The following is a 56395-nucleotide window of genomic DNA, read 5'->3' as shown; positions in this document are numbered from 1 at the left end:
GGATCAGTGGCAGCCTTTACCTCGGTTGTTGCGGCCTATCTCAGCCCGTATGGGATTCAGGTTGCGTTGCCGGGGGCCGTTCTTGCCGGGGTTGGTTTCGGGGCGATCAACGCCTTTTGCATAATCATCCTTCGGATCCCGCCCTTCATCGCCACGCTGGCTACCATGCTGGCCGCAAAAGGCGGCGCATTGGTGATTTCGGGCGCCCAGACAATTTCGGTCGATTGGGGGTCGAACTTCACCAAGCTTGGCATGGGGCAGGCGTTTGGCCTGTTTCCATGGGCAATCGTCATCGTGGCCGGACTGACTCTGGCACTTTGGCTGGTGCTGGAAAGAACCACCATCGGGCGGACCGTCTTGGCGATCGGTGGCAGCGAGGATGCCTCGAACCTCATGGGCCTGAAGGTCAATCGCGCCAAGGCTTTTGTCTACCTGCTGTCGGGTGGCTGTGCGGGGCTGGCCGGAGTCTTTCTGGCCTCGGGTTTTGGAGCTGGGCAACCCCTTGAAGGCATCGGATGGGAATTGTCAGCTATCGCTTCCGTGGTTGTAGGCGGCACTTTGTTGACGGGTGGGATGGGATCGATCCCTGCGACGGTCGCCGGCGCGTTGTTGCTGGGGCTGGTTTTCAACGTTCTAAACTTTGAAAACGGTCAGGGCACCATCAGTTTCAGTGCCTATTGGCAAATGGTCATACGTGGAGGCTTTCTATTTGCGGTCATCCTTTTACAGTCTCGGGTTATTGCCAGGCAGCAGAAGGTCTTGGGTTAATGAATCGCATAGAAAGTGTATCAGCGCGGCTGTTCAACGTTCCGCTCGCAGAGGTCCTGGTCGACGCCAAACATGGGGATCACACGTTTTTTCAATTGATCACGGTCACCATTCAAACCTCGGATGGGGTCGAGGGGGTCGGGTATACCTATACCGGGGGCAAGGGTGGTCACGCCATTCTGGCGATGATCAAGCATGACCTGGCACCGTTCCTTGTTGGACAAGACGCCGAACAGATCGAAAGCCTGTACGATGCCATGCAGTGGCACGTGCACTACGTCGCACGGGGCGGGATCGCCTCGTTTGCCATCTCGGCCGTGGATATTGCACTGTGGGATATTCGCGGCAGAACGCAGAATGCGCCATTGTGGCAGATGGCCGGTGGAGCGTCGAAAAGGTGCAAGGCCTATGCCGGCGGGATCGACCTGAATTTCTCGTTGGAGAAACTGCTGCGTCAGACCGAAGGGTACCTTGCGCGTGGGTTCAACGCAGTCAAGATCAAGGTCGGTCAACCAGACCTGGCCGACGATCTTGCACGTGCCCGGGCGGTGCGCGAGATGCTGGGGCCGGACCGGTTCTTCATGGTCGATGCGAATTACTCTATGAGTGTCGAACAGGCCATCGTCGCTGCCAGAGGGTTCGCCGACTGCGATATCCTGTGGTTCGAGGAACCGACAATTCCAGACGACTACAAAGGTTATGGCCGAATTGTCGAAGCGACGGGCGTTCCCCTTGCCATGGGTGAAAACTTGCACACCATACACGAATTTGAATACGCCTTTGATGACGCGAAACTGAGTTTTATCCAGCCCGATGCCTCAAACTGCGGTGGAATCACCGGCTGGCTGCGCGTGGCCGCGCTAAGCGCACAACACGGCATTCCGGTTTGCAGTCATGGGATGCAGGAACTGCACGTCAGCCTTGTTTCTGCGCAACCCAACGCAGGGTGGCTGGAAGTACACTCATTTCCGATAGACCAGTACACGACCCGTCCGCTGGTTGTGGAAGACTGTCTGGCCGTAGCCCCGGATACCCCGGGAACCGGAGTGGAGTTCGACTGGGAAAAATTGAATGCGGAACACAAGGAGATGCAATAATGACGACCCAGACGATCTCTGCGGCATACTACAGGGGCGATAAGAGCTTTGCTGTAGAGCAAGCCCAAGCGACTGCTCCGGGCCCAGGCGAGGTTGCCGTTCGCGTTGCCTATTGCGGGATTTGCGGGACGGATATGCACGTCTACCACGGCAACATGGATGCCCGCGTCGGCCTGAACCGGGTGATTGGGCATGAGATGTCAGGTGTCGTCGAAGCGGTGGGCGAGGGCGTCGATACGGTCGAACCCGGCCAGAAGGTCGTTGTCCGACCGCTTGATCACTGCGGAGAATGCCCAGCTTGCAAGCAGGGGCATCAGCATATCTGTCAGAATCTCAAGTTTCTCGGCCTCGACACCGATGGCGCGATGCAAGAGATCTGGACTGTTCCGGCCCACACGTTGCACGTTCTGCCGGATGACTTGCGCATGGATCACGCGGCGCTGATCGAGCCGGTTGCCGTTGCCTGCCACGATGTGCGGCTGTCTGACCTGCAACCTGGAGAGGACGTTGTCGTTATCGGCGGCGGCCCGATTGGCATCCTGGTTGCCATGGTTGCGCGGGACGCGGGTGGAAATGTCGTAATTTCCGAAGTGAATCCGAACCGTCTTGCGATAGCTGAAAAACTTGGCTTTGACACGATCAACCCAACCGAAACCGACCTGGTGTCCACAATCAATGCGCGCACGGGCGACAAAGGGGCAGATGTGGTTTTCGAGGTGTCAGGAACGCAGCCTGGTGTCGATGCAATGACCGCCGTTGCCGCGACTCGGGCCCGGATCGTAATGGTCGCGATTCATGCTCAAAAACCTCAGATAGACCTGTTCCAGTTCTTCTGGCGAGAGCTGCAACTGATCGGTGCTCGGGTCTATGAGCCAGAGGATTACGAGAAAGCCATTGCAGTTGTCGCCTCGGGCGGAGTGGACGCGGATGTTGTGATCACGGACGTCAGCCCACTGGCAGACATCCAGGCCGCGTTCGAAGCACTGGATCGCAGCCCAACCGCAATGAAAAGCCTGATCGAAGTAGGACCGCGTTCATGAGTGTTTTGCAAAGTTTCGACCTGACGGGAAAGACGGCCCTTGTGACCGGGTGCAAACGCGGTATCGGGCGCGGTATGGCCGAAGCATTGGCATCGGCCGGAGCCAATATCATCGGAGTGTCCGCCTCGCTCGAGCTGTCTGGCTCGGATGTCGAAAAAGCCGTGACGGCGATGGGACGCAATTTCCGGGCCTACCAATGCGACTTCTCGGATCGCGCCGCGCTGCATGGGTTCATTGATCAGTTGAGGGCCGACGGACAAATCCCTGATATACTTGTCAACAATGCCGGCACGATCAAACGCAAACCCGCCGCCGAACACCCGGACGACTGGTGGGACGAAGTGATGGAGGTGAACCTGTCCTCGCAGTTCGTTCTGTCACGCGAGATCGGCAAGGACATGCTGGCGCGCGGCTCGGGGAAGATCATCTTCACTGCATCGCTGCTGACATTTCAGGGCGGCATCACCGTTCCGGGCTATGCGGCCTCGAAAGGCGGGATTGGACAGCTGACCAAAGCCTTGGCTAACGAATGGGCCGGGCAGGGCGTAAACGTGAATGCGATCGCGCCTGGCTACATCGCGACCGACAACACCCAAGCCCTGTGGGATGATCCGGTCCGGTCGAAGTCGATCCTGGAACGAACACCCCAAGGCCGTTGGGGTACGCCTGTTGATTTTGCCGGACCGGTGGTCTTTCTGGCCTCTGCTGCCTCGGACTTCGTCAACGGTGAAATCCTTGTAGTCGACGGGGGCTGGATGGGGCGTTAGCACTGCCAACGCTCCATGTGATCCAAGGCATCACGTCCCGATGTAGTGCACCTTCAATCGGCGTGCCTTGGGTGCTTCCCGATGTTCGAACAGGTACAGGCTTTGTACGCGACCCAGCGGAAGCTGCCCTTGTTCGACTGGGATCGATACCTGAGTTTGCGTCAACAGCGCCCGCAGATGCGATGGAGCGTTGTCGTCCTCGGTCGGGCGGTGGTGATACTTGCCTAGTGACTTGGGTACGAGTTTCTCGAAGAACGTCTCGATATCCTTGAGCACTTCGGGATCGGCATTGGCCTGCACCAACAGCGCGGCACCGGTGTGGACGCACCAAAGGGTCAACAGGCCCGAGACAAATTCGTGTTCGGACACCGCACGCTGAACGATCCCGCTGATGTCGATGAGGGATTTGCCCGGCGTTTCAATGGACAGGTCAAAAAACTGTTGTTTCATCCAGCAGGCCCTTTCCTTGATTTCACGCGAACGCGCCCAGCTTTCTACATCCCACTTGGCATTCAGCAATGGGGGTAAAACTTTTGATTTTGAACGCATATTGACTGCATTTTCATGCAAACAGGCTTTTAAACTGGTCCACACACAGACGAAAACCATCTTCGAAGTTCCCGTTGCCGGGGTGATAAACGCTTTCGAAAGAAATGACGCCATCATAGCCGTCGGATCTGAGCGCGTCCGCGATGGGTTGGAACAATGGCGCAAGTTGACCTTCCCCCATGCGGCGCACTTCCAGTGTTGCCCGCGGCGTGTCGACCTTTACGTCCTTGATATGAATGTGACCCAGATATCCGCCGCGCAGTTCTTCATAACCGTCCGGATATGCCAGTTCATGGCACCAGCAGTTGTTTCCGGGGTCCCACAGCACTTTCAAAGTGTCTATTGCGTCCAAATCGTCAATCAGCTTGCGGGCTGTATAGTTGGAGTTGACCAAGGTGCCGTTTCCGGTTTCCACGACAAGCGTCACGCCCTCAGCTCTTGCCAGTTCAACGGCCGGCGCGATCAGCGGCGGCATCGTGTCCCATACCCCATGCGCCACGTTCCACTTCTCGGCGCCGTTTTTTCCCCACAGTATCTGCTCTTTTCGTTGCGTCATGATCCGAACCAGCGGAGACCCAACAACATGCGCCATGTCGATTACGCGTTTCAAGGCGTCCATGTGCCGAGTGTGCAGGTCGTCGCCGGGCCTGTTGGCAGCTGTCATCCCCGCAAAGATATGGCGCGACAGACATGACACAGGCTTGCCTCGGTCGCGCAAGAGCGCGTTGATCTCGGCAACTTCCTGCGGGGAATGATCCCCGACCTCCGCATCGCCAACGAATTGAAGCTCTGCATAGTCCAGGCCGAACTCGTCCATCACGTCCACGGCATGCCGCAGATCGCGGGAAATGCCGTCGCAAATTACACCTAATTTCATGTCCGGTCCCCTCAGCGATGCAATTCTGCGTCAACGATTTCTTCGATGACGCGAGTACACACCCAGTTGTCACCATTCGGGTATTTGGTTTTTCCTGCGTGAAAGATCTGCATAGCGGATGATGCTGTGTGCATTGGAACGCCCAACGCACCGGCCAGTGCCAGCGAGATCGTCAGGTCCTTGTGCATGGTTGCGATATGGCTGCCGGTGGCCTCGAACTTGCGATCAATGATGTTTTCAAGGGCGGAATTCACGACGCCGCACCCCGCGCTGGATGAGGAGAACACATCAAGTAATGCCTGACCGCTGACACCGGCTTTGGCCGCCAGGGCCGCAGCCTCGAATGTGGCGGAAAAGATCGATCCGATCAGGGATTGCAGGCAGGCTTTCACGGTTTGCCCGTCGCCAGCGTTTTCGCCGACCCGATGAATTGTTGCCGACACTGCCTTCATGACTTCTGCATTTCGGTCCAGCACATCCGCAGCACCGGCAGCCATCATCGTCAATGTGCCGTTCTGCGCGCCGGGAAACCCACCTGAGACCGGCGTGTCGATTAAGTTAATGCCCGAGCCTTCCATATCGTGCCCGATGGCGCGGGCTTCGGCCGGGGTAATGGTCGCCGACAGGATGACCGTTCCGCCTTTGGCCATGTTCGCAACCAGCCCGTTTTCACCCAGAATGACATCGCGGGCCTGATCTCCGTTCATCACCATGACAAACACACTGGAGGCGCGACGGCCGACCTGTCCCACGCTGTCCTTGGGCCGGCCGCCCATGTCAGCAAAAGCCGTCATGCGCGTCTCGCTCAGGTCGAAACCGGATGTTTCGAAGCCATTCTTGATCAGGTTCTTGGCAAGGCCGCTGCCCATGTCCCCAAGACCTATTACGCCTGCAGTATTCATTTGGGCTCCTCCCGATATTTCGCCGTTGCCGTATGGCAGGCGTTTCGAAAAATGATGCCTAATCGCATCGGTTTTCGCGGGAGTTTCACGCGTCTTGAACAGACGTCGGGCGAGTCCGGAAGACACCCCGCTGCCCGTTTACGTACAGTAATTAAACGAAGAATGCGGCGCTCAGGCAAGCATAGAAGTGTTGCGGGCGAAAAGAAACCGCCTGATCCGACGCGTTAGGAAAACGCCGCCATGATGCCGCGCAGTTCCGCCAGCCCGCGCATTCGTCCGATCAGCGGATAACCGGGAGTACTGTGTCCGCCCAAATCGCTCAGCAGCTCTTGTCCGTGGTCAGGCCGCATCGGAATTTGCCAGTCGCCACGCCCTTGGGATTTGCGGCGGCGCTGTTCGTTCATCAACTCGCGAATGGTGCCGACCATGTCGGTGTCGCCCTCCAAATGCGGGGCCTCAAAGAAGTCTGGCTTCTGGCTGTATGACCCCGCGATGCGTCTGGTGTTCCGCAAGTGAACAAAGTGAATCCGGCCGCCATGTCTACGCACGAAGTCCGGCCCATCGAATTCGGGGGACACTCCCAGCGAGCCGGTACACAACGTTGCGCCGTTCGCCTGCAAATCAACCGCATCCAGAACGGCGCCGTAGTCATCGGTGCTGGACATGACCCGCGGCAGACCGAGCAACGAGAACGGCGGATCATCCGGATGACAGCACAAGCGTAGATCTAGTTCTTGGGCCTCTGGGGCGACCTCGGACAGGAAGTCTATGAGGTTTGCGCGAAGCTGGTCACGGCCTATGTGCGCATATGTCCGCAACAAATAGCGTACGTCCTGCACGCTCCACTGATCGTTGGCGCCGGGCAGCCCCGCAGTGACATTGTGCTGCAACTGGGCTTTGGATTCATCCGACATGCGCAAGAAACGATCCTTGGCCGTTTGCTGGACGTCGCTGGAATAGTCTTCCGACGCACCTGGACGTTCGAGAATATATATGTCGAATGCAGCAAAATCGGTCAGGTCGAACAGCATGGCCGTTCCGCCATGCGGCTGCGGGGCGCGAAGGGCGGTGCGTGTCCAATCCAGGATTGGCATAAAGTTGTAGCAAACGACTTTGACTCCACGGGCGGACAGGGCTCTGAGGCTGGACTTGTAAGCCTGGAGATGTTCGGCCATGTCTGTGGATTGCGTCTTGATCGCCTCGGAGACGGGCAGGCTTTCGACAACGTCCCAACTGTACCCGGCAGCAGCCAGAACTGCCTGCCGATCGGCGATGCTCGGTTCGTCCCAGGGCAGTCCCGGCGGGACGTGATGCAGCGCGGTGACGATGCCCTGAACCCCGACTTGATGGAGATCGGCCAAGGCGATCGGATCATCGGGACCGAACCAACGCCAGCATTGTTTCATGGCAACCATCCTTCATACAGCGGGTGATCGGGCCTGATGGGAAGGGCAACGCGCTGCCCGGTGCGCGCTGCGTGATAAATTGCCGTCACAAGGCCGATGGATGCAGCGCCGTCTTGCAGCGAAACGGCCGAATTTGCCTCGGACCGCAGCGCCCTGCCGACTTCGGTAAAGAACCCTTCGAAACCTGTCGGCTCGACAGCAGAGGCTGCAAGGACCTTGTCGATAGCGGCTTGATCCACCGGGTCTCGCGCAACGAATGTCCATGGCGTTTGACCCGGAGCATAGGGTTCCGTGCCAGAAGTGGCGGTCACCTTTTCAAAGACGAACCGCAGGCGGGTTTCGTCCGTGGCGGCGCCCAGTGTGATATTGCTTGTGCACAAAGCTCCGGAAGTCATGCCAAAGCAGATCGCAGCGCAGTCCTCGGTCTCAATCGGGTTGACCCGCGTTGTGGTCATTGCAGACACACTAGCAACATCACCCGCGACATGGGTCAGCAGATCATGATTGTGGATGGCATGGCCCAGCACTGCGCCGCCGCGTTCACCGGCCCATGTTCCCCGCCACGGCACCGCGTAATAGTCCACCCCTCGGGACCAATGGGTTTCAAGCGTGGCGGTTTGGACGGCTCCGGTCAGGCCTTCGCGCTGCAAATGGCGCAGTTGAGCCAGCGACGGGCCCCACCGGTATTGAAAAACCGGAAACACCTGTTTGCCTGCGCTGCGAGCGGCTGCGGTTATCCGATCCACATCTTGCATCGATGTTGCAAGAGGCTTTTCGCAGACAACATGCTTTCCTGCGGCCAGTGCCGCAAGCGTGGTCGGTACATGCAGATGGGGTGGCAGACAGATGTCGATGACATCAATCGTCGGATCATCCAGCGCGTCCTGAATGTTGGTCAATACCCGAAAATCCGAGTTTTTTCGGATCTGTTCGATCCGGTCTGTATTCTGGTCGACCACTGCGGCTACCCGGAAGGTCCGGCCAAGCCGTTCCAGTGCGCTCAGATGCTGCGCACCAATGCCTGCGCCAAGGATTGCAACGTTGATCATCTGCGTTCCGCCATTTCCTGCGCGCGTAGAGCCAGTTCCATGACCGTAAAGCAGTGGGTCTGTGTCATCGCGGTTTCGGTTCGGTTACGGAAGTCATCGGCCAGGCGCGCGAAATAGGGAAGACCGGCGTCGGTTGCGTCGATCTTTTGGCAGGTATCGCCATTGACGAGGATCAGATGGTCTGTACCGGAAGCCCCACCTACATCGACGTATTTTCGCAACTCGATATATCCTTCGGTGCCCAGGATTGTTAGGCGACCATCCCCCCAGTTTGGCAGGGCATCCGGAGTGAACCAGTCAACCCGGATGTACCCGGTGCCATTCTCGCTGCGCAGATTGACCTCGCCAAAATCCTGCAATCCGGGATTTTGGGGGTTTGCGTAGTTCGCCACATAGGCGTTCGCGATTTCCGCGGTTTCCGAACCTGTGTAATGCAGGAACTGATCGATCTGATGCGAGGCGATGTCGGTCAGAATGCCGCCATAGCGGTCGCGCTGAAAAAACCATTCCGGCCGGGTTGCCCGGTTCAATCGGTGCGGGCCAAGTCCGATCGTCTGGATCACGCGCCCGATGGCACCGGCCTCGACCAACTCGGTCGCCCGGGTGCTGACGGGCGTTTCAAATCGTTCGGAAAAATTCACAGACCAGATTCGACCGGTGTCCGCGACAGTTCGCTTGATCTGGTCGAGCTGTTCGAACGTCGTGCAGCCCGGCTTGTCGCTCATGACATCCATGCCGTTCTGCATGGCGCTGATCGTCAACGCGGCCCTATCTGCTGGTATTGCCGAAATCAAAGCTAGATCCGCCCCGCAGGTTAGAGCATCTTCCAGTCGGGCAAGCCGCGGAATATCGGGAAACCTTTTGACGTAGCCCGCCAGCGTTTTCGGATCGCCTTGCGTCCAATAGCCAACGCAGTCCACGCCGATTTTATGCATGTTTTCCGTCATGCCATAGATATGGCGGTGGTCCAGGCCAAGGGCGACGCAGGTCAGGCTCATGAGATGACTCGTGTTTTCTGGCCGGTTCGATTGGCGATCTGCATCGCGTCTATGACGGCGTGGGTCAAAAGGGCACTGCGTCCGGTGGCCATGGGCTGCGTTCCACCGACAACAGCCTTGGCGAAATCCTCGATAACCGCCTGATGCCAAGCATGGGTGAACGCCATGGGATCGGCCCCTCCGCCTGTGGCGGACGTTTCGCCAACCGTGGATTTATAACCATCGAAAGTCGTTAAGGTCAGGACACCTGACTCCAAATGCGCTTTGGCGCGCGTGCCTTGGATCGTGATAGATTCGGCGGCCCCGGGAAATTCGGCAGTAGTCGCCATCAAAGTGCCCACGGCGCCTCTATCCGTTTCAAAGACTGCACCTGCCCAATCCTCAGCTTCGAGATCGTGTAACGGAGTTTTTCTCGTCATGGCTTGAATGTCCGAGATCGGCCCCAGCAGCCACATCGCAAGGTCAAGCGTGTGGATTGCCTGCGAGATCATGACACCGCCTCCGTCGCGCGCATAAGTGCCGCGACCCGGCTCGTCATAGTAGCTCTGATCGCGCCACCAAGGGACACGGATTTCCACCGTGGAGATCGCGCCCAGCTCACCCTGTTCAATGGCTGATTTCAGCGCCTGCGAGGCGGCGCGGGCGCGGTGCTGAAAGACGATGCCTAGCGGCACGCCAGACACCTCGCACTGCTCGACAATGGCTTTCGCGGCGCCCAGCGTTCTTTCAATGGGCTTTTCCATCAGGATCGGTTTCGACGCGGTCGAAAGAATCCGTACCAACTCTGTGCGCTGATCGGGCGGGGTTGCGATGATCGCAAAGTCGACGTTTGGGTCGTTTGCGATTTCCTCGATCGAGCCGAATGCGCGGGTGCCGTTTCGCTGCGCGAACTCAGCTGCTTTTTCAGAGTTGCGCCCAAGAACGCCGGCAAGACTGAGGCCTTGATCCGATGCTTGAATGGCAGCGACATGCGTGCCCGAAACCATCCCCAAACCAATCAGCGCAATATTCATTCATTCCCCCGGATCACCCGGTCAGTCTGCGGGTTCGAACGGGAAAGATGCAACCATTAAAAACTGTGTTAACAATTGCGGGCAGCAGTATCGGAGGCAGAATTGACTGGTAATTTGAATGGCATGGCAGAAGACCTGTACTTGGGCATCAAGGACCTGCCGATCGTGTCTCCGCATGGTCACTGCGATCCGGGGTGGTTTGCAACCGATGAGCCGTTTCCCAACCCGGCAGAGCTGCTGGTGGTTCCCGACCATTACGTGTTCCGTATGCTCTACTCTCAGGGCGTTCCCTTGTCCGAACTTGGCGTTGGGGAAGAGGGGCGAAAGAAGGATCCTCGCGCCGTTTTCCGCACCTTTGCCGAGCACTGGCATCTGTTTCTGGGAACGCCTTCCCGGATCTGGATGAATTTCGTGCTGCATGAAACGCTGGGCGTGTCTGAGGAGTTGTCTTCGCGCACGGCAGATCTGATCTATGACACGATCTCAGACAAGCTGACGCAACCCGATTTTCGCCCGAGGGCTTTGTTCGACAGGTTTGGGATCGAGGTTCTGGCCACCACAGATTCGGCTCTCGACAGCCTCGCGGAGCATCGGAAGATCCGTACAAGCGGTTGGGGCGGGCGAGTTGTTCCGACGTTTCGCCCAGACGGAGTCTTGGATGGGGCGGACCCGGGGTTCGTACAGAATCTGAACAAGTTGGCCGAGCTGACAGACTGCGATCTGGGCAGCTATGATGGCTACCTCAACGCGCTGCGAATGCGGCGGGCTTATTTCATCCAGCTGGGATGTACTGCCACCGACCACGGTATCGAACGCGTACAGACCGAGTGGCTGGACGACCCGGATGCGCTGTACCAGCGGCTGAGACGGCGGGAAGGTACCGAACAGGATGCTCGCCGGTTCTATGGGCATATGCTGATCGAAATGGCGCAGATGTCTGTCGATGATGGTCTGACAATGCAGATACATGCTGGCAGCAAGCGCAACACGAACCACGCGGTAATGCGGGATTTCGGACGGGACAAGGGGGGCGACATTCCAATCGCGATGGATTGGGTCACGGGCCTCGAGGCGCTGTTGAACCGGGTCGGAAACTCAGCGGAACTGCGCATCATTCTGTTCACACTGGACGAAAGCACCTATGCCCGCGAACTGGCCCCGATGGCGGGACATTGGCCGTGCCTTAGGATCGGGCCACCTTGGTGGTTCCACGACAGCCCAGCCGGGATTGCGCGGTATTTCGCTCAGATCGTTGAAACGGCCGGATATTACAATTTGGCCGGATTCAATGACGACACGCGGGCTTTTCTGTCCATTCCTGCACGTCACGACCTGTGGCGACGGGGTGTGGCGATTCATCTGGCCGAGCAGGTTGCGCGCGGCTATTTCGCTCGGGACAGTGCCGAGCATCTGGCGCGGTTGTTAGCGGTCGATCTGGCGAAACAGGTTTACGGGTTGCAAAGCTAAATGGGTACAATTCTTCATTTCGGCCTTGGAAACTTTGCTCGGGCGCATTTGCTGGATTACACCGATCAAGTGGGCGGTTGGGACGTTGTCGGCGTCAGCCTGCGTTCATCCTCGGTTCGGGATGGATTGGCCCGGCAGGGTTTCGAGTACGATTTGTGCGTGCAGGGGCAGGGCGTCCGGCGCATCAAAGTTCTGCGTGACGTTCTGGTCGCGCCCAAGGATCGCGCAGAAATTTTCGATGTGATGTCTGATGCCGAGATCATCTCGGCGACCGTCACCGAGAAAGGTTACCACTTGGACGCCGCGGGCAAGCTGAACCTTCAGGATCCAGCGATTGCCGCCGATCTGGCAGGGCAAGGGCCTTCGACGCTGATCGGGTTTTTAGCTTATGGCCTTGCGGAACGGCGCAAGCCAGTAACGGTACTAAGTTGTGACAATCGCATGGAAAACGGCAAGACGCTCGAAACGGCAGTTGCCGATTTTGCGGAAGCAGCCGGTCTGGACGTGAATTGGGACTCTGTTCGCTTTCCCAACGCGATGGTCGACCGGATCACCCCGGCTACCACGGACGCCGTTCGCGCAATTAGCGGCGATCCTATGGCTGTTCCGACCGAGGCGTTCTCGGAGTGGGTGATCAAAGACAGTTTCGCCGGTCCGCACCCGGATTGGCCGGGTGTGCAACTGGTCGAAGACGTGGCCCCGCACGAGATGCGAAAGCTGCGCATGTTGAACGGTGCCCATTCCCTGTTGGCTTATACCGGGTTGGAGCGGGGCCTGACCTACGTCCACGAGGCGGTTCGAGACCCGGTTTTGCGCCCGCTGGTTTCCGAGTTGATGAAGGATGCGGGCGCAACGCTGCCCGCAGCACTGCAAGCACAGGTTCCGGACTATGCCGAAGCTTTGCTGCGCCGCTTTGAAAACCCCGAGCTGGCGCACCGTCTGGGCCAAATCGCGATGGATGGCAGCCAGAAGCTGCCGTATCGGTTTGTTCCCACATTCCGTGAGACCGGCTCTCAGGCGGTGATTGCAGGAATGCGGGCCTGGATCTCCTATTGCATGTCCGAGATCGCAAAGGGCAGGGCGCTGAACGATCCTTGCGCGTCGGAAATTGCCACGGCCGTCAAGCAGCCGGACCCGGTAGCGCCGCTTTTGGGTCTCGTTGGTGCTGAGGATCTCGCGCCACTTATCCGGGAATGATCGCGCCGCGGAACTGAACAACGGTGGAAGCCAGATTGTGTCCAGCCATCAGGGCCTCGGCCTGTGATTTTCCCATCAGCAAGGCCGCGAGGTACCCACCGTTGAAACTGTCGCCCGCCGCTGTCGTATCCAGCACGTTTTTGGCAGGTTCATAGGTTTGGTCAATGTTCTGACCGATGGACAAAGGGCCATTCTCTCCGCGTTTCAACGCACCAACACCGTGATGATCGGCAAAGCGTGCAGCCACTTGGTCCGCGCTTTCCCCGAACAATGCCATCTCGTCGTCAATGGACGGCAGGGCAATGTCTGCACGTTGCCAAAGCCGTTGGTTAATCTGCCGAGCGTGTTGGACGCTGTCCCAAAGACGCGGACGAAAGTTGCTGTCATATACCAGCCGGACGGAAGAGCCTTCGAGCCAGCCCAGAAGCGCAAGCCTGACTGCATGCGGAAGAATGGCCACGGAAATCCCTGACAAGTACAGCACGTCGTAACCGTTCAGCGGGCTGAAGTCGTGATCGGCAAAAAGCTGACGGGCGGCCGCCTCGCTGCGCCAATAGGTAAAGCTGCGTTCACCGTCCGCAGATGTCGTGATAGCGTATAGTCCCGGAGAGGCGTTCGGAATGATGCGGATCCCGGATGTTCCGATGCCATGACTGGCGATGAAGTCCACGATGCGCGTTGAGAACGGGTCGTCGCCAAGACATGTCACATATTCCACCTGCAGGTCAGGCGCGGCACGGTGCATGTAGATGGCCGTGTTCAGCGTATCCCCCGCGACGCCCACCTTTGCGCCGGTTTCCAGCATGGACAACTCGATCATTGCTTCGCCGATGCAGGCAATTCGCGTCATTTCTTTTCTCTTTTCCAGATGATGAGACCGGCGCCCATGATTAGCGCAGCTCCTGCCAACGTGAAGGCGTCCGGTACTGTGTCAAAGAACAGATAACCCCAGATTGCCACGTAGATTAGGAACGAATAGGTGAATGGCATCAACTGGTTCGCCGTTCCAAACCGATGCGCGTTCGTCAGCAGTTGATGCCCGCACCAGCCAAACACACCAAGGCCGATCAGTACAATCAGGCTCCACGTGTTTTCTAGCTGGACCCAAAACCAGATGGCGAACGGCAGCAGGACCACCGTCCCGGTAAGCCCGAGGTAGAATTGCATAGTGTCCACGGCAACGACCCCGGACAGCTTGCGCGTCATGATCGAGTACAAGGCCAAAGCGGTGGCATTATATACGATCAGCAGCATGGTCGGATGAAAGGCCGAACCAAACGGCCGTACGACAACCAACACCCCCAGAAAGCCCAGGATGATAGCCGCCCAACGCCATGGGCCCACGCTTTCTTTTAATACAAAGACGGACAGAAAGCACACGATGACCGGGCTTGAGAACATGATTGCCGACACAACGGTCAGTGGCAAAAACCGTAGGGCATAAAAATTGAAAACGGTCGCCGAGATCAGCAGCAAGGCCCGGCTTATCACCTGCCATGGATGGGCAGTCTTGAACCGACCGGCCTCTATCCCGCCCTTGGCGATCACGCCCACTGAGATCACGAAGTGCCCCGCATAGCGCATGAACGCCAACTGAAATGCCGGCACCCCGGCCAACGCCAACCACTTGGCCCCAAGGTCAACCAACGAAAAGAACAGCCACGCCATCAGCATCAGCACAATGCCAAGGCGCGGCAGGTCAGCGGTGGGGTTGGCGGAAACGGCCATCGATCAGGTGTTGAAACGCTTGACGTAGTAGTCAACCATCTGGCTTACCATGTCATCCGCCTGACCGTGGTCGCGGGCGTCATTCAGCGCCGAAAGCGCGCCCTGCGACATCACGCTGGTAACGCCTGCCTCGCGCGCCATTCGGTCATAATACCCGAGGTCTTTTGCCGCGTTCTTGATGGCAAAGGCCAGCTGATTTGGGTCGCTCTCAACGCCATAGGCTTTGACGAAATCCATCATTCCGGAATGCAGCGGCCCTGCGGCCATCACATCATACAGCTGCTTGCGGTCAACACCGGTGATGTCAGCCATGGCAAAGGCTTCGGCCATCGCGTTCGCAACGGTCATTCCGAAGAAGTTGTTGATCAGCTTGATCGTGTGCCCGGACCCAACGGGGCCAAGGTAAAAAACGTTTTCGCCCAAATCTTTCAGTGTCGGCTCGGCCTTGTCAAAGGCAGCCTTGTCGCCAGACGTCATAATGTTGAGCTTGCCTTCTAGCGCGTGTGAAGGTGTCCGGCCAAGCGGTGCATCAAGATAGCTTCCGTCGGCTGCGGCAACCTCCTCGGCCAAGGCGCGTGTGCTGCCAGGAAGCGAGGTGCCAAAGTCGATGACGATCGCGCCGGACTTCAATCCTGAAATCACTCCATCTGCACCGTGCATTCGGCTCTCGACCTGTTCGGAGGTGCCCATGCACAGCATCACGATGTCGCTGGCCTGGGCCAGTTCTTGGGCGTTTCGCATCTCGCGGGCGCCTCGGTCAATCGCGGCGTCCAGGTACGTGCGGTCGCGGTTTCCCAATACCGTGACCGAGTATCCTTGGTCCAACAGTCGGCTCACCATGGCTCCGCCCATTAGTCCCAAGCCGATAAACCCGATTGATGGTTTGCTCATTGGTTTCCCTTTCCTTGAATGTGTCTGGTTTTTATTCTTGTGTTTGTTGCAGGCGGCTTTGCTTTCTGAATGCTCATATTGCCCGGTGGATAATCATTGGTTTTTGGGTGGTCCGGCATTTGGCCGGGCCGCATGTCCATCAGGCCGGCGCCCGCGCTCGAGTCGTTTGCGCCTTTAGCCCCTGTTCGACCCGTGATGTGACCTCGAGCGTTCGGGCTGCATCTTCGACGTCGATCAGTGGGGGAGCGCCATCGATCACGTCAAGGAAGTGATCCAGTTGCACCTCCAGCGGTGCGCGTTGTTGTTCCGGTCGTGTAAGTTGGTCTTTTTGCGCCGCAGTGCCCCAATCCTGTCCGCGCCACAGGGTCATGGATGGAAAACTGACGGCGCCCTTAGTTCCCGTGATCCACATCATGTCCTGATGGGTCGTGCCGATGTTCGGGTTTTCGCCGGTTCCGGCCTCAAACCCCCAGGGGCTGGGTGAGGTATCGGCAAAGCTGATAGTGCCCGTCGCGCCGTTTTCGAATGCGATCGCGACAGCCCCGCTTTCTATCCGTTCCGATCCGCGGATGGGCGCTCCGGGCAGGGCGACGACATCCGAGATTTCTCCGATCACAAAGCGCAGGACATCGATATCATGCACCAGATTGATCATGACTGGGCTGCCATCGGAAGTCCGCCAGTTCTGTTCAAAATAGCTGTCGGGTTTGCGCATGGCCCACAGCAACGAGACATTGATGGCTTGTCCGATCGTACCTTGCGCGATCACCTCCTTCAGGTGTTGCAAGATTGTATGATACCGCCGATGGTGGCCTACAAGGCTGCGGACATTGGCCTGGCGAACGGCCGTCTTCAGGCGCAGGGCGTCATCGACCGATGCTGCAACCGGCTTTTCGATCAGCATGTGCCAACCGCGGGATGCGGCCAGAATGCCATGTTCGGCATGCAGGCGGGTTGGCGTCGCGATAATGACGCCATCCACTGGGCCCTGCACCTCGTCCATACTGGCAAAACGCGGCGCGTCGACCTGGATCGAGCCATCTGGATCGGCCAACCCGACCAACATGCAGCCGGGATGCTCAATCACGGCGCGGACGTGACGGATACCGATCAATCCGCCGCCGGATACAAGGATTCGTTTCACATCACCGCTCCGATTTGCCAGGGAACAAATTCGTAGTCACCCAAGCCCTGCGCCTCGGACTTGGTCCGCGCGCCGGAGGCGACGTGGAGCAGCCGTTGGTATATTTCCTGTCCTTTTTCTTCGACGCTGGCGCCTTTGGTCAGAATGTCGCCCGCATCCACGTCCATGTCCTCGGGCATGCGTGCTGCCAATTCAGAGTTGGTAGCGATTTTCAGCGTGGGTGCCGGTTTGGACCCAAATGCAGAGCCGCGTCCCGTGGTGAAGCACACAAGGTTGCACCCAGCCGCGATCTGCCCGGTCACCGAGGCCGGATCATATCCGGGGCTGTCCATGAAGGTGAAGCCTTTGGCGGTGATGTGTTCGGCATATTTGAATACACCGGTCAAAGGGGTGGTTCCGCCCTTCGCCGCTGCCCCCAGCGACTTCTCTAGGATGGTCGTCAGACCCCCTTGCTTGTTGCCGGGGCTTGGGTTGTTGTCCATCGAACCATGATTGCGAGCGGTATAGTCCTGCCACCAATCGATCAGTCCGATCAGTTTTTCCCCAGTTGCGCGACCAAGGGCGCGGCGGGTCAAAAGGTGTTCGGCTCCGTAGATTTCGGGAGTTTCCGCAAGGACACCTGTGCCGCCTTGCGCAACCAACAGGTCGCAGGCATGTCCGAGCGCCGGGTTCGCAGTCACACCTGACCAAGCGTCCGAACCACCGCATTGCAGTGCAACCATCAGTTCGGACGCCGGGGCTTCGCTGCGCCTCGCCTCATTGGCAATGGGAAGCATCTGGTTGATCTTGTTGATGCCCATTTCCACGGTCCGACGCAATCCGGCGACGTTCTGGATGTTCATCGTCTGGAAGGTGGGACCTTGCTTCAGCCCATACGCGTCCAGCAGCCAGTCGATCTGGTTCATCTCGCAGCCCAGACCGACCATCAGGACGGCAGCGTGGTTGGGGTGTTTTGCAAACCCCCACATGACCCGTTGAAGGGCTTCAAAACCGTCGCCGGAATCGGCCATTCCGCAGCCCGTTCCATGGACAAAGGCCACCACGCCGTCGATGTTCGGAAACTCGGCCAGCTTGTCCGGCGTGAAGTGATTGGCGATCATGCGGGCCGCAGTCGCCGAACAGTTCACGGTGGTCAGAACCGCGATGTAGTTGCGCGTGCCGACCCGACCGCTATCCCGGTGGTAGCCCATAAACGTATCGACCGAGGTGACGGGTTTCATGGGCCTGTGATCCGTCGCAAACTCGTAGTCCACACTGGTGTTGCGGAACTCGACATTGTGGGTGTGCACATGGTCACCGGGTTCGATCGGTTGGGTGGCGTAACCGATGATCTGGGCGTATTTTCTGACCGGATCGCCGAGCGCAAGATTCCGCGTGGCGACCTTGTGCCCCGAGGGGATGCGCGCATTGGTCGTGACATCCTCGACCATACTGCCGGCCTCCAGGTGCCGAGTTGCAACCACCACGCTATCCGTTCGATCTAAACGTACAAAAGTCATAATCAGCTTTCCTGGCGGCAGCAGCTAGGCGCAGAACGGTGAGTCCGATGTCCACCGGTGAATATCTATATGCGGCTTGCCGGACAGTCTTGCTCGCGCCGCCTCCCAATTGGACTTGCAGACGCGCCAATCTCGCAGCTCGGTTTCGGGGCGCGATCTGGACCTCGCGATGAAGCTGGGGAAATGATCTCGACCGGTCGGCTGGCCTGCCGCGCTAAAGCGGATGTCGAACGACCAGCGGAACCGGTCCGTTTTATTGATCAGCGAAGCGTGTGGCGTCAAAGGGTGAAACAGGATGATCCCGCCGGCCTTGACAGGAAGGGGTACGGCGCGGCCTTCATCAATGAACCCGTCAGCAATGCCTGTCTGCGTCCGGGCACAATGCGGCAGGATGGTTTGGTCCTGTGCCTTCGGCAGCACTTGCAGGCAGCCGTTTTCGACGGTTGCATCGTTGACGGCAATCCACACCGTGACCATGTCGGTCTGATCAGCATCCTCCAGCGCAACCGCTCGGTCCTGATGCCAGTCCGTTGCGGTGATGTGCGCGCGCACCTCGTCCTTGGACAGCTTCAGGGCAGGGGGCTTCAGCCGAACGTGCTGGATTGGATTGCTCACCAACTCTGGCCCGATCAGCTGCTCGACAATGTCAAGCATGGGGCGGGCCGTCAGCAAGTCGAACACTGCGGGCCCAATATGGAACGGTGTGTCCGCAATGATCCGATCGCCGGGCAGCGAGATGTCCAGCGGCTGGAAATAGTCGCACCCGGCTTGATAGGCGGACAGAAGTTTGTCCCAGAAGGTCATTCCGGACGGCTCGTCCTTGACCAGCCCTTTTTTGTACCAACAGTCATAGAGCCGGTTCAGGACATCCGAGTATTCCGCTTGCACCCGACCCAGGACATCGCGGGGAATAATATCCTCAACCACGAGGTATCCATCGGTCTGGAACTTGCCAATCTGATCTTGTGTCAGCATGGGTGCAACCTCACAACAGCAGCGCGATGATGCCCGGCCAGATTAGAAGAACGGAAAGCGCCAGCAACTGGATCCCGATGAATGGCAGGAAGCCGCGGAAGATATCCGTCAGGCTGATATGCGGCGGGGCCACTGACTTCAGGTAGAACGCGGCCGGGCCGAAAGGGGGCGAGAGGAAGCTGACCTGCATGTTCATACAGAACACGACGCCGAACCAGATGGCGACATGACTCGGCTCCAACTGGCCAAAGACTCCGATTTCCTCGATAGGAAGGCGCAGGACGATCGGCAGAAAGACCGGAATGATCAACAGTACGATGCCGACCCAATCCATGAATGCGCCCATGAACAGCAAGATCAGCATCATTACCAGAATGACCAACATGGTTGGCAGCTCTTGGCCGACGATCAGGTCGGCCACGTATTGGGGCCCCCCAGCAATGGTGTAGGCACCCGCCAGCGCGGCGGCCCCGATCGTAACCCAGATGATTGTGCCTGTGGATTTTAGTGTCCGCATCAAGCTGTCCCAAACCAGCTCGAACGATCCTTCGCCCCGTAGGATGGCGATGATCAGGACGGCGAAGGCGCCCATACCAGCAGCCTCGGTGATGCCCGTGATCCCGCCATAGATCGAGCCGAGCACGACGCCGATTACGACCAGCGGCGCGACGAGTCCCTTGCCCATTTCCCAACCGATTTTTGCGCGCTGTCTGCCAAAGACGAAGAAAATCAGCAGAAGGGCGACGATCGTGATACCGGCAAACCAGGGCAGGTAGTCAGCTGTCCCCAATCGCGCTGGTTCGCCCTGGCTGGCAGCGTTGGAGCCTGACAGCTCGAAAAAAGCGGCCCGGATAAACAGAACGGTGGAAAATCCGGCGACGACGATGCTCATGAAGGCACCAAACAGTTTGCGTTTCTCGGCTGGTTCGGGGTCGTTCGGGTCCGGTTCCGGCAGCGGAGCGTGATGAGGATTCAACCGAGTGCGGATGATGATGTACAGGATGATCATCGAGGCTAGCATGAAGCCGGGAATGAAAGACGCGGTGAACAGCGACTTGATCGAGGTTTCGGTGATCAGCCCATAGATGATCAGAACGATCGAAGGAGGGATCATGGTGCCCAGCGACCCAGAGGCGCAGATGACGCCAATAGCGAGATTCTGATCGTAGCCCAGGCGCAGCATCTGGGGCAGGGCGATAAGGCCCAGCAGGACAACCTCACCGCCGATGATGCCGGACATGGCAGCCATGATCACCGCCATGATCGAGGTCACGATCGCGATGCCGCCGCGTGTTCTGGACAGCCAGACATTCAGCGACGAATACATGTCGCGCGCGATCCCGGACCGCTCTAGTAGCGACGCCATGAAGATAAACAATGGCACGGATATGAGCACGTAGTCCGTTAAGAGCCCGTATATCTTCTGCGCTAGGATATAGAGCGGCCCAGTCCCTGGCCGACCGGTGAGAATCCCGTCGCCGAATGAAAACGGGTTTAAAAGCAGTGTCGGTTCGAACTTGAGCACAAGAACCAGAACCGCAAGCGAAGCCGAGGCCAGACCCAAGGGCATCCCGATCGCCAGAAGCACAATCAGGGCGACCATCAGGATGAGTGAGATTGTTCCAATGTCCATCAGTCTTGTCCCACCGCCCGTTTGATCATTTCAATTTCGTCTTCGTCCGGTTCATCTGTGTGGATTTCCGGTTCTTTGTTCCAATCCGCGACCAAGTTCAAAATTGCTTGCATTGCGACGAGCGTAATCACGATCAGCACCATCGGCTGCAACGTCGCCGGGATCGGAGGATTGAAGGCAGAGCCATAAAGCTCCCATTTGTAGAGCTTGTTGACGAACACCTGTTTGTAGCTGCCGTAGACAAGAAAGAAGGCAAATAGCACGATCAGTATAGTCGAAACCGTATCAAAAACGCGCTGAAGCCAACGTGGAACTGCGTCGTACATCAGGAATATTCGAATGTGACTGCGTTGCTGCATTGCGTAGTAGCCAGACATCAAAAACACAAAGCTGGCGAACCACAGTGTCATTTCGTTCGCCCACTCGGTCGGCTTCTCCAGGATATAACGCATGAAGACTTCGTAGAGCATGACGACAGTCATGATTGCGATCATCATCATCGTCACTCGGCCTATGAACAGGGCGAAACGGTCCATAACCGTCGAGCCTTCGAACTCCATCGTTGCCGGGCGCACGGTCTTGGTACCAATCACTGCAAGAAACGGTAGAAGGACGAGCGCGGCCATGTCGATGATGTCGACATACCCCCCGAATACGCCAGACAATTCGGGCGTGACGTCGCTGCGCAGATATATTTCAGTTACCTGACTTTTGAGGGATTCAGAGGTGTAAGGCAGCCAATCCAATAGGAATGCGGGAAGATGCCAAACAAGCCAGCTGGCTGTTGCGACGAAGGCCAACGGTATGAGCCATTCAATTAGTCCGCCTGAGTTCTTGTGCATCGCGTAACCCTCGTCCCTATCCTTCGATCCTGTAGTGATCGATAAAGTCTCGGTCTGGCTCGACACCCAATCCGGGGCCAGTCGGGATCGTGACACGGCCGTTGTTGGCCTTGACCTGATTTTGAATTTCCAGCGGTTCGGTCAGCAGATCGTCCCGAAACTTGTTGTCCGTTGTGTCGAACTCCAGCATCGGCTCCCATGGATGCAAGCCGCCTGGAATTGCGGGCATGGCCGCCAGTAAATGCAGATTAGTTGCGACGGCGATGGCGCTACCCCAGACGTGATTTACGACCGGCGTGAAATGTACGTGGCATAGAGACAGTACCCTGAGATACTCTGAAACACCGCCCAAAGCACAAACCTCTGGCTGCGCGATATCGATGCCACGGTTTTCAAGAAGATTGCGCCATGCCCAGCGATTGAATACCGCCTCTCCGCCCGAGATGTTTACCTTAAGCGAAGTGCGCAGTTCGCGGTATCCGTCAATGTCTTCTGGCGCGACCGGTTCTTCGAACCAATATGCGTCCAGTTCTTCCAGCGCCCGACCGACAAAGAGCGCGTCTGAAGTCGTATAGGCATGGTTTGCATCGACCATAAAAGGAAAGTCGTCACCAACTCCGCGTCTAACTGCTTCGCACAGTTTCACATCAGGCTTCGGGCCAAAGCCCGTTTTCATTTTGGTGGCGGTAAATCCCATTGACTTGATCTTTGCGGCTTCATCCTCAAAACGGCTTGCAAGACTAGAAATCGGTTCATCCCGGAGCATCATGCCGTAGCCGTAGCAAGGAACGCTTGCGCGATGAGCCCCGCCGACAAGCTTATGGAGGGGGAGGCCAGAGATTTTGCCGGAGATGTCCCAAAGTGCGATGTCCACCCCGGACAAAGCCTGTATTGGCATTCCGCTTTGGCCATGGTCTCGCAAAAGATTGTACACCTTGTGCCAGATCACGTCTTTGTCCAAAGGGTCCATGCCAAGGACCATTGGTTGGATTACCTTTTCCACGATGGATTTGTTCGCAATGGCTACGTTTCCGGGACCAAAGCACTCGCCCCAACCGGTTACCCCTTCATCTGTTTGAATCTCGACCAAATGGGTTGTACGCTTGTCATAATACTGTTGCGAGTAGCCCAGAACTTCCGGCATGTCGTACTGCAGTACGTGACTTATTATTTTGTTGATTTTCATGAAGTTCTGGATCCCGGCGCCGATCCGGAGAGGCCGCAAGTGCGGCCTTTCCGTGTGTCGTAGTTCGATCAAAGCCTGATTACTGCATTGCGCCCAGGTCACGCAGGAAGTTGATGTGGCTTTCTAAAAGCGCCTTTGCTTCAGGTGTCGTTGCGAACTCAGTCCAACCGACCTGAACGGCCGCGCGATACGCTGCCAGGTCTTCAGGCGACCATTCGTACAACTGAACGCCTTTTGCCTTCAGGTCTTTTGCAGTCTGAGCGTTCTGCACCTCATTGATTGTGGCATTGTGCAATGCCAGGCTATCCATTGCGACTTCCATGATCTTCTTGTGATGCGCGGGCATCGCTTCCCAGACGTCTTTGCGACAAGCTAGGTGATCTGCAGGCATCGAGTGGAAACCGGGATAGTTTGTGTGAGCTGCGATCTCGTACAGACCGAGGCCTACGTTGTTCGTCAGGTTCGCAGCATCCGCACCATCAATGATACCGGTTTCCAAAGCCGTGAAGATTTCGTTGAAGTCCATCACGATCGGAGAAGCACCAAGTTCCGCGAACACCTTGGTTGCAAGGCCTGGAGGCGAGCGAAACTTCCAATCTTTGAAGTCTTCCACTTTCGCAATCGGCTTGGTCGAAGACAACGACTCTGGCCCGGGAATCCACCATCCGATGAATTCCATGTCGTAGCCGTTGTATAAATCATTTACAGCTTCTCTTCCGCCGCCATGAAGAAGCCAAGCCATTTGCTGATATGGGTTCTGATATCCGCCGAGCAGGTCGCCCGCAAACTGGAAGGCCGGGTTTTTACCGGTCTGATAGCCGCCGCCCGTCATGTCGCAATCCAGAATTCCGGTAGCTGCGGCATCGAAGGTTTCAACTGATTTGACCACCGAAGAGGAATAGAACATTTCAACTTCGATTTCGCCGTTCGACATTTCCTGAATGTCTTCAACGAATTTTGCAGCCATCTGGCCTGACAGAGTTTCGGGCGAAAAATGGGTTTGAATTCTAAGCTTCGTTGTTTCAGCCATCGCGAAACCGGCTGCCATTGTCGTGGCTACGGCCGCCAGGGCCGCTGTCTTGACTATTTTCATATTGTCCTCCCAGACGTTGAGCGTGCGCCGTGTGGAAGATCTTGCCGCCTCCTTTGCTGTCGCGCAGGTAAACGTTAAGCCGACGAATCGAATGCAACAAGAAAAAATTGAAATTTTTAAAAAATTCGAGATTCTTGCGATAATTCGAAAATAAGGTTAGAACGCTACTTGGAAAAAACTTGAAGGTGCATACTGGAATGAACGACGAAATAGATATTTATCAAGATCTTAAGATGCGCCTGATCTCTAATGGATTCGAGCATGGAGCCAAGGTGCGGGCTGAAGAACTTCGTAAAGTGTATGGCTGTTCTGCGAGCGCCGTTCGTGAAGTCCTTTTTCGTTTGGCCGCTGTTGGTTTGGTGGACTTTCAGGAACAAAAAGGTTTCCGCGTGCCAATGCGTTCGCCGCAGAAGCTTATCGAATTGACGCACGTCCGTGTTCTGTTGGAGGCCGAAGGCACCGCAATGTCGATCCGTAATGGCGGGGTGGATTGGGAAGCAAGATTGACGGCCGCACATCACAAACTCAGCCATATCGAAAAACGCATTCACGCCACAGACGACCCGAGCGGCCTTATCGAGATATGGTTTGCCTCGGAAAAGGAATTTCACGAAACACTTATTTCTGCCTGTGGCTCGGAAACTTTAAAACAAATGCATAGCCGAGTTTACGCGCAATTCAGACAGCAGTTGATGGTGGCAGACCGGAACTTTGAATTCATTTCTCAGAACATAAGACACCATGCCGATATACTTGAAGCAGCATTGTCAGGGGATGAGCAGTTAACACGAGAGAAAATTCACGACCATCTGAAACGCCATCTAACTGGAAAGACGATGGGCGACTAAAGCCGAAAATCGTCTTCCAAATACACGCGAATGATTTCGTCGAAGTTTGACTCCGCCTCGAACCCCAACTCCAGAGCGCGATCTGTTTGAAAGTCTCGCGGCCAATTCTTGACTATTCGTTCGATTGTCTCGTCGGGTTCTTGCCTGATTAGTCCAACAGCTTCTTGGCCGGCCACTTTGCGCAGAGCTTCGATTTGTTCGGCGACGGTGCAACTTACGCCAGGCATGTTCAACGCGCGTCTGTCATTCAAAAGCTGCGTGTCCATTGTTGCTGCGTGGGTCAAAAAAGTCGCAGCGGCGCGGGGGCTGGCGTGCCAGTGACGAACAGTTTCGGCAACTGGCAAGACAGCCTCATCCCCATTCAATGGCTCTCGGATTATACCTGAAAAGAAGGACGAAGCGGCAGCGTTGGCTTTGCCCGGGCGCACACACAAAGTGGGCAAGCGCAAGGAAATACCGTCGATATATCCTTTCCTGCTGAAATCCGTGATCATCAATTCAGCCGCCGCTTTCTGCGCTCCGTAACTTGTCAAAGGTGCCGAGAGGAATTCATCGCTTATCTTTTCGGGGAATGGTGACCCGAAAACTGCTATGGACGAGGCAAAAACCAGGCGAGGTGTGTACTCGCTTTCTGAAGCTTCGTGTTCATCCTTAAGTGCGTTCAGCAGTGCCCACGTTGCCATAAGGTTTACATCCCAACCCAACGCAAAGTCTGTTTCAGCTTGGCCTGAAACGATAGCTGCAAGATGAAAAATGACGTCTGGCCGCTGCGTAGCAAAAGACTTAGCTATGCCTGACGCAGTCAAGTTCCCCACAATTTGATTACCTGCCGCACTGTCGGGCGGGAACGAGAGATCGAACAGTGAGACTTGGGCATCGGCTCCAAAGGTTTCTTGGGTCGACACGCGATGGGCCAGTTTCTGGCCCAGCATTCCTCCGCCGCCTATAACAAGGATCCGCGTCACAGCATTCCATTCCGTTTTTTGAGTTCCAGATACAAAGCCGAATGATCCAGTTCGGCTCCATCCATTTCGTCTATCAGATATTCGAAACGGTCGCGTACAGATTGGGTGCTAGGTAGCTCAACGCTCAGGCTTCGTGCCTCCTCTAGCGTGTTGTCCAAATCTTTTAATTGAAACTTTGACAAACCCCCGGGTACAAAATTCGCATCAGACATGCGTTCGCCATGTTGTTGTAAGATAATGCTATCCGCAAAGCCCCCCTTCAGTGCGGCCCTCAACGCGGTGGGGTCTGCACCGCCTTGCTGAGCCAGTAGTGTCGCTTCGGCGACAGCCGATATTGTCACAGCGACAATTGTTTGATTAGCCAATTTGCACAATTGACCAGAACCACTTGGGCCCACATGCACAGGGCGGCCCATTGCTGACAGAACCGGTCGCACGCGCTCCATAACGTCCTGATCACCACCGACCATGATTGCAAGTGTGGCAGCTTCGGCACCTTTGGTGCCGCCGGAAACCGGGGCATCCAGATGCTGCAACCCCATCGAAGACAATTGCGCGGATTGTTCTCTGGCGTGTTCGGGTTTGGCGCTGGACATATCAATCCAGATCATCCCGGGTTTGAGTTGTTCACGGAAAGCCTCGTCAGAAAGCAGCGCGCCGCTTGCGTATCCATCCGACAGCATGGTTACTATTACGTCTGCACCCGAAACCGCCAGCGGGGCAGTTTCCGCCAATGTCGCGCCTTCTGCCGTCAACGGTTTTGCCTTTTTCAAGCTGCGGTTCCATACGGTTAGCGGAAATTCGGCGCGCAAAATATTCCTCGCCATAGGAGAGCCCATCAGGCCGGTTCCCAATAGAGCTACTTTGAACTGCTTGCTCATAATCCTCTGTCCTTCCGAAGGTGCGCCACGCATGGTTATGGCCAAACCAAAATCTCTGTCATACGCTAACGGCTCTGGGCCCACATGCCAGAAGTCGTTGCAAATCCGCCAAGGTTTCTCTGCTTCTCGGTTGATCTGTGGGACGAAGTAACACTTGTCCAGTCGCCACTTTTAGGGTCGGAAAATATATATGTCAGAGAGACTTAAGGGAAAAAACGTCCTGGTCACAGCCGCCGCGCAAGGGATCGGACTTGCAAGCGCAATTGCGATGGCAAGAGAGGGTGCGAAAGTCTATGCGACGGATATTAACCCTGAAAAAATAAATTTGATTCGCGATCAGAATCTCGAAAATCTCGAAATTTTCGAGATGGATGTGACGAATAATGACAGTATTCATCATGGGGTCGCGCGAGCGAAGCCGGACGTTTTGTTCAACTGCGCCGGGTTCGTGCATCACGGAACTATTCTGGATGCGACCGATGAAGAATGGGACTTCGCCATGGATCTCAATTTGCGCTCAATGGTGCGCACGACAAAGGCTGTATTGCCTGGGATGCTAGAGCGCGGAGGAGGCTCGATAATCAATATGTCTTCCGCACTGGGTTCCATAATCGGTGCGCCAAATCGTTTTGTATATGGAACGACAAAGGCTGCTGTTGTTGGGCTGACTAAATCGGTAGCCGTGGACTTCATAACACAAGGAATTCGGTGCAATTGCATTTGTCCGGGAACAGTCGACAGTCCCAGTTGGCGTGATCGCGTAGATGCGTTGGGAGAGCAACTGGGCAGCAGAGAAGAAGCCCTTGCACAATTTGTGGCGCGTCAGCCTATGGGGCGTGTAGCGAAAGCAGAAGAGATTGCCGCATTGGTCGTCTATCTGGCGAGCGATGAAAGTGCATTCACCACAGGACACACGCACATAATTGACGGGGGTTGGTCAGGCCAATGACAAAAGTATCAAAAAACGATTTGCGATCTCGCAAGTGGTTCATGAATTCTGAGAACCTTGAGATGACTGCATTGTATCTGGAAAGATACCTGAATTACGGTTTGACCCGTGAGGAACTGCAATCAGGCAAACCGATCATTGGCATTGCTCAGACCGGCAGTGATTTGAGCCCCTGTAATCGACATCATATCGAATTGTCCAAACGTGTTCGCGATGGAATCATCGCCGCCGGCGGAACGTGCATCGAAATACCGGTCCACCCGATACAAGAGACAGGTAAACGGCCAACGGCCTCACTCGACCGCAACCTGGCTTATCTGTCCTTGGTTGAGAGTCTATTCGGGTATCCGATTGATGGCGTTGTTCTGAACATTGGTTGCGACAAGACCACGCCCGCGCTTCTTATGGCCGCTGCGACCGTCAACATCCCAGCGATTGCCCTGTCGGTCGGCCCCATGCTCAACGGTTGGTGGAAAGGTGAACGCGCTGGATCGGGCACGGTTATATGGAAAGCGCGCGAAGACCTTGCGGCTGACGAAATCGACACCGATGAGTTCATGGAAATCGCAGCCGCCGCAGCACCTTCGGTGGGTTATTGCAATACGATGGGAACAGCAACGACCATGAATTCACTTGCTGAGGCCTTGGGTATGCAATTGCCCGGATCAGCAGCCATTCCAGCCCCGTATAGAGAGCGCGGTCAAATCAGTTATGAAACGGGTAAACGCATTGTGGACATGGTCTGGGAGGATCTACGCCCCAGCGATGTGATGACACGTCAGGCTTTTGAGAATGCGATTGTTATCAACTCTGCGATTGGCGGATCGACGAACGCGCCGATCCACCTGAATGCAATCGCCCGGCATCTTGGTGTTCCGTTGACCAACGATGACTGGCAGAAACTTGGCCACGACGTTCCTCTGTTAGTTAACATGCAGCCAGCGGGTAAGTATCTGGGCGAAGACTACCAACAGGCCGGAGGTGTACCCGCCGTTGTCGGAGAGCTTCTTGATGCTGGATTGCTGCCGCATTCCGATGCGATAACGGTGAACGGTAAGACGATGGGCGATAACTGCTCGACGCGCCGGTCTCAGAATAGCGACGTAATCAAGCCTGTCAGTAGCCCGGTTAAGCAACAGGCGGGGTTCATCAATCTCTCGGGCAACCTGTTCGAGAGTGCGATTATGAAGACGTCTGTGATCTCACAGGCATTTCGAGAGACCTACCTGTCGAACCCGGATGATCCGGATGCATTTGAGGGCAGGGCGGTTGTGTTTGATGGGCCTGAGGACTTTCACCATCGGATCGATGATCCTGCAGAAAACATCGACGCAAACTGTATTCTGATTATGCGCGGAGCGGGACCAAAAGGATACCCTGGTGCTGCAGAGGTCGTGAACATGAGGCCGCCCGCATATTTGTTGAAACAGGGCATCGAAGCCCTTCCTTGCATCGGTGATGGACGGCAATCCGGTACATCAGGAAGTCCGTCTATCCTGAATGCCTCACCCGAAGCTGCAGAGGGTGGTGGGTTGGCCTTGGTGCGAAATGGCGACCGACTGCGCATCGATCTTGGCAAAGGCACAGCAGATATGCTGGTTTCGCTCGAAGAACTGCATCAACGCGCCCGCGATCTGGAGGCAAAGGGTGGTTATTCCACCCCGCCCAACCAATCCCCGTGGCAGGAAATATTCCGCGAAAAAATAGATCGCTTGGATCGCGGTATGACGCTCAAGGGTGCAGAAAACTACCGCGATATCGCGCGAGGCTTCATGCCACGCGATAACCACTAAAAGGAACGGAAATGAAACTTGTGCGTTACGGAGCCAAGGGCTCGGAAAAGCCGGCCCTGCTCGACTCTGAGGGTCAATTGCGGGATCTGTCCGCTCATATCAATGATATCACGGGGGATATATTGGATGACGGAACGCTTGATAACCTGCGGTCATTGAATCCGAACAACCTGCCAATTGTAGAGGGTGACCTTCGTATCGCGCCGTGTGTCGGTGACATCGGAAAATTTCTTTGCATCGGTCTGAACTACTCGGACCATGCTGCAGAAACCGGCGCAGATATTCCCGAGCATCCGATACTCTTTTTCAAGGCGAACTCAGCCGTCATTGGTGCCTATGACGATGTTGTTATGCCGCGGGGGTCTACACATACCGACTGGGAATGCGAACTGGGGGTCGTCATTGGTAAGACGGCCAAATACGTTTCCAAGGCCGACGCACTCGAATATGTTGCGGGCTATTGCATCGTAAACGACGTGTCGGAAAGGCATTTTCAAACGCAACTGACAGGTCAATGGACCAAAGGAAAATCCTGCGACACATTTGGCCCTACCGGCCCATGGCTAGTGACCCGGGATGAGGTGCAGGATCCTCAGAGTCTTGGTATGTCTCTGGATGTAAACGGTCAGCGCATGCAAACCGGGAATACTGCCACGATGATCTTTTCCGTTGCCGAGATCATTGAGCATCTAAGCCAACTTTTTACACTGCACCCCGGTGACGTCATTTCAACCGGAACACCGCCCGGTGTTGGAATGGGGATCAAACCGGAACCAGTTTATCTGAAAAAGGGCGACGTCATGGAGCTTCGTATCGATGGGCTTGGTGTTCAACGGCAAAAGGTTGGCCAGGATGGCTGACTTGTTGCAAATTGGTGGGATCACCGAACGGATGAGAGAACGCCTGTCTTCAGTGTTCAATATTCATCAATTGGACGATTTCAACGCTGAAAGTATTACGCATATCGTAACGAACGGGCATGATGGCGTTCCGCATGACCTAATGATTTCACTCAGTAATCTGAAGATGATCAGCGTCTATGGAGTCGGTTACGACGCCGTCGACGCAAGTGCTGCGGCTGAGCGCGGGATTGTTGTGACTCACACGCCCAATGTGTTGAACAAAGAAGTCGCAACCACGGCCGTTCTGCTGTTGCTGTCATGTTATCGAGAGCTCATACGTGACGATAATTACGTTCGGTCCGGACGGTGGGAAGTTGAAGGTAATGCCCCTTTGACGCGATCAGCGGACAATCAAAAAATAGGCATTCTTGGTCTTGGTCGTATTGGTCAGGCGATTGTTGATAAGTTGGAGCCGTGGGCACCCGAAATCTCATATCACACCCGCAATCAAAAAGATGTCCCGTACCGATATTTCGACAATTTGGTTGAAATGGCAGAGCATGTGGACGTCCTCATATGCATCACGCCCGGCGGCCCGTCGACCAATAGGCTGGTCAACGCTGAGGTGTTGCGCGCGTTGGGGGCAGGCGGCACTCTGATAAACGTTAGTCGAGGTTCGGTTGTCGACGAAACTGCCTTAATTAGTGCACTGCAAAACGGTGAGCTCGGGTGGGCAGGGCTTGATGTCTTCGAGGACGAACCGCGAGTTCCAAAAGCATTGCGCGAGTTGTCCAATGTCGTTCTGCTCCCTCACGCTGGTAGCGCGACTTTTGAGACGCGTGCAGCAATGGGTGACCTGACTGTCGACAATCTGCTGCAACACCATAAGGACGGATCGGTGATCACAGCTGTGCCGGAATGCAGAGATCTGTAATAGGCCAATCTGAAAAGTGTTTGAGTTTGCTGTCGCGGTTTTCTTTTTGCTGATTACGCCGGGCCCGGGTGTTCTAACAACCGCAGGTATTGGATCAGCATTTGGTTTTCGAGCTGGACTCGCCTTTGTGGCTGGTCTGATGCTGGGCGGGTTCATCAACATGATGTTAGTTGTCTCTGGAGTCGCTGCGGTTGCAATGGCTGTACCGGTGCTTAGAACTTTGTTGCTATTCGCATCTGTCGGGTATTTGGTATTTCTCGCCTGGCGTATTGCCAGCGCCGGCTCAAAGGTCGGATTTTCCCCTGCGGTTTCGCCGCTTGGTTTTGCGAACGGTCTGACACTTCAGTTCATTAATCCCAAGGCTTACGTGGTCGGCACAGCATTGTTTTCAGGGTTTGCCTTTTTGCCCGATGCGCCCGTTTGGGAGGTCGTCATAAAAATCGTAGTATTCAATATGATTTGGGTGCCAGTGCACATGATCTGGCTAGGTGCCGGCGCAAAGCTGGGTAGCCTTGATTTAAGCGAGAGATCGCATCAAAGGATCAATATTGCGATGGCCGCTTCATTAATGGTGGTTGTGGTGATTGCCTTGGCGTCGGCGCTATGAACGATATCTAAGTCGGTCTTACTTAGCAGACGATTGAAAGCCACAAATCAAAGTGACGCCGTTATTCCGCCATCGACATAGAGAGTATGACCATTGACGAAACTGGATGCAGGTGACGCAAGGAAAATAGCGGCGCCTACAAGTTCTTCTACATTTCCCCAGCGACCGGCTGGGGTACGTTTCTCAAGCCATGAGCTAAACTCTGGGTCGGCAACCAAGGCGGCGTTCAAAGGTGTATCGAAATATCCAGGCGCAATGGCATTGCAGTTCAGACCATACTTAGCCCAATCAGTTGCCATTCCTTTTGTAAGATTGGTCACGGCGCCTTTTGTCGCCGTGTAAGGCGCAATACCCGGTCTTGCTAATGCGGATTGAACCGACGCAATGTTAATGATCTTACCAGACTTTCTTTCAATCATGTGCCGTGCCACAGCCTGACCGACGTGAAAGACGGACGCTACATTTGTCTGTAGCAGGCGCTCGAAGGCATCAGCGGGGAAATCCTGTAACTCGGTCCTGTGTTGCATTCCGGCGTTGTTTATCAGGATGCCTATCGGGCCGACCTTTGCTTCAAAGTCGTCGACGGCAGATCGGACACCTTCATGATCGGTTGCATCGAACGAAAGTTCGCGTACCGAGGCGCCTGTTTCGCTCAGCTCGGATGCTGCTGCCGCTAGTTTAGTGGCATCGCGACCGTTCAAAACGACCTGCGCACCGGCGGCAGCCAAACCACGAGCCAATGCAAATCCGATGCCTTGGCTAGAGCCTGTTACGAGCGCGCGTGTTCCCTCTAGGCTAAACATTTCAAGCGTCATGCAAAAATCCCTTGGTTGTCAGCACCGACTATCCGTATCTTTTGGCAATCTGTATAGGGAGTCCGTGCAATGTCTTCGGCCAGTGTTGCTGTTGTTATCCATGCCGCAAAAGATCTGAGGTTGGAAAACCGGGATGTTCACGACGTGGGGCCAGACGAAGTCTTGATTGCCATGCGCGCGGGAGGGATTTGCGGCTCTGACCTGCATTATTATAACCACGGTGGCTTCGGCGCGATCAAGTTGCGTCAACCGATGGTGCTTGGACACGAAATCGCCGGGGAAATAGTGAGAGTTGGATCAAGTGTGCAGGGGTTGTATTTAGGTCAACTGGTTGCAGTTTCTCCATCCCGACCTTGCCAATCCTGCATTTATTGTCTGAACGGGCAGCAAAACCACTGTCTTGATATGAAGTTCTATGGCAGCGCGATGCCGTTCCCGCATATCCAAGGCGCTTTTCAAAGCAAACTCGTGGCGAAAGCCAGTCAATGCGTTCCAGCAGATGGGTTAAGTCCTGCGCAGGCCGCTATGGCCGAACCTTTGGCGGTCTGTTTGCACGCGATTAAACAAGCCGGGAGCCTCTTAGGTAAAACGGTTCTTATCACGGGATGCGGTCCAATCGGCTGCCTCACGATCTTGGCGGCGCGTCGTTCTGGGGCGGCCAGAATAGTGGCGACGGATATCTCGGACCAGCCCCTCGCTCTGGCGCGTGAATGTGGGGCAGACGATGTCATCAACACCTACGCCGATCCGCAAAAACTGGAGCAGTTTGAAAACGACAAGGGCCAGGTTGATGTGCAACTGGAGTGTTCCGGGGCTCAATCGGCTCTGGCTTCTGGCGTCGCATGCTTGCGCCCGGGTGGAACATTGGTTCAGCTTGGTCTGGGCGGAGATATGACTGTGCCGATGCAGGCGTTGACTGCAAAAGAGTTAGTGCTTCGCGGGTCTTTCCGTTTCCATTCCGAGTTTTCAGTCGCGGTCGAGATGATGCGAAGCGGACTAATTAACGTCGACCAGTTGGTAACGCATTCCTTCGAAGTTGGCGAAGCTGTCACTGCCTTTGAGGTCGCGTCTGATCGAAGCCAATCAATGAAGGTGCAGTTAACGTTTCCAGGAAATGACGATGGATAGACGAATGAGTGATATTGCAAAGACTTATGAAAGAGACGGTTTCGTAGCTCCGCTGGATATCCTGACAGCTTCTGAGGTCCAAGTGCTGCGCAATGATTTTGAGAAAGCTGAGCGCATTCTCAGAGACGACCCAGATAAACTCAAGCTTCTATATTCTTATCCGGACAGGCTGATACCATCATTCGATGCACTTCTTCGCCATCCGAAGCTGATTGAGGCTGCTTCAACGGTGTTAGGGCCGGATCTCATGGTTTGGAGCGGTGCACTTTTTGTGAAAGAAGCGCGATCATCGAAGATAGTCTCGTGGCACCAAGACTTGACCTATTGGGGATTGGATGATGCTGAAGAGGTTACCTGTTGGGTTGCGATTTCAGAAGCGTCTGAGCAAAGCGGGTGTATGAAGTTTGTTCCCGGCAGCCACACAAGCCGTATCGTGCCTCACGTGGACACCTTCAGCGAAAACAATCTTTTGTCACGCGGGCAGGAAATCGCAGTCGATGTGAACGAAAAAGGTGCAGTTGCTGCCGAATTGCGTGCAGGGCAGGCATCCATGCATCACGGGCATCTATTTCACGCATCAGGGCCCAATAACACAGACGATAGACGCATTGGTGCGGCGTTGCGTTTCATAAAGCCTTCAATGAAACAGCAGAATGGCGTGAAAACTTTGGTTGCGCTAGTCGCAGGGCGAGATGATTTTGGGCATTTCTTACTTGCGTCCTCCCCTCAGGGCTTTTTGCATGAGAGCGATTTCGTTTTGTGTCAAAGGGATGCAGACCGCAAGAAACAAATACTCTTCGCCGGAGTGTAATGGTTCCCTTAGCAAGTTCAGAACCATTGTTATTTCGCCCCGATAGCCGACCTGAAGCGCGAAAACTGGCGGACCTACAAGTGTTATCATCGTCGCTCAGCTTTTCTTCCATCGGGCAAAAAGCTGAAGAGGTAGTCTACGGCAAGCTCGAAATTAGACTGTTCATCGCTAGCTCATAAGGCATTCTGTTTGGTCTTGTCAGAAGAACTTTGCTTAAGCGAGGTAGGGGTGTTGCATAGCTTTTGCCCATGACCAGACCTGCTTTTTTCAGATATTATAAAACCAGTCCTGAGATTATCCGCCTTGCGGTGATGCTGTACATCCGCTTCCCGCTCTCGCTTCGGAAACTCGAAGATCTCTTGCACGAGCGAGGCATCGACGTGAGCCACAAAACTGTCCGATATGGATGGAACAGGTTCGGTCCGATCTTCGCCTTTGAGATCAGACAAAAGCGGGTGCAACAACTGCGTGCATTCTCGAAATGGAAGTGGCAGGTGGACGAGGTTTTCGTGAAGGTGAATGGCAAGAAACATTACCTCTGGCGGGCCGTCGATCATGAGGGCGAAGTGCTGGAAGCCGTTGTCACCAAACGCCGAAACAAGGCTGCAGCACTGAAATTCCTCAAGAAATTGATGAAGCGGCGCGGTTGCGCCGAAGAGATCGTCACAGATCGCTTCGCTTCTTACAAGGCTGCGCTCAGAGAAATGGGCGCGCTCGAAAAACAACAGACGGGCAGGTGGCTCAACAACCGCGTCGAGAATTCGCACCTGCCGTTTCGACGACGCGAACGCGCGATGCAGCGTTTCAGGCGCATGCGAAGTTTACAGAAATTCGCTTCCGTCCATTACTCCGTCTACAACCACTTCAACCAGGAAAGATCGCTCACCAGCCGGGACACCTTCAAGCTGACACGCGCCGCCGCTCTTAGCGAATGGCGTCAACTTTGTTCCGGATAGGTTCGCGGTTTCCGCGGCAAACTGAGACTGGTTCGAATTCGTCTGACAGCACCGTGCCACTAAATACCGGGCTGAAGAGCATTTCACGGTCAATTCGTTGGTTGCCCGATGTGAAAGTACTCACTTTACAAGGTCAAAATGTCCCTATCAGCAGTGAAGAACCAACCCAAAAGAGTGACGTCTGACACTACGCTGGTGTCGCAACAATCCTAGCGGCGTATCAGCTTCCCAGACACACTGAATTGACCTCTCGCAAATGCAATCCGAGCATCAGTAAGGTCGGCCAGAGTAGATAGGTTTGGATTTCAACGTTCTCTCCAAAGGTCAGCAGGAGAACTGTGAGCAACAGCCCGAGCGGCAGCCTCCCGCGTTCCGACTTTATGGCGTCCAGGGTGACGATTGCTAAATGACCGAGGAAAGGAACGAGAAACGCGGCAAATCCGGTCAGCCCTTTCACGAATAGCAATCCGTACCAGGTGTGATGGCTGCCGATCGGCATGTACTCAACAAGATGCGCACCGGGTCTGACTGTGCCGTGCCCGAAAACCATCGCATCCGATTGCCAGCGCTCATACGCTATACGCTGCAGAGTTTCGCGTACGCGGGTACTATCGGCGCGCGCGGATTTGAACCTGTAAAGGGCTCGGTTGCCGAATTCGACAAAGACTGCGCCCCAAACGGCTACGGTGGTGGTGACTGCAGACAATAGAATCCACCCCAAGCTGCGGGCGACAAGTGGCAAGAGGCGGGGTGACAGCGAGCAGATCACCAATCCGACCATACCCATTCGGGACTTGGACATAAGGATCATCAGAACTCCGGCAGCCAAGCCGATGACCTTCCAGCTGCTGTGCTTTTCTTCCAGGGCAAATAGGACCATGCAGACACCCAACAAGGCTGCGAATGGCGACCAGGGCGCAAAGAACTGCCACCGCGGCGTGCCGCTGGCGGGGTCGATTGTATACAGGTAGACCGAGAAATATTCAGGTCCCGGGCCGCCCACTGCTTTAAGGGGAGATGTAAACAGCAGATGCGGCAGACCGGCATAGGGGGCGGCAATGAGCAACGGCAGAAGGCACAAGGTCCAAAGGCCCACCACACATTGCCCTCTGACCAAAACCTCGCGCCGTATTGGCAAAACCGCCCCTGCTAGGATAAACAACGGGATCAGCGCCCAACCCTTTGCCCATCCGATACTCGATTTGATCGTTTTGGTGGTGCCGAGGTTCCAGTCTGCGTGGCCTGCCCAAAGTGAGACCAGCATCACCAGCATGCCAACGCTCCAGATCCAGACCAGAGCAGGTACAGGGCCCGTTGCACGCATATCCAAACGGATCACCGGGCCGAGATAAAGTGACACCCCGGCTATCGTAGCCAACATCCAACCTAGCACCGGACCGACAACATACAGCGCGCCAAGCCCGTAGAACGGCCATGTCCAGATCAGCGTACACCAGACGATCTTTTCGGCTGGCGTTTGAGGGGCAACACGCGTCAAACTGCGGCCTCTTTCTGGTCTTTCAGCAGCTTTGAGATCAGCGGGTTTCGGATCCATGCCAGAACCAAACCCATCAGCAGCATAAGGCTTGCAACGATCCCGACGGCAATCGAGATCTTCTTGTTCGGCGAAGACGGGCGAGTCGGCAGAGACGGGTTCTCCAGCACTTGGATCAAGGGATAGGAGGCATAGACATCGGTCTTTTTCGACTCGGACCGCGCGATGGCAGAGGCGAACACGGCTTCTGCCACGGCGAAATCTCTCTGCCGGTCCTCCAATTCAGCGGCGATGGGGGCGAGGTCTGACAGGCGCAGGGTTTCCAAACGAACTTGCGCGCGCTGTGTCGCGACATGCTCTTCCAATCCGGCGCGCAAGGCATCTTCGCGCACCAACTCGCTGAGCAACTGCGCCCGTTGCCCTTCCGGCGCGCGATCCAGTCCATCGAGCTGCTCGACCTCAAGACCAGTCACCTGCGCCGCGCGTTTTAAAGCAACCGAACGCGCCCCTTCATATTCGTTTTGGGCATTCACATAGATTGGGTGGCGCGATCCGTAGGTCGCGTCGGCTTGCGCCAGCTTTGCAGCCCCCACCGACACATCCGCAAGCAACGATAGGTACTGCGCATCAGCATAGAGTTTCAGCGTTGCCGCCGCTGCGTCAGAGGGCAGATTCAACGCGACTTGAAGCGCGGCGACACGTTCCGATTGGCGTGCCAGCTCGCTCTCCTGCGTTCGCAGCTCCTGCTTTGCACGGTCATTAGCTGCGACCTGCTCTTGGTATTGCGCGACTGATATCAGACCGCTTTGCGATTGCAGCTGTTTGATCTCGGCCCGCGTGGCCTGAATTGCGCTCGTGTAGTCTTCGATCGCGCCGGTATTGCTGGCCTCACGGGTGGCAATTTCATCGGCGCGCAGGGCGTCAATCTCAGCGAAAAAGGCGGCCACCAAGGCGTCTCCATATTGTTGAGCGTCTGCCGGAGAGGCCGCCTGAAGCTCGATATGGATCAGGCTGGTTTGATCGACCAGTTGCACCCGCGGCTTTCCAAACGCGTCCCGGTCAGCCTCTACCGCCTTGGCTGCCGCGTCGAGTATACGGTCGGCCGACAACAAACGTTTATACGTCTCGGTCGGGCTGATTGACCCGTTGGCAAAGGCGGAATTCGCGTATGAGGATGCCTGACCGATATTGGCCAGATTGACCGATGCCGAAGCGCCAGATCCTGGCAGGATTAATGATGCGTGAGAGGTGTATTTGACAGGCGCGGTCGCCAAATAGCCGCTGATCGGGGCCCAGATGCAACTCGCCCCAAGAAGGTATAATGCCACATAACGAGGCAGGCGGCCTACGTCGCTAAGGTGCCCGCCCTTTACGATGCGGCGCCACCCGAGCGTTCTGAAATTGGATCGGGAAATGCGCACCCACTGCAGAAATTGCATGTCGCGCGTGGATTCAGAGGAGTTCGAAATCTGTTGCGGCATGGAAAAACCCTTTCTTACAAGGGTGATACACCGCATCTGATTGCTGATCATTCGCTCAGCAGGCTAGGGGCCGAGGGGATTGGGAGCGTCCCCTATCCCTTCGGATAGTTAGGCCTAGAACAACCCAGCCTCGCGCGCGGCCAGGGCGGCCTGCGTTCGATTGCTGACACCAACTTTTCGGTACAAAGTCTTCATATGCAGTTTGATCGTCGGCTCTGACAGATCCAGATCACGAGCGATTTCCTTGTTGGATTTGCCCTCAGTCAGCCCTTTCAGAACTTGCCGCTCACGCTCTGTCAGTTTTTGAGCCATGGGGTGGGAGTCTTCCGGCTGCTCTGCGTTCATGAAACCCGCAGGAAGGTATTGTTCCCCCATCGCCATAAAGCGGATCGCGTTGACCAGAGATTTAGCCGGTAAAGTTTTTGGGACGAAACCGGCTGCACCAAGCTCTAGCGCGCGTTGCGCCAGATCACGCGAGGTGTCGCCGGTAAACAGGGCCACATGCTGGGCACCGTCCAAAGCGATGCAGGTTTCAAGTCCGGCCAACCCGTTCATGCCGGGCATGTTCAGGTCCAGAAGAACCAGATCAAAGGCTCCGTCGTTCTCAATCAAAGTTTTCGCGGCTGGGAAATCCGGCGCGGTCTCCACCTCGATTCCGCCTGCTGCATCTATGAAGGCAACGAGCGTGTCCAAAATAAGGTCGTGGTCGTCAGCAATAAGAACTTTCATCTCAAATCTCCGTCTGCCCCCAACCACACCCAAATGCGTTAGTAAAACATTGAACCCATGGCATGAAGCCTTCCTGACGGACAGGTGAATATCCAATCGGATAGGTCAGCGGGCCGTTTTCACCACGCTATGTGCTGCGGGGTCGTTTGAATAGACCTATTCTCCGATCCCTCTCCGGATGCTCGCCTATCGGTTGCAGGGTCTCATTGGCAGTCTGAAGCCACAGATTGTCATCGTTGATCGGAGAGTTCCATGCAGTTCCTGTCAGTCCAAGATATGCATAAAGGCGCGCAGCCAACGCCCATACCAACTTTGGAAAAGCCTGAGATTTTGGGTCTGCCAGTTGTGAACGCCCGATCCGGACAGGTGATCTCAAAACTGCTGGATGGGACCCGCCGGACTGTGTTTTTCCTGAATGCACATTGCGCAAATATAAGGGCCCGCAACCATACATATCGAGCAGCTTTGGCCCGGGCAGATATGATCCTACCTGACGGAATTGGGGTGGAGGTCGCGGCAAAGTTGCAAGGTGTCCAGCTGGCCGAGAATCTGAACGGCACTGATTTTGTGCCCAAGCTGCTGAAACGGGCCGCGCGTCTTGGGCAGTCGGTCTACCTGTTGGGGGGACGTCCCGGAACAGCTCAGGCAGCGGCAGCGCGGTTGCAGCACATGATCCCCGATTTGACCGTGGCTGGCACGCGCGATGGATTTGAAGAGGCCGCGCGGGTTGATGAGGCGATCGACGATATCAACCAATCTGGCGCAGACATCCTGTTGGTCGCAATGGGCGTCCCACTGCAGGAGCTGTGGATAACGCGGAACCGCCACCGGCTTGACCCTCGCATCGTGCTGGGCGTGGGGGCTTTGTTCGACTTCCTGGCCGGCAATGTACGTCGGGCACCGCGCATCGTTCGGCACGCCCGAATGGAGTGGGCATGGCGGTTGGCGATGGAGCCCCGCCGCATGGCCCGCAGATATCTAATGGGCAATTTCGAATTCCTCGGGCGTGCCGCGCACAATTCTGTCCCCAAGGTCTCAGCATGTCGCCTGCTGGACCTCACTTTGGCGGTGGTCGCGCTGTCTCTTCTGGCCCTGCCCATGGCCGCAATCGCCGCATTGGTGCGATTGGACAGTCGCGGCCCCGCCTTTTTTCGGCAGACACGTATCGGTCGAAACGGGGTGCCCTTCGCGATGTACAAGTTCCGCTCGATGACGCAAGACGCAGAAGCGCGGCGTGCGGATCTGCTCAACCATTCGGATCGTGAGGGCGTGTGCTTCAAAGTCAAAAATGATCCACGCATCACTCGCGTTGGGAAGGTTCTGCGTCGGTTCTCTCTGGATGAACTGCCGCAAATCTTCAACGTGCTGAAAGGGGATATGTCGCTGGTCGGACCGCGCCCGGCTTTGCCCGAAGAGGTTGCCGCATATCCTGACCAAGCGCTGGAGCGCCTGCAGGTTCGTCCCGGTATCACTGGCCTGTGGCAGGTTTCGGGCCGCGCGGGCATCGGCTTCGACCGCATGATCGAACTGGATACAGCCTATGTTCGCTCCCGCTCGCCCCTTCTGAACCTCTTCCTCATCGCATTGACCGCACGTGCCGTCGTGTCGGGGCGCGGCGCTTACTGATCAACCCTAGGAGCATTAATATGACACGTATTCGCAAAGCTGTTTTCCCGGTCGCGGGTCTGGGCACAAGGTTTCTGCCCGCCACCAAATCGGTGACCAAGGAGATGTTGCCGCTGATCGACCGCCCTTTGATCCAATATGCAGTGGACGAGGCCCGTGCCGCCGGGATTGATGAATTCATCTTCATCACCTCAACCGGCCAATCCGCGCTGGAGACGTATTTCGGGCGGAACTCGGGGCTTGAGCGCAAACTGAAGGATGGCGGCAAAACCACCCTGCTGAACCGTTTGCGCAGCACGAACCTTGAGGATGAGACATACAACTTTATCCAACAAGAGAGCCCGCGCGGTCTGGGCCACGCAGTCTCTCTGGCGCGAGACTTTGTCGGTGATGAACCCTTCGCGGTGATCCTGCCGGATGATGTGATCCACGCGCAGCGCCCGGTCCTGGTGCAAATGGTCCAGAACTTTGAAGGCAGCCACATGATCGCGACCGAAGAGGTCCCATTCGACCGGATCAGTGCCTACGGCGTGGTCGGTATCGAGCATAGCAAAGGGCAGGTGCAACATCTGAAAGGGTTGGTTGAAAAGCCATCCGCCGATGAGGCACCGTCCGAGTTTGGCATTGTCGGGCGGTATCTTCTTCACCCGTTGATCTTCGATCAGCTGGAAGGTTTGGCACCTGGCGCAGGCAACGAAATCCAACTGACCGATGCGATCGCGGCCGATATCAAAAGGACCGGATGCCACGGCTTCGCCTTTCAGGGAGAGCGTTTCGATTGTGGATCGGTCGCCGGATACCTTGAGGCAACCACCGTTTTTGCGTTGGAACGTGCCGAGCTGCGGGACGGGTTCAAATCCATGTTGCGTCAGCGCATGAACCTCCTGTCTGCTGCTGCATGAGACCGAGGCACCTATCCGTTCGGATAGGTGCGTATCCCCATGCCCATCTGTCGCTGTGGACCTCTTTCTGGTTTCTTACGGTCAAAGAAATGGAGACTAAGATGCGTCTGTTTTTTGCGATCCTCACAGCGGCGTTCACCTTTTGCCTGACGTCTGCGCACGCCGAAGACTTGGCGGCTCCGTCAGGAGAGGTAATTCTGACCATCTCAGGCAACATCGCGCAGATCAGGCCCGACGGGGCGGCGCAGTTCGATATGGAAATGTTGCAGGCGCTACCGCAGCGCAGCTTTGAAACCTCGACGATCTGGACTGAAGGCGAGACCAGCTTTGTCGGCGTTCCCCTCTCTGTGTTGCTGGAACAGATCGGAGCAGAGGGTGCTACGATCCGGGCAACGGCGATCAACGACTACGCGGTTGAGATACCTGCGGGCTCAATATCGGCGCAGGACCCGATTGTCGCCTATGAGATGGACGGCGCGGCGATGTCCCGGCGGCAGAAAGGTCCGCTATGGATCGTATATCCCTATGACAGTGATACCAAGTACCAGACCGAGGTGATTTACTCTCGCAGCATTTGGCAACTCGACAGGTTGGAAATCGTTAAATAGCGTGGGGTTACAATACAATATGAAGTGGGTGATACGGGCTAGACTTTGAAAAGAAATTTCCAATACCACTCGCAGCGCCGGTGGGCTTTCGGGCTCCTCTGTATCGCCGTTTTGGGTGCCCTTGCTTTGGTCGTGTTGCTTTCCGTCAAGGTGGTATCCGACCTGCGCGACCGGCAGTCAGCCCGAACAGATAACGTGCAATGGACGCTGACGCAGGTCGAGGTCGAGTTCCTGTTCTACCTCAACGCGCTTGAGGCGGGTGTATCGGACGCAGAGCCAAGCACAGAAAACCTGGACCTTGTCCGGCGCCGTTTCGATCTTTTTTACAGCCGTATCGATATTCTAGACACCTCGCGTCTGTTTGAAACGCTGCGAAGTGACCCGAAATTCGCTGAACCTCTGAACGACGTCTCCGCATATCTGGAGGTCTCGGTACCTACAATCGATGCTGAGGATCCCGGGTTGAAGGCTGGGCTGCCGGTTCTCTATGACGGCGCGCAGGGGATCGCTCAAAAAGTGCGAGAGCTTTCGGTCTCGGCGATCTCGTACTTTGCAAGTCAGTCGGATCAGCGCCGTGAAGAAACCGCGCTCAGCCTGTTTCAACTGGCCGTTTTGTCCGGGGGATTGTTTCTGACGCTGACCGCGGTCAGCGCCTATCTCTTGGTGGTCAATCGCAGGGCAGATCGACGCGGTGGGGCAATCCAGCAGGCCAACCAGCGCATGAATACGATCCTTTCTACCTCATTGGATGCCGTGATCGTGGTGAACGCCGCCGGCGAAGTGCTGGAGTTCAACCCAGCTGCACAGGCGATTTTCGGGTATTCCGAAGATGAGGCCAAAGGGCATTCGATCGGCGACTTGATTGTGCCTGCGCATCTACGCGCGGCGCATGATGCAGGCATGGAGCGGATGCAGAGCGGGGGCGACCGCCACGTGGTTGGCAAGGGTCGCGTTCAACTTGAGGCGTTGCGCAAGAATGGCGATGTATTTCCCGTCGAACTCGCTTTGCAATCCGCTCAGGCCGGGGACGAGGAAATTGTTATCGGTTTTGTCCGCGATATCTCACAAAGCGTTGCGGATCAGAAAGAGCTTGTCTCGGCCCGCGACCGTGCCCTTGCCGGGGAAAAGGCCAAGTCGGATTTTCTGACTGTTATGAGCCATGAGATCAGAACCCCGTTGAACGGGTTGCTGGGCAACCTCACCCTTCTCAAGAATACACGCACGACCAAACAGCAGTCTCAGTTTGTCCGCAACATGGAGATCTCGGGCCAGGTTCTGCAAAATCATGTGGATGCGGTGCTGGATATTGCTCGGTTCGAGGCCGGCAAGCTGTCTGTCGCGCACGAGCCAACCGACCTGAACGCGATGCTGCAGGACCTTGTGGACGGTCAAAGCGGCAATGCGGCCTCGCGCGGCAATTCAATCTCGTGGCAATGGGTGGGCGGAGCCCATCCGCATGTCGCGACTGACGCGCAAAGGTTGCGGCAAATTCTGCTGAACCTTGTGGGTAATGCGATCAAGTTTACCGAAAATGGCCGTGTGTCGATCGAGGTCGAAAGATGTGAACCTTCCGGTCAGGGTAAGGCACATGACTACGAAGTGCGTGTGATCGACAGCGGGGCTGGCATCGCCGAGGATGAGATCGACGCCATTTTTGATGACTTCTACACCAGCGATCCCTCTATCGGTCGCACGGTCGGAGGGACCGGGCTTGGCCTGGGAATTGCCCGCAGGTTCGCGCAGGCCATGGGTGGTGAGTTGGGGGCGGAAAGCACATTGGGCGAAGGAAGCGTTTTTTGGCTGCGGATACCATTACAGCCGTCAGCGCGCGACCAACTGCTAGAAGCTGCTCAGATCAATACCGAGACCGCTCTCCCGCTGAACTTGTTGGTGGTCGAAGACAACGAGATCAACCTCGAGGTCATCTGCAACATGCTGGCGTTGGACGGTCACCGTGTAACTACGGCGGAGAACGGGCAGGTTGGCGTCGACAAGGCCAGCAGTCAGAGGTTCGATGCGATCCTGATGGATATCAGCATGCCAGTGATGGATGGGCCAACCGCTGCGCGCCATATTCGTGGCGGTCAGGGGCAGTCGACCGATGTGCCGATTATCGCTGTGTCGGCCAATGTCCTGCCAGATGCGGTTGAGACCTTTCGCGCCGCCGGTATGACCGCTTTCATTGGAAAACCGATTTCGCTGAATGCCCTGCGCAGGGCGCTTTCGGTGGTCACGCGCACCGACGGGCGGATTTCGGAGCATGCGCAGCCAGATTCGTTAGCGGAGTTGAAAGGCAGCCTCGGCCCTGAAGTCTTTGCCCGCCTGCATGCCAAGTTCATTGCCGAAGGGGATGAATTGGTTGAACAGCTAGAAACCGGGGCATTTGACCATACAGATTTAAATCAAATCGCTCAGGCCTGTCACAAACTGGCTGGGAGTGCAGCAACTTTCGGCGTGGAAGAGTTTCGAGAGGCGTTAGTTGCGGTAGAGACTGCAGCCAAAGAACACAAAGACATCACTAGCAAACTCGCTGCAGTCTCCACTGCTTGGGAGCGGGCGAAATCATCGCCCGCTTGGGATTGACTTAGGGCGCCAGCAGCGCCGCTGCGCCGACGATGCCAACCGCGCGGGCGACCTCGGTCAGACCGGTCACCTTACTGTCGTAGCATGCAATCGCATCTCCTGGCAGAACATAAGGGTCATAGTCATCGCGATCCCCACGTCGCAGCAGCTTTTCGATATTGCGTTCAATGACGATCGAGTTCCCGGTCATCGGGTTGCGGGTGAACAGGACCGCGCTGCGATTGGCATTGGTGGTCTTGGCCCCACCGACGCAATTGGTATCGACTACGGCCTGCAGGTAGCGCGTGCCATAGGGTACCTCACGCACGTCTCTTCCAATGGCCGACTCTGCGTTGCCGGTGGCAGGCTGCGTGAGGTTGGACATATAAAGCGTTACGCCGGGCGGGCTGATCGGGCTGGGACGCATCAAATCATCCTGGAAACACCCTCGGCTGTTTATCACGATCTGATCCCCGGTCAGCAGCATGATGTCGGTCGGATCCGAGCCTTCGAACACCCCGCGCAGGTCCATCCGGTAGATCGTGCCCTGCCGGTGCAGCTCAACTGCTGACAGATCCGCATCCGGGCGCACACCTCCGGAAGCGCGAATGGCGACCGAGAGGTTGCGCGCCTCGGTCGAGGCACCCAGCACGCCCTGACGCCCTCGATCCAGTGCGTCGCCGGGGATGCCTCCGATCTCGACCGAATGGGGTTCAAACACCGCGCCTTTCACGCCGACAGTGACCGAGGCGAAATCGCTGATGCGCGCCGTGACGCGCGGGGTACTGTCGTAGAACTGTGCGGCTACCAGAACCCGGGCCACGTCCCGCTCGACCTGCTCGGTCGTTCTGCCCTGCGCGCGCACCGGCGGCAGGTACGGCAGCTTCAGGTTGCCATCGCGGGACACAACATAGGTGTCGCTGAGAAGCTCATCCCCGTCGATGGTGATCTGCACCATATCATTGCGCGAAAGTTTCTCGCCCAGCAAAGGGCTAAGCGCGGGTTTAGACCATTTGGCAAAGGCGTCTGTGCCCTGATCCCCGGTCGGAGGCATACAGGCGCGCCCGTTCAAGTGTTCCGCTTGCAGCAAGGGCGCATTTGCCCGGCGCCGTGATGGGGCACGGTACTGGGCCTGATAGCTCTCGCCTTTTGCGACGGGTTCGATGTTGCGCGGGGTCTTCATGCTGCTGCAACCCGATAGAGCAATCGCGCTGACGGCCCCTAAAACCAAAACTTTGAAATGTCGTTTCATTTTGAACTCTCCTGAACTGCATCCACAGCTACAGCAGTGTCTCGATGTGTGTCAGACCGGCATCGGGATTGCCGTTTATCCCAATCGGATAGGTCGCTCGCCCGATGGTTCGTCTGGCTGTCCGCCCGCGTCTGGGACAGGGATGTCGCTGCCAATTAGAACTGATCCCAACACTGTTTTTGGACACTTGGCGATATGACTCAGCGATTGGTACATTCCAGTTTCCTGCGGCACCTGTTAGCCTATGCGGTGTCCGAAGTGGCGGCAAAAGCCTCACGTCTTGCGGTGGTCGTGGTTGTGGCCCGCACCCTCAGCCCCGAGGCTATAGGGCTGGCTGCCGCTGCCCTCGCGGCAGGGGATATCCTAAAGGCGCTAACCGAGAACGGCGTGGGGCAGAGGATCATCCAAGCCCCGCAGTCCGAGCTGGAACAGCGCTGCAACACCGCGCATCGTATCTTCTGGGTCTGGTGCGGGGCGCTGTTTTTGCTGCAGGTGACCATCGCCATAGCCCTCTATGCGATAGGGCACCAGACCCTGGCGCTGCTGCTCGCTATTCTGGCCGGAGAGTACCTGTTCATGCCCGCCGGTCTGGTGCAGGCCGCGCTTGCGATGCGTGAGGGCAAGCTCCAAAAGACAGCCGCTGTTGCCGGAGGGCAGGTGGTTGGCGCAAATGCTATAGCCGCGCTACTGGCGCTGCTCTGGGCCTCGCCGCTGGCTTTGGTGCTGCCCCGATTGCTGGCCGCCCCGATTTGGCTGGTCCTGATGCGCCGTCTACGTCCCTGGGCATCAAACGCGAAGCGCGGGTTTGCCGCCCTTCGCCCCTTTGTTGGCTTTGGCTGGGCTGTTATGGGGGTTGAGGTTGTCAAAGTTCTGCGTTTGCAGGCCGACAAGCTTGTGGTTGGCGCGATGCTGGGGGCCGAGAGCCTTGGCATCTACTTCATGGCTTTCAACGCTGGGCTCGGCTTGGCGACATCGTTCACGCAGGCCTTTTCAGTCGTTCTTTTCCCACATCTTTGCGCAGCCCCGGATAAAACCAAGGCGCTGCGTCATGGGCTCGGCACGTCCCTCCTGGTGCTGAGCCCGTTGGTTTTGCTGCAAGCCGCGCTTGCACCGATCTACGTGCCGCTGCTGCTGGGTGCTGAGTGGCAGCAGATTTCACCGGTGGTCTCGGTCTTGTGCCTTGCTGCATTGCCCAGCGTCATCTGGTCCGCCGTGGCCGGCTGGCTGCGGTCCGAGAACCGCGCGATCACCGAGCTACGAGTCAGCACGGCCCTTGCATTCGCATTGATCCTCAACACCGCGATCATGGCGCCGTTCGGGCTGATGCCGGTGGCGATGGGATACCTGATGACCAGTGCTGCCCTCATGTTGATCGCCTCTTGGGTTCTGCTGCCTCGGGATCAAAAGACAACAGAGAGGTTCGGCTTCCAATGACCCGCTTTACCATCATCGTGCCGTTTCACACCGATGCGGACACAATTGCTGACACGCTGACCAGCATTCGCGCGCAAAGCTTCACGGAATGGGAGGCGATCTGCGTCGGCGATCGTCCCTCGAAGGCGTGCCTGTCCATTGTGCTGAATCACATTGCCCAAGACCAACGTATCCGGATCGCAAGCAGCCCCTTCGATGGCCCAAGTGCCGCCCGCAACTATGGGGCCGAACTGGCCAAGGGAGACATGCTGGCGTTCTGCGACGCAGACGATCTGTGGCACAAGGACAAGCTGGCGCAGCTGAACGAAGCCTTCCTATCCTCTTCGACGGATGCGGTTTTTGGGCAGATCAGGTTCTTCGCCGATCAGCTCGGAGATTCTCAGACATGCTCGAGGGTTCCTAACGCACCACTGACCATTCAGGACCTGTTGGCTGAGAACCCGGTCTGCACCATGTCCAACCTTTCAATCCGTCGCGAGGTCTTTATCGCCGTTGGCGGGTTGGACGAGAGAACGGTGCATAACGAAGACTTGGAGCTGTTGATCCGCCTCGCAGGCGAAGGGTTCACCATCAAAGGGGTGGATCAATTTCAGGTCTGGTATCGCACCAGCGCCCGGGGCTTGTCCTCGGATTTGGCCGCCATGCGCGCTGGGCGGGCCTACGCGGTCAAAACAGCCGCATCATATGGCGTGTTCCCGTCACGGTCGTCCGAGGCCGTCTATCTGCGCTATCTCGCCCGCCGGGCGTTGCGGTTGGGGCATCAGGGTCAGGCGCTGTCTTACACGCGCAAAGGCTTGAGCCTGCATGCGCGCAGTTTTTTGCTGCCCCTGCGCCGAGGACTGCCTACCGCCGCAGGGGCCGCGCTGGCCCCGATCCTACCGCAAGCGATCAAAAGCGCGTTGTTTTCTTAAGAATTCTGAAGGAGATCACCATGCCCACAGCATCCATCGTCGTACCCGCCTACAATGCCGAAGCAACCTTGGCCGAAACGCTCGCCTCACTGCAGGCGCAGACCTATGACGATTTCGAAATCATCATCGTCGACGATGGATCGCAGGACGCGACCTCCGAGATTGCTCGCGCGCACCAAGGCGACACACGCGTACGACTTGTCGGGCAAGCCAATCGTGGGCTTGCGGGGGCAAGAAATACTGGCATCGCTGCCGCGCGGGGTACATTAATCGGCTTTTGCGACGCCGACGATCTGTGGATGCCCGAGAAGCTGGCGGCTCATGTTCACCATCTCAAGGCCGAACCGGACGTGGGGGTTAGTTACTCCGGCAGTGCCTTGATCGACGAAGCGGGGTGCATGATGGGGATCAAACAAGCACCCCGCCTGAAGAATGTGACCGCAGCACATGTTCTGAACCGCAACCCGATCGGCAACGGATCGGCGGCCGTTATTCGAAAAACAGTGCTGGAGGCTTTGGCCTACCGCCCGAGCTTTGAAACCGAGCGGGATTGGGTCTTCGATGAGACCTTCCGGCAGTCCGAAGATATCGAATGCTGGATGCGGCTGATGTTGAAGACCGATTGGCAGATCGAAGGTGTTCCGGGGCTGCTGACCCACTACCGGATCAATGCAGGCGGGCTTTCGGCGGCTTTAGATCGCCAGTTAGAGGCGTGGGAGAGGATGGTCGCGAAGCTGCGCCCGCTGAACCCTGAATTCTTTGCCCAGCACGAACCCTCGTCCCGTGCTTATCAGCTGCGCTATCTGGCGCGGCGGGCTATCACCAACCTCGATCGGGACAAAGCTTGGGAGTTGTTTGCACGCAGCGTCCAGGAAAGCCTCCGCCCGGTGTTTGAGGAACCTATGAAAACGTTCAGCACTTTCGCCGCAGCCCTTGTGTTGAAAACGATTGGACCCGGCCCGATCACCCGGCTGGGACAAATGAAATCCAAACTGCAATCGATCTGAGAGAGGCGTCATCATGGAACAGAAAAAGATACTCCACCTGGTGGACGACACGACAGCGGGCGGCGTGATGCGGATGCTCGACCATCTTTTGGCGCAATCAGATCTGTCCGAAACGGTCGATCAAAAGGTGTTGAAGGTCAAACGGACTGCATTTTCTTGGGGCAAACTGAATGCGGATGTCATCGTGTCCCACGTCGTACCAAGCTGGAGAAGCTTACCCGCGTTCTCGGCGCTTCGCGCAATGCATCTGGACACTCGACTGGTCCATGTCGAACACAGTTACACCCGGGCATTCACCACTCTGAATGTCCCACACAAACGTCGGTTCTTTGCAATGCTGAGGGTGATCTATTCCTTCTTCGATCAGGTGGTCGCGGTCAGCCATTCGCAGTCGGGCTGGATGAAGGAAAGACGCCTGGCCGCCTCGGAAAAGCTGACCGTCATTCCTCCGCCCGTTGATCTTGAGCAGTTGTCGCGCAACACGATGCCTCCCAAGTCAAAGACCACAATTGGTGCCATCGGGCGGCTCGAGCAGCAGAAAGGCTTCGACATCCTGATCCAAGGCTTTCGGTTAACCCGAACGCCGGGCGCGCGTTTGTTGATCTTTGGCGAAGGCAGTCAGCGTTTATACCTTGAGACACTGGCAGAGGGTGACCCGCGCATAGAATTTCGGGGCCACGCCGAGGACCCTGCAGAGGCCTATCAAGCCGTCGATATCGTTGCGATTCCGTCGCGTTGGGAGGCTTACGGACTTGTGCTGGACGAAGCGCTTGCCGCGAAGCGCAATGTGATCGCCAGTAAAGTTGATGGGTTACGTGACCGTGAAGGAGATACGAGAGTTTCATTCTGCAACCTTGACCCTTATGATTGGCGACTTGCGATCAATAATTTTCTGCTTTCCAACACTATTGAGAAAAGTAGCTGAATCAAAATTTGACACTGGATCTTTTGCGTTTTTGCCGAGCCATTCGCTGCAAAATCAATTGTGATTTCAAAGAAATTGCCTGAGGCCAGCTTTGCGTTTTGTGCGCGAGCCTACTTAGCGCAGTAAATCTTGGTGCCCTCTGTGGACTGCGAGCGGTTATTGCCTTGTGCCAAGTGGACGGCAGCTATGTCCGCAAAGCAGTCGCTCACATCGTATGCAGCGAATGGAGGTACCGAGCCCTTTTTGACCAATGCTGCAAACTGAACGAATGGCGGCTTGAGCTATTTCGTTTAATCGAACGCGTCTTTATAGCCGTCGTACACCCATGCTCGTGTGGCCGAGACGTACAATTCATCATCCACACCGTCAAGGCCGACACGGATCACATCATCCCGTCCGACTTTCCAACAATCATGAACGCCTTCTTGGTCCTTAAAACGACGCATGAGCCCTGCACTGATGTGCTTTACTGTCCAGGCATCATAGAACCTGGCGTAAGCATCGCGATCTGGTTTGGATGCTTGCTTCCAGGTTGCGTGTGCATAACGCAACAAAAAATCGTGCTCGCCTTCAATGTCCGTATAAAAATGAACACCGAGTTCTCTGTCTTCGCGATCAACCCAATTCTGTTTGTACGTCAATGGTCCGGGATCAATGATTGGGAGGGGGTCGAGAACAGACTCGTCATCTGCCATGATAACCGAGACAAGTTGGTTAACGCGTTTGTGAAATGCCAAAGTCGAAGCGGGCCAATCACCCTCGGGCAAGTCGAGGTCCAATCGTGGACCATCAACAAGGTATCCCTGTTTTTTCTTGCGTCTCCAGAACATCGAAATTCTTCCTTTATATCACTCTGCACTTGAGCAGGTCCCAGTGCTTGGCCGCCTTCGCGGCCTTAAGGGCTTTTGCCAGCCTGTCGCTCAAAATCGGGGCCCCGAGAATCGCGGGGTCGAACCAGATGTCAGGCCCGGTCAGCACTTCTTCTGAAAAGACCAAATCCTCGTGACTTACATGGTCGCTATTTTGGATCATGAACAGTTGAGCAGGATTTCCAAGCGGTATGACACCTTCTGATATGTCTGCTTTGAAACAGGGCTTTCCGCTTCCCAAAACCAGATAGAACCAGTCGTCGTCCAGTTTTGTCTTTTGGTCAGGATGGAGAAGATCGACCGGCACCAATCTGGATGCGCCCATATCATGGTCGCGCAGGACTTTTGCAGATGTCGACGACACGACCAGTGCGCCTCCGGCACTCATGATGTGGCGTATGGGTCGTTTGTGGTCGGCCCAACGCTTTACGGCATAGAGCTGCTTCGGAAACTCGTGATCTTCGATGGTTAAATGTTTCTTTTGCCGCGCCATCACAGACCGAAAGGCAATACCAATTTCGTTGTCGAGCGGCGGGTTCACTACGTCCGGATATCCAACGGGTCTATAGCCGCGCTCTGCAGAAGAATTGCGGTATACATTGCTGAGCCAAACCACGTCAGTCATAAACCTGACACTCCAAAAGCGGAAACTCGTCTTCGAGGGAAATTCCCATCAAAGCATTTGCGAGTTGGCGGGAAAAGAAAACCAAACTCGTCGCGACCATAGGCTCCACCCAGATATGAGCGCCCAAACGTGCAGATGAGTTGAGGATGACAGTTCCCTTACCCGATTTCAGCGCCAGATCGTCTATTACATAGCGGCCATGCCTGAACATTTTTGCTGTTGAGATATCCTCGCGCCATGTTCGCTTTTTTTCACCAACATAGATGGCGGAATATGAGCACTCTCCGGGCCCTTCATATTTTAGTGGCCATATGAGTCCTTCCCCGAGATCAAATTGTGAAATGACCTCAGCGACGTCGGGAGACACGACCAACAATGACATGAACGGAAAGATGCGTGGCAATGGCTCGGGAAGGGTCGGTGCGCGATATTTCAAAACTGTCGGAAGGCTGTCGACATCCACTGGCTGTCGTCGAATAATCGCTTCTCCGACTTCCACAAGTGAGTGCTTGCGCGCACCATCCTGATCAAGTGTGAAGTCGCTTGAACTTGGAAAGCTGCTGCCCAATGTGCCCCCAATATACGCTTTGCTCATCTGCTGGTTCCTGTTTTCGGCACTTTCATTCTCACGACGGTCCTAGGCATTGAAATAACTTGAAAAATAATCTCACCTGCACTGGATGCTTTTTGATTTAGGTGAAAATATGGCGTACTGCCGTTGACCGCTGGACATAGGTTGCTCACGCGAGGCAACTTTGTGTGCATCGGGTTGAAAGAAAGGGAATTACTGTTGTTTGGCTTGAAGAAACTTGAGGCGCGCGTTGCTGACTTGGAAACGCGACGAGCCGCCCAGTCGCGCCTATTGGAAGACATGGTCGAACAACTGAAGGCGCTTATCGAAACACAGCCGATGGCAGAGTTGGAGGCGTCGCGCCAGGTGAGCGCACTTGTTGTCGTGCAGTCGAGACTGTTGATCATGCTGCTGAAGAAAGACCTAATCGCCCCCAGCGACATCAATGCCTTTATCGGTGACCTTGAACAACATGCACGGGTCATGCAGGCAAACCCCGAGACCTCGGCCATTGGCTGGATCGTAGCCGATCTGGCGCTCAATATCAGTGGCGAGATTGAACAATCGCCGGATGGCCTGGGGTAGAAACGAAAAAATCTGCCACCATGCGCGAGGCGCTCTATTATTCTTCGAGCTTCAGGGAAGCTAAATTCTCATTGCTGTATCACACTGCACTTTAGCAAATCCCAGTGCTTTGCCGCCTTTTCAGCCTTAAGGGCTTGGGCAAGGCGGTCACTTATGATCGGAGCATCTGTGATCGCCGGATCGAACCAAATGTCAGGCCCGGCCAGCACATCATCTGAAAAAACCAAGTCCCCGTGACTTACATGATCGCTGCCTCGGATCATGAATAGTTGAGCGGGATTTCCAAGCGGACTGATGCCTTCTGATTTTTCTGCTTTGAAACACGGCTTGCCGCTTCCCAGAAACAGATAGAACCAGTCGTCGTCCAGTTTTGTCTTCTGGTCAGGATGAAGAAGATCGACCGGCACCAATCTAGATGCGCCCATATCATGGTCGCGCAGGACTTTTGCAGATGTTGACGACACGACCAGCGCGCCTCCGGCGCTCATGATGTGGCGTTTGGGTCGTTTGTGGTCCGCCCAACGCTTTACCGCATAGAGCTGCTTTGGAAATTCGTGATCTTCAATGGGCAGGTGGTGTGTTTGCCGCTCAATCACCGAGTTGAATGCAAGACCAACACTATGATCGCGCGGTGGCCTCGTGACGTCCGGAAATCCAACCGGCCTGTAGCCGCGCTCGGCCATCGGGTTTCGGTGCATGTTGCAAAGCCAAACCACGTCACTCATCAATCTGACACTCCCAAAACGGCAGCTCATCCGCCAACGACAGATCCATCAATGCTTCAGCCAAGCCCTCTGAGAAAAACGCGAGGACTGTGGAGTGAGATGGCTCAACCCAAAGATCTGCACCTTCAAGTGCTTCAGGACCAAGAACAACCGACCCGTCTCCGCGCTTAAGCGAAAGGCAATCCATTCTGAATTTGCCCTTGTGCCCTGGCCTCTTCGCTGTGGATTTCTCGCGCTGCCAACTTGATTTCTCTTCGCCAACATAGACACCAAAATAGGCGTAACCGCCAGGATCGCTGCACTCTAAGGGCCAGACATGGCCAACACCGAGGTCGAAGCGGGATAGGACCTCCGCGACATCCGGTGCAACGATCAGAAAAACCCCTCGCGCGAAGATTCTCGGCATTGGTTTCGGAAGATCAGGCCCGCTGAATTCAAGCCGTGTCGGCAGATCATTCAGGTCTATCGCTTTGCCCTCTGCAATCGCTCCTGCAACCTGTGCCAACGAGCGCTCATGTTCACCAACCTGGGACAGAATAAAGTTGTCTGAACCCGGAAATGACATGTCCAGGGTGTCCGTAGCATATGCCTTTTTCATTCCTTAAACCCCATGGTCACTCTCAACCGAGCATTCAAAAAGGGGCAGTTCGTCCGCTATAGACAGGTCCATCAATGCCTCAGCTAAGTCCTCTGAGAAAAACGCCAAGGCAGTGGAGTGAGATTGCTCGACCCACAGATCCGCACCTTCAAGCGCTTCAGGGCCAAGAACAACCGAACCTTCCCCGAGCTTTAGCGACAGGGCATCTATCAAAAGTTTGCCATTGAACCCCGGCCTCTTCGCAGTCGACCTCTCGGGGCGCCAGCTTGATTTCCCTTCGCCGATGTAGAGGCCAAAGAACGAATAATCACCCAAGTCACTGCAATCTAGGGGCCAGACATGGCTCGTTCCCAGATTGAAGCGGGAAAAAACCTCGGCCACATCCGGCGCAATGGCCCAGAAACTTCCCATAGGAAAAATTCTCGTCATTGTTTCCGGAAGCTGTGGGGCATCCAGAACAAGTTTTGTGGGCAGATGTTTCAGGTCAATGGATTCACCTTTCAGGATCGCTCGCCCGATCTGTGCTAATGGCACGGCATGTTCCCCGACCTGTTTAAGGCGGAAGGACTCTTCGGTGTGGAGCGGACTGCTTATCGAACTCGCAGCGTAGGCCTTTTTCATTCTTCAAACTCCGGTGACGCAGTAGCAGCCGCGGTCATAGGTCTTCCCAGAGAAAGCGAACAGCGGCCAGAAGCCAATTTGCGCCCCAGGGTTGAGTGTGTCGTTGCTAAAGGTACTTTAAGCAAGGTGAAACCCGGAGCAAGGCGATGATCATTCAATCCGTTGATTTAGAAGCAGCTATTGATGCTGAAGTCCCCGTATTTGAGGAGGCAATTCATGCGGTCTTGTCAGAAGAACTTTGCTTGAGCGGGGTAGGGGTGTTGCGTAGCTTTTGCCTATGACCAATCCTGCCTCTTTCAAGTACTTTAAAACCAGTCCCGAAATCATCCGCCTTGCGGTGATGCTGTACATCCGTTTCCCGCTTTCGCTTCGAAATGTCGAAGATCTGTTGCACGAGCGAGGCATCGACGTGAGCCACGAAACTGTCCGGTATTGGTGGAATAGGTTTGGCCAAATGTTTGCTGCTGAGATCCGAAGAAAGCGAGTTCAGCAATTGAGAGCATACTCCAAATGGAAGTGGCACCTGGACGAGGTATTCGTGAAGGTGAATGGCAAGAGACACTACCTCTGGCGCGCCGTTGATCATGAATGCGAGGTGCTGGAAGCCGTTGTCACCAAACGCCGAAACAAGGCTGCAGCACTGAAATTCCTCAGGAAATTGATGAAGCGACACGGTAAAGCGGAAAACGTCGTCACGGATCGCTTCGCTTCGTATCGGGCCGCGCTCAGAGAGCTTGGTGCTACCGAAAAACAGCAGACGGGCAGGTGGCTCAACAACCGCGTCGAGAATTCACACCTTCCTTTCCGACGACGCGAACGCTCCATGCAACGTTTCAGGCGTATGCGAAGTTTGCAGAAATTCGCCGCTGTTCACTCTTCAGTCTACAACCACTTCAACCAGGAAAGATCGCTAGCCAGCCGAGACACCTTCAAGCTGACGCGCACCGTCGCTCTGAGCGAGTGGCGTCAACTTTGTGCCGGATAAGTTCGCGGATTTGGCGGCAAACTGAGACTGGTTCGAATTCGTCTGACAGCACCGCCACTCATACCTGTCTCACTTCAGTTGTGTTTTCTGACCCGGAATTGTGCCGCAATTCCCGCGCGTTGGAACGCGCGCTTTCAATCAGAGACAGCGCACACCGTACACTCAGATTGCAATTCCTGCTCTAGTCTCAGTAGCGCATTTTGGCGGGGTCGCTTTGGGGCGAATTTCCCTGAT

The 56395-nt window shown here is 56.0% G+C and carries 55 protein-coding genes and 1 pseudogene (1 of these 56 cut by a window edge); 26 read left to right on the top strand and 30 right to left on the bottom strand.

All coding sequences use genetic code 11. The features are described from left to right. The 4 genes in view from AB1A64_RS21135 to AB1A64_RS21120 are tightly spaced (each overlapping or abutting the next) and all read left to right on the top strand, a layout consistent with a single transcriptional unit that may run on beyond the window. Window positions 1–768, top strand: the 3' portion of a protein-coding gene (locus AB1A64_RS21135) for an ABC transporter permease (protein WP_170403549.1). 228 nt of this gene lie to the left of the window's left edge; 768 of the gene's 996 nt are visible here — the last part of the coding sequence; its start codon lies off the left edge, out of view; its stop codon occupies window positions 766–768. After that, window positions 768–1865, top strand: a complete 1098-nt coding sequence (locus AB1A64_RS21130; RefSeq protein WP_366553960.1) for a mandelate racemase/muconate lactonizing enzyme family protein — start codon at window positions 768–770, stop codon at window positions 1863–1865. The genes AB1A64_RS21135 and AB1A64_RS21130 overlap by 1 nt, the downstream gene beginning before the upstream one ends. Beyond that, window positions 1865–2905 (top strand): alcohol dehydrogenase catalytic domain-containing protein, encoded by a 1041-nt coding sequence (locus AB1A64_RS21125; protein ID WP_366553958.1) that lies wholly within the window; start codon window positions 1865–1867, stop codon window positions 2903–2905. Before AB1A64_RS21130 ends, AB1A64_RS21125 begins: the two co-directional genes overlap by 1 nt. After that, window positions 2902–3672: an SDR family oxidoreductase gene (locus tag AB1A64_RS21120; RefSeq protein WP_366553956.1), complete on the top strand. Its 771-nt coding sequence runs from the start codon at window positions 2902–2904 to the stop codon at window positions 3670–3672. The genes AB1A64_RS21125 and AB1A64_RS21120 overlap by 4 nt, the downstream gene beginning before the upstream one ends. Before the next feature lie 30 nt (window positions 3673–3702). Here the strand turns inward: AB1A64_RS21120 and AB1A64_RS21115 are convergent, their stop codons facing one another. The 7 genes from AB1A64_RS21115 to AB1A64_RS21085 form a co-directional block, all read right to left on the bottom strand. After that, window positions 3703–4122: a secondary thiamine-phosphate synthase enzyme YjbQ gene (locus tag AB1A64_RS21115; protein WP_366553954.1), complete on the bottom strand. Its 420-nt coding sequence runs from the start codon at window positions 4120–4122 to the stop codon at window positions 3703–3705. Between the two features lie 112 nt (window positions 4123–4234). Continuing rightward, on the bottom strand, window positions 4235–5098 hold the full coding sequence (locus tag AB1A64_RS21110; RefSeq protein WP_366553952.1) for a sugar phosphate isomerase/epimerase family protein: 864 nt from the start codon (window positions 5096–5098) through the stop codon (window positions 4235–4237). Window positions 5099–5109: 11 nt separating this feature from the next. After that, window positions 5110–6000, bottom strand: a complete 891-nt coding sequence (locus AB1A64_RS21105) for an NAD(P)-dependent oxidoreductase (protein ID WP_366553950.1) — start codon at window positions 5998–6000, stop codon at window positions 5110–5112. A 224-nt stretch (window positions 6001–6224) separates the two neighbouring features. Beyond that, entirely contained in the window at window positions 6225–7406 is a 1182-nt protein-coding gene (uxuA, locus tag AB1A64_RS21100; RefSeq protein ID WP_366553948.1) for a mannonate dehydratase, read from the bottom strand. Beyond that, window positions 7403–8455: a Gfo/Idh/MocA family oxidoreductase gene (locus AB1A64_RS21095; RefSeq protein WP_366553947.1), complete on the bottom strand. Its 1053-nt coding sequence runs from the start codon at window positions 8453–8455 to the stop codon at window positions 7403–7405. The genes uxuA and AB1A64_RS21095 overlap by 4 nt, the downstream gene beginning before the upstream one ends. Then, window positions 8452–9453, bottom strand: coding sequence for a Gfo/Idh/MocA family oxidoreductase (locus AB1A64_RS21090; protein WP_366553945.1), 1002 nt, complete (start codon window positions 9451–9453; stop codon window positions 8452–8454). The genes AB1A64_RS21095 and AB1A64_RS21090 overlap by 4 nt, the downstream gene beginning before the upstream one ends. Continuing rightward, window positions 9450–10466 (bottom strand): Gfo/Idh/MocA family oxidoreductase, encoded by a 1017-nt coding sequence (locus AB1A64_RS21085; protein WP_366553943.1) that lies wholly within the window; start codon window positions 10464–10466, stop codon window positions 9450–9452. Before AB1A64_RS21085 ends, AB1A64_RS21090 begins: the two co-directional genes overlap by 4 nt. 102 nt (window positions 10467–10568) lie before the next feature. Between AB1A64_RS21085 and uxaC the strand changes: the two genes are divergently transcribed. Together uxaC and AB1A64_RS21075 are read left to right on the top strand one after the other, a co-directional pair. After that, the gene (gene uxaC / locus AB1A64_RS21080) at window positions 10569–11933 is read left to right on the top strand and encodes a glucuronate isomerase (RefSeq protein WP_366553941.1); all 1365 of its coding nucleotides are present in this window, start codon (window positions 10569–10571) and stop codon (window positions 11931–11933) included. Then, window positions 11934–13130: a mannitol dehydrogenase family protein gene (locus AB1A64_RS21075; protein WP_366553939.1), complete on the top strand. Its 1197-nt coding sequence runs from the start codon at window positions 11934–11936 to the stop codon at window positions 13128–13130. Here the strand turns inward: AB1A64_RS21075 and AB1A64_RS21070 are convergent. The 10 genes and pseudogenes from AB1A64_RS21070 to AB1A64_RS21025 all read right to left on the bottom strand — a co-directional run bounded on the left by AB1A64_RS21070 (window position 13117) and on the right by AB1A64_RS21025 (window position 24121). Next, window positions 13117–13980, bottom strand: a complete 864-nt coding sequence (locus AB1A64_RS21070; protein ID WP_366553937.1) for a sugar kinase — start codon at window positions 13978–13980, stop codon at window positions 13117–13119. The genes AB1A64_RS21075 and AB1A64_RS21070 overlap by 14 nt on opposite strands. Further along, the gene (locus AB1A64_RS21065; RefSeq protein ID WP_366553935.1) at window positions 13977–14858 is read right to left on the bottom strand and encodes a DMT family transporter; all 882 of its coding nucleotides are present in this window, start codon (window positions 14856–14858) and stop codon (window positions 13977–13979) included. Before AB1A64_RS21065 ends, AB1A64_RS21070 begins: the two co-directional genes overlap by 4 nt. A gap of 3 nt (window positions 14859–14861) precedes the next feature. Beyond that, window positions 14862–15788, bottom strand: a pseudogene (locus AB1A64_RS21060) (NAD(P)-dependent oxidoreductase); the annotation flags it as partial. Window positions 15789–15888: 100 nt separating this feature from the next. After that, window positions 15889–16893, bottom strand: coding sequence for a Gfo/Idh/MocA family oxidoreductase (locus AB1A64_RS21055; protein ID WP_366553933.1), 1005 nt, complete (start codon window positions 16891–16893; stop codon window positions 15889–15891). Continuing rightward, window positions 16890–18392 carry an altronate dehydratase family protein gene (locus AB1A64_RS21050; RefSeq protein WP_366553931.1) on the bottom strand — a complete coding sequence of 501 codons (1503 nt, stop codon included), beginning with the start codon at window positions 18390–18392 and terminating at the stop codon, window positions 16890–16892. Before AB1A64_RS21050 ends, AB1A64_RS21055 begins: the two co-directional genes overlap by 4 nt. A 24-nt stretch (window positions 18393–18416) precedes the next feature. Then, on the bottom strand, window positions 18417–19367 hold the full coding sequence (locus tag AB1A64_RS21045; protein ID WP_366553929.1) for a phytanoyl-CoA dioxygenase family protein: 951 nt from the start codon (window positions 19365–19367) through the stop codon (window positions 18417–18419). 10 nt (window positions 19368–19377) lie between these two features. Next, complete coding sequence (locus AB1A64_RS21040; RefSeq protein WP_170403499.1) at window positions 19378–21000, bottom strand: TRAP transporter large permease subunit; 1623 nt, start codon at window positions 20998–21000, stop codon at window positions 19378–19380. After that, window positions 21000–21842 carry a TRAP transporter small permease gene (locus AB1A64_RS21035; protein WP_255612041.1) on the bottom strand — a complete coding sequence of 281 codons (843 nt, stop codon included), beginning with the start codon at window positions 21840–21842 and terminating at the stop codon, window positions 21000–21002. The genes AB1A64_RS21040 and AB1A64_RS21035 overlap by 1 nt, the downstream gene beginning before the upstream one ends. Before the next feature lie 16 nt (window positions 21843–21858). Further along, a complete protein-coding gene (locus tag AB1A64_RS21030) occupies window positions 21859–23028 on the bottom strand; it encodes a mandelate racemase/muconate lactonizing enzyme family protein (protein ID WP_366553926.1) in 1170 nt (389 codons plus the stop codon). A gap of 79 nt (window positions 23029–23107) precedes the next feature. Further along, complete coding sequence (locus tag AB1A64_RS21025) at window positions 23108–24121, bottom strand: TRAP transporter substrate-binding protein (RefSeq protein ID WP_366553924.1); 1014 nt, start codon at window positions 24119–24121, stop codon at window positions 23108–23110. Window positions 24122–24318: 197 nt separating this feature from the next. Between AB1A64_RS21025 and AB1A64_RS21020 the strand changes: the two genes are divergently transcribed. After that, a complete protein-coding gene (locus tag AB1A64_RS21020) occupies window positions 24319–24969 on the top strand; it encodes a GntR family transcriptional regulator (RefSeq protein WP_366553922.1) in 651 nt (216 codons plus the stop codon). Here the strand turns inward: AB1A64_RS21020 and denD are convergent. Together denD and AB1A64_RS21010 are read right to left on the bottom strand one after the other, a co-directional pair. Next, a complete protein-coding gene (gene denD / locus AB1A64_RS21015; protein ID WP_366553920.1) occupies window positions 24966–25934 on the bottom strand; it encodes a D-erythronate dehydrogenase in 969 nt (322 codons plus the stop codon). The genes AB1A64_RS21020 and denD overlap by 4 nt on opposite strands. Continuing rightward, window positions 25931–26815, bottom strand: a complete 885-nt coding sequence (locus AB1A64_RS21010) for an NAD(P)-dependent oxidoreductase (protein ID WP_366553918.1) — start codon at window positions 26813–26815, stop codon at window positions 25931–25933. The genes denD and AB1A64_RS21010 overlap by 4 nt, the downstream gene beginning before the upstream one ends. Before the next feature lie 190 nt (window positions 26816–27005). Between AB1A64_RS21010 and AB1A64_RS21005 the strand changes: the two genes are divergently transcribed. The 5 genes from AB1A64_RS21005 to AB1A64_RS20985 are packed head-to-tail and all read left to right on the top strand — an operon-like array spanning window position 27006 to window position 31940. Next, on the top strand, window positions 27006–27764 hold the full coding sequence (locus AB1A64_RS21005; RefSeq protein ID WP_366553916.1) for an SDR family oxidoreductase: 759 nt from the start codon (window positions 27006–27008) through the stop codon (window positions 27762–27764). Further along, the gene (locus AB1A64_RS21000; protein WP_366553914.1) at window positions 27761–29557 is read left to right on the top strand and encodes an IlvD/Edd family dehydratase; all 1797 of its coding nucleotides are present in this window, start codon (window positions 27761–27763) and stop codon (window positions 29555–29557) included. Before AB1A64_RS21005 ends, AB1A64_RS21000 begins: the two co-directional genes overlap by 4 nt. An 11-nt stretch (window positions 29558–29568) precedes the next feature. Beyond that, on the top strand, window positions 29569–30417 hold the full coding sequence (locus AB1A64_RS20995) for a fumarylacetoacetate hydrolase family protein (RefSeq protein ID WP_366553912.1): 849 nt from the start codon (window positions 29569–29571) through the stop codon (window positions 30415–30417). Further along, window positions 30410–31333 carry a 2-hydroxyacid dehydrogenase gene (locus tag AB1A64_RS20990; RefSeq protein ID WP_366553910.1) on the top strand — a complete coding sequence of 308 codons (924 nt, stop codon included), beginning with the start codon at window positions 30410–30412 and terminating at the stop codon, window positions 31331–31333. The genes AB1A64_RS20995 and AB1A64_RS20990 overlap by 8 nt, the downstream gene beginning before the upstream one ends. Window positions 31334–31349: 16 nt before the next feature. Next, window positions 31350–31940, top strand: a complete 591-nt coding sequence (locus AB1A64_RS20985) for a LysE family transporter (RefSeq protein ID WP_366553908.1) — start codon at window positions 31350–31352, stop codon at window positions 31938–31940. Between the two features lie 47 nt (window positions 31941–31987). Here AB1A64_RS20985 and AB1A64_RS20980 read toward each other — a convergent pair whose 3' ends face one another. Further along, complete coding sequence (locus AB1A64_RS20980; RefSeq protein WP_366553906.1) at window positions 31988–32755, bottom strand: SDR family oxidoreductase; 768 nt, start codon at window positions 32753–32755, stop codon at window positions 31988–31990. A 69-nt stretch (window positions 32756–32824) separates the two neighbouring features. Between AB1A64_RS20980 and AB1A64_RS20975 the strand changes: the two genes are divergently transcribed. The 3 genes from AB1A64_RS20975 (at window position 32825) to AB1A64_RS20965 (ending at window position 35650) form a co-directional block, all read left to right on the top strand. Then, window positions 32825–33883 (top strand): L-idonate 5-dehydrogenase, encoded by a 1059-nt coding sequence (locus AB1A64_RS20975; RefSeq protein WP_366553904.1) that lies wholly within the window; start codon window positions 32825–32827, stop codon window positions 33881–33883. A gap of 4 nt (window positions 33884–33887) precedes the next feature. Next, the gene (locus tag AB1A64_RS20970; RefSeq protein WP_366553902.1) at window positions 33888–34694 is read left to right on the top strand and encodes a phytanoyl-CoA dioxygenase family protein; all 807 of its coding nucleotides are present in this window, start codon (window positions 33888–33890) and stop codon (window positions 34692–34694) included. A gap of 248 nt (window positions 34695–34942) precedes the next feature. Continuing rightward, window positions 34943–35650 carry an IS6 family transposase gene (locus AB1A64_RS20965; RefSeq protein WP_366553900.1) on the top strand — a complete coding sequence of 236 codons (708 nt, stop codon included), beginning with the start codon at window positions 34943–34945 and terminating at the stop codon, window positions 35648–35650. Between the two features lie 220 nt (window positions 35651–35870). Here AB1A64_RS20965 and AB1A64_RS20960 read toward each other — a convergent pair whose 3' ends face one another. From AB1A64_RS20960 to AB1A64_RS20950, 3 genes are all read right to left on the bottom strand, one after another. Continuing rightward, on the bottom strand, window positions 35871–37148 hold the full coding sequence (locus AB1A64_RS20960) for an O-antigen ligase domain-containing protein (protein ID WP_366553898.1): 1278 nt from the start codon (window positions 37146–37148) through the stop codon (window positions 35871–35873). Next, the gene (locus AB1A64_RS20955) at window positions 37145–38626 is read right to left on the bottom strand and encodes a hypothetical protein (RefSeq protein WP_366553896.1); all 1482 of its coding nucleotides are present in this window, start codon (window positions 38624–38626) and stop codon (window positions 37145–37147) included. The genes AB1A64_RS20960 and AB1A64_RS20955 overlap by 4 nt, the downstream gene beginning before the upstream one ends. A gap of 114 nt (window positions 38627–38740) precedes the next feature. Continuing rightward, a complete protein-coding gene (locus tag AB1A64_RS20950; RefSeq protein WP_170752082.1) occupies window positions 38741–39355 on the bottom strand; it encodes a response regulator transcription factor in 615 nt (204 codons plus the stop codon). A gap of 252 nt (window positions 39356–39607) precedes the next feature. Between AB1A64_RS20950 and AB1A64_RS20945 the strand changes: the two genes are divergently transcribed. The 4 genes from AB1A64_RS20945 (at window position 39608) to AB1A64_RS20930 (ending at window position 45074) form a co-directional block, all read left to right on the top strand. Continuing rightward, window positions 39608–40981, top strand: coding sequence for a WecB/TagA/CpsF family glycosyltransferase (locus tag AB1A64_RS20945; RefSeq protein WP_366553894.1), 1374 nt, complete (start codon window positions 39608–39610; stop codon window positions 40979–40981). A 20-nt stretch (window positions 40982–41001) separates the two neighbouring features. Further along, on the top strand, window positions 41002–41883 hold the full coding sequence (locus AB1A64_RS20940; RefSeq protein ID WP_366553892.1) for a UTP--glucose-1-phosphate uridylyltransferase: 882 nt from the start codon (window positions 41002–41004) through the stop codon (window positions 41881–41883). 101 nt (window positions 41884–41984) lie between these two features. Next, complete coding sequence (locus AB1A64_RS20935) at window positions 41985–42491, top strand: molybdopterin-dependent oxidoreductase (protein WP_366553890.1); 507 nt, start codon at window positions 41985–41987, stop codon at window positions 42489–42491. Between the two features lie 132 nt (window positions 42492–42623). Then, entirely contained in the window at window positions 42624–45074 is a 2451-nt protein-coding gene (locus tag AB1A64_RS20930; RefSeq protein ID WP_366553995.1) for an ATP-binding protein, read from the top strand. Between the two features lies 1 nt (window position 45075). Here AB1A64_RS20930 and AB1A64_RS20925 read toward each other — a convergent pair whose 3' ends face one another. Further along, complete coding sequence (locus AB1A64_RS20925) at window positions 45076–46305, bottom strand: polysaccharide biosynthesis/export family protein (protein ID WP_366553888.1); 1230 nt, start codon at window positions 46303–46305, stop codon at window positions 45076–45078. 195 nt (window positions 46306–46500) lie between these two features. Here AB1A64_RS20925 and AB1A64_RS20920 point away from each other — a divergent pair, with 195 nt between their 5' ends. The 4 genes from AB1A64_RS20920 to AB1A64_RS20905 are packed head-to-tail and all read left to right on the top strand — an operon-like array spanning window position 46501 to window position 50582. Further along, window positions 46501–47739 (top strand): oligosaccharide flippase family protein, encoded by a 1239-nt coding sequence (locus AB1A64_RS20920; protein ID WP_366553886.1) that lies wholly within the window; start codon window positions 46501–46503, stop codon window positions 47737–47739. After that, a complete protein-coding gene (locus AB1A64_RS20915) occupies window positions 47736–48650 on the top strand; it encodes a glycosyltransferase (RefSeq protein ID WP_366553884.1) in 915 nt (304 codons plus the stop codon). Before AB1A64_RS20920 ends, AB1A64_RS20915 begins: the two co-directional genes overlap by 4 nt. 20 nt (window positions 48651–48670) lie before the next feature. Next, window positions 48671–49657, top strand: a complete 987-nt coding sequence (locus AB1A64_RS20910; RefSeq protein WP_366553882.1) for a glycosyltransferase — start codon at window positions 48671–48673, stop codon at window positions 49655–49657. 13 nt (window positions 49658–49670) lie between these two features. Further along, on the top strand, window positions 49671–50582 hold the full coding sequence (locus AB1A64_RS20905) for a glycosyltransferase family 4 protein (protein ID WP_366553880.1): 912 nt from the start codon (window positions 49671–49673) through the stop codon (window positions 50580–50582). Between the two features lie 290 nt (window positions 50583–50872). Here the strand turns inward: AB1A64_RS20905 and AB1A64_RS20900 are convergent, their stop codons facing one another. Genes AB1A64_RS20900 through AB1A64_RS20890 form a run of 3 tightly spaced genes read right to left on the bottom strand, consistent with a single transcriptional unit; the run spans window position 50873 to window position 52671 of the window. After that, a complete protein-coding gene (locus AB1A64_RS20900) occupies window positions 50873–51412 on the bottom strand; it encodes a hypothetical protein (protein WP_366553878.1) in 540 nt (179 codons plus the stop codon). Between the two features lie 13 nt (window positions 51413–51425). Further along, window positions 51426–52076, bottom strand: a complete 651-nt coding sequence (locus tag AB1A64_RS20895) for a hypothetical protein (protein ID WP_366553877.1) — start codon at window positions 52074–52076, stop codon at window positions 51426–51428. Next, entirely contained in the window at window positions 52069–52671 is a 603-nt protein-coding gene (locus tag AB1A64_RS20890) for a hypothetical protein (protein WP_366553875.1), read from the bottom strand. The genes AB1A64_RS20895 and AB1A64_RS20890 overlap by 8 nt, the downstream gene beginning before the upstream one ends. Before the next feature lie 195 nt (window positions 52672–52866). Here AB1A64_RS20890 and AB1A64_RS20885 point away from each other — a divergent pair, with 195 nt between their 5' ends. Next, entirely contained in the window at window positions 52867–53232 is a 366-nt protein-coding gene (locus AB1A64_RS20885) for a hypothetical protein (protein ID WP_366553873.1), read from the top strand. A 68-nt stretch (window positions 53233–53300) separates the two neighbouring features. Here the strand turns inward: AB1A64_RS20885 and AB1A64_RS20880 are convergent, their stop codons facing one another. The 3 genes from AB1A64_RS20880 to AB1A64_RS20870 are packed head-to-tail and all read right to left on the bottom strand — an operon-like array spanning window position 53301 to window position 55176. Next, on the bottom strand, window positions 53301–53957 hold the full coding sequence (locus tag AB1A64_RS20880) for a hypothetical protein (protein WP_366553871.1): 657 nt from the start codon (window positions 53955–53957) through the stop codon (window positions 53301–53303). Next, window positions 53950–54555: a hypothetical protein gene (locus tag AB1A64_RS20875; protein WP_366553869.1), complete on the bottom strand. Its 606-nt coding sequence runs from the start codon at window positions 54553–54555 to the stop codon at window positions 53950–53952. Before AB1A64_RS20875 ends, AB1A64_RS20880 begins: the two co-directional genes overlap by 8 nt. Window positions 54556–54558: 3 nt before the next feature. Continuing rightward, a complete protein-coding gene (locus AB1A64_RS20870) occupies window positions 54559–55176 on the bottom strand; it encodes a hypothetical protein (protein ID WP_366553867.1) in 618 nt (205 codons plus the stop codon). A 146-nt stretch (window positions 55177–55322) separates the two neighbouring features. On the opposite strand from AB1A64_RS20870, the gene AB1A64_RS20865 reads away from it, so the two are divergent. Next, a complete protein-coding gene (locus tag AB1A64_RS20865) occupies window positions 55323–55457 on the top strand; it encodes a hypothetical protein (protein WP_366553865.1) in 135 nt (44 codons plus the stop codon). Continuing rightward, window positions 55454–56161, top strand: coding sequence for an IS6 family transposase (locus AB1A64_RS20860; protein WP_366553863.1), 708 nt, complete (start codon window positions 55454–55456; stop codon window positions 56159–56161). Before AB1A64_RS20865 ends, AB1A64_RS20860 begins: the two co-directional genes overlap by 4 nt. Window positions 56162–56395 lie beyond the last annotated feature (234 nt).

Source organism: Ruegeria sp. ANG10 (genome assembly GCF_040705255.1).
Taxonomy (GTDB): Bacteria; Pseudomonadota; Alphaproteobacteria; order Rhodobacterales; family Rhodobacteraceae; genus Ruegeria.
This window is presented reverse-complemented; position numbering and strand designations above follow the sequence as displayed.

Bases quoted from the DNA above. Each gene is read 5' to 3' on its own strand.
- AB1A64_RS21130 (WP_366553960.1), top strand. From the start codon at position 768: ATGAATCGCATAGAAAGTGTATCAGCGCGGCTGTTCAACGTTCCGCTC.
- AB1A64_RS21125 (WP_366553958.1), top strand. From the start codon at position 1,865: ATGACGACCCAGACGATCTCTGCGGCATACTACAGGGGCGATAAGAGC.
- AB1A64_RS21120 (WP_366553956.1), top strand. From the start codon at position 2,902: ATGAGTGTTTTGCAAAGTTTCGACCTGACGGGAAAGACGGCCCTTGTG.
- AB1A64_RS21115 (WP_366553954.1), bottom strand. From the start codon at position 4,122: ATGAAACAACAGTTTTTTGACCTGTCCATTGAAACGCCGGGCAAATCC.
- AB1A64_RS21110 (WP_366553952.1), bottom strand. From the start codon at position 5,098: ATGAAATTAGGTGTAATTTGCGACGGCATTTCCCGCGATCTGCGGCAT.
- AB1A64_RS21105 (WP_366553950.1), bottom strand. From the start codon at position 6,000: ATGAATACTGCAGGCGTAATAGGTCTTGGGGACATGGGCAGCGGCCTT.
- uxuA (WP_366553948.1), bottom strand. From the start codon at position 7,406: ATGAAACAATGCTGGCGTTGGTTCGGTCCCGATGATCCGATCGCCTTG.
- AB1A64_RS21095 (WP_366553947.1), bottom strand. From the start codon at position 8,455: ATGATCAACGTTGCAATCCTTGGCGCAGGCATTGGTGCGCAGCATCTG.
- AB1A64_RS21090 (WP_366553945.1), bottom strand. From the start codon at position 9,453: ATGAGCCTGACCTGCGTCGCCCTTGGCCTGGACCACCGCCATATCTAT.
- AB1A64_RS21085 (WP_366553943.1), bottom strand. From the start codon at position 10,466: ATGAATATTGCGCTGATTGGTTTGGGGATGGTTTCGGGCACGCATGTC.
- AB1A64_RS21075 (WP_366553939.1), top strand. From the start codon at position 11,934: ATGGGTACAATTCTTCATTTCGGCCTTGGAAACTTTGCTCGGGCGCAT.
- AB1A64_RS21070 (WP_366553937.1), bottom strand. From the start codon at position 13,980: ATGACGCGAATTGCCTGCATCGGCGAAGCAATGATCGAGTTGTCCATG.
- AB1A64_RS21065 (WP_366553935.1), bottom strand. From the start codon at position 14,858: ATGGCCGTTTCCGCCAACCCCACCGCTGACCTGCCGCGCCTTGGCATT.
- AB1A64_RS21050 (WP_366553931.1), bottom strand. From the start codon at position 18,392: ATGACTTTTGTACGTTTAGATCGAACGGATAGCGTGGTGGTTGCAACT.
- AB1A64_RS21045 (WP_366553929.1), bottom strand. From the start codon at position 19,367: ATGCTGACACAAGATCAGATTGGCAAGTTCCAGACCGATGGATACCTC.
- AB1A64_RS21040 (WP_170403499.1), bottom strand. From the start codon at position 21,000: ATGGACATTGGAACAATCTCACTCATCCTGATGGTCGCCCTGATTGTG.
- AB1A64_RS21035 (WP_255612041.1), bottom strand. From the start codon at position 21,842: ATGCACAAGAACTCAGGCGGACTAATTGAATGGCTCATACCGTTGGCC.
- AB1A64_RS21030 (WP_366553926.1), bottom strand. From the start codon at position 23,028: ATGAAAATCAACAAAATAATAAGTCACGTACTGCAGTACGACATGCCG.
- AB1A64_RS21025 (WP_366553924.1), bottom strand. From the start codon at position 24,121: ATGAAAATAGTCAAGACAGCGGCCCTGGCGGCCGTAGCCACGACAATG.
- AB1A64_RS21020 (WP_366553922.1), top strand. From the start codon at position 24,319: ATGAACGACGAAATAGATATTTATCAAGATCTTAAGATGCGCCTGATC.
- AB1A64_RS21010 (WP_366553918.1), bottom strand. From the start codon at position 26,815: ATGAGCAAGCAGTTCAAAGTAGCTCTATTGGGAACCGGCCTGATGGGC.
- AB1A64_RS21005 (WP_366553916.1), top strand. From the start codon at position 27,006: ATGTCAGAGAGACTTAAGGGAAAAAACGTCCTGGTCACAGCCGCCGCG.
- AB1A64_RS21000 (WP_366553914.1), top strand. From the start codon at position 27,761: ATGACAAAAGTATCAAAAAACGATTTGCGATCTCGCAAGTGGTTCATG.
- AB1A64_RS20995 (WP_366553912.1), top strand. From the start codon at position 29,569: ATGAAACTTGTGCGTTACGGAGCCAAGGGCTCGGAAAAGCCGGCCCTG.
- AB1A64_RS20990 (WP_366553910.1), top strand. From the start codon at position 30,410: ATGGCTGACTTGTTGCAAATTGGTGGGATCACCGAACGGATGAGAGAA.
- AB1A64_RS20980 (WP_366553906.1), bottom strand. From the start codon at position 32,755: ATGACGCTTGAAATGTTTAGCCTAGAGGGAACACGCGCGCTCGTAACA.
- AB1A64_RS20975 (WP_366553904.1), top strand. From the start codon at position 32,825: ATGTCTTCGGCCAGTGTTGCTGTTGTTATCCATGCCGCAAAAGATCTG.
- AB1A64_RS20970 (WP_366553902.1), top strand. From the start codon at position 33,888: ATGAGTGATATTGCAAAGACTTATGAAAGAGACGGTTTCGTAGCTCCG.
- AB1A64_RS20965 (WP_366553900.1), top strand. From the start codon at position 34,943: ATGACCAGACCTGCTTTTTTCAGATATTATAAAACCAGTCCTGAGATT.
- AB1A64_RS20955 (WP_366553896.1), bottom strand. From the start codon at position 38,626: ATGCCGCAACAGATTTCGAACTCCTCTGAATCCACGCGCGACATGCAA.
- AB1A64_RS20950 (WP_170752082.1), bottom strand. From the start codon at position 39,355: ATGAAAGTTCTTATTGCTGACGACCACGACCTTATTTTGGACACGCTC.
- AB1A64_RS20945 (WP_366553894.1), top strand. From the start codon at position 39,608: ATGCAGTTCCTGTCAGTCCAAGATATGCATAAAGGCGCGCAGCCAACG.
- AB1A64_RS20940 (WP_366553892.1), top strand. From the start codon at position 41,002: ATGACACGTATTCGCAAAGCTGTTTTCCCGGTCGCGGGTCTGGGCACA.
- AB1A64_RS20935 (WP_366553890.1), top strand. From the start codon at position 41,985: ATGCGTCTGTTTTTTGCGATCCTCACAGCGGCGTTCACCTTTTGCCTG.
- AB1A64_RS20925 (WP_366553888.1), bottom strand. From the start codon at position 46,305: ATGAAACGACATTTCAAAGTTTTGGTTTTAGGGGCCGTCAGCGCGATT.
- AB1A64_RS20920 (WP_366553886.1), top strand. From the start codon at position 46,501: ATGACTCAGCGATTGGTACATTCCAGTTTCCTGCGGCACCTGTTAGCC.
- AB1A64_RS20915 (WP_366553884.1), top strand. From the start codon at position 47,736: ATGACCCGCTTTACCATCATCGTGCCGTTTCACACCGATGCGGACACA.
- AB1A64_RS20910 (WP_366553882.1), top strand. From the start codon at position 48,671: ATGCCCACAGCATCCATCGTCGTACCCGCCTACAATGCCGAAGCAACC.
- AB1A64_RS20905 (WP_366553880.1), top strand. From the start codon at position 49,671: ATGGAACAGAAAAAGATACTCCACCTGGTGGACGACACGACAGCGGGC.
- AB1A64_RS20900 (WP_366553878.1), bottom strand. From the start codon at position 51,412: ATGTTCTGGAGACGCAAGAAAAAACAGGGATACCTTGTTGATGGTCCA.
- AB1A64_RS20895 (WP_366553877.1), bottom strand. From the start codon at position 52,076: ATGACTGACGTGGTTTGGCTCAGCAATGTATACCGCAATTCTTCTGCA.
- AB1A64_RS20890 (WP_366553875.1), bottom strand. From the start codon at position 52,671: ATGAGCAAAGCGTATATTGGGGGCACATTGGGCAGCAGCTTTCCAAGT.
- AB1A64_RS20880 (WP_366553871.1), bottom strand. From the start codon at position 53,957: ATGAGTGACGTGGTTTGGCTTTGCAACATGCACCGAAACCCGATGGCC.
- AB1A64_RS20875 (WP_366553869.1), bottom strand. From the start codon at position 54,555: ATGAAAAAGGCATATGCTACGGACACCCTGGACATGTCATTTCCGGGT.
- AB1A64_RS20870 (WP_366553867.1), bottom strand. From the start codon at position 55,176: ATGAAAAAGGCCTACGCTGCGAGTTCGATAAGCAGTCCGCTCCACACC.
- AB1A64_RS20865 (WP_366553865.1), top strand. From the start codon at position 55,323: ATGATCATTCAATCCGTTGATTTAGAAGCAGCTATTGATGCTGAAGTC.
- AB1A64_RS20860 (WP_366553863.1), top strand. From the start codon at position 55,454: ATGACCAATCCTGCCTCTTTCAAGTACTTTAAAACCAGTCCCGAAATC.